The organism is Caballeronia sp. ATUFL_F1_KS4A (assembly GCF_023630905.1).
Taxonomy (GTDB): domain Bacteria; phylum Pseudomonadota; class Gammaproteobacteria; order Burkholderiales; family Burkholderiaceae; genus Caballeronia; species Caballeronia zhejiangensis.
Genome location: NZ_JALQEB010000041.1, coordinates 1 through 42,327, shown reverse-complemented (window position 1 = coordinate 42,327; position 42,327 = coordinate 1). Strand labels below are relative to the sequence as shown.

Genomic DNA, 42,327 nt, shown 5'->3' with positions numbered 1-42,327 from the left:
GACGTGAAGCAGGCTTTCGATACGCTCAAGCTCATCGAGCGCGAAGTCGAGAGCCACGACGGCAAATGGTATCTGATGCGCCTCTTGCCGTACCGCACGGCCGATGACCGCATCGACGGCGCGGTGCTCACGCTCATCGACGTCACGGCGCGGCATGTGGCCGAAGAGACGGCGCGCATCGGCGAGGAGCGTCTGCGGCTCGTCGCGCAATCGACCGCCGACTACGCGATCATCGTGCAGGATCCGAACGGCACGATCGTCACCTGGAACGCGGGCGCGGAGCGCATCTTCGGCTTCTCGGAGAAGGAAGTCGTCGGGAGGAACATCTCGCTCATCTACTCGCCCGAAGACCGCGCGGCGAACGTGCCGGCGAACGAGCGCGAACTCGCGGAACGCGACGGACGCGCCGACGACGAACGCTGGCACATCACGCGCGACGAACGCCGCGTGTATTGCAGCGGCGTGGTGACGCCGATCTCCGATCCGTCGTTCACGGGTTACGCGAAGATCGCGCGCGATCTGACCGAGCGCAAAATGCGCGAGGACGCCAACCGCGAAGCGCTCGCGCACGAGCACGCCGAGCGCGAGAAGGCGTCGCTGTCGAACCAGTTGAAGGACGACTTCATCGCGATGCTGTCGCACGAACTCAAGCATCCGCTGAATCTCATCGGCATGAAGGCGGAAATCCTGCCGCGCCTGCCGGAAACGCGCGGTATCGAAGTGGTGCAGGAAACCGCCGATTCGATCCGCCGCGCGGTGCGCGGGCAGGCGCAGATCATCGACGATCTGCTGGATCTTTCGCGCGTTCGCACCGGCAAGCTCGCGCTGAGCATTGCGCCGGTGGATGTCGCGGGCGTACTCGCGCGCATCGCGGATGTCGCCGAAACGGAAGCCGTGCAACGTGGAATCGCGCTGCTCGGGAGCAATCGCGCGGAGCCGATCTACGCATTCGCCGATTCTGTGCGTTGCGAGCAGATTCTCTGGAACCTCGTTTCCAATGCGCTGAAGTTCACGGATCGCGGCGGTTCCGTCGATCTGCGGATCGCGCGCGACGGCGGCATGGTGCGTATCGATGTCGTGGATACCGGGCAGGGCATCGAGGCGTCCGCGCTGCCGCATATCTTCGACATGTACCGGCAAGGCGGGCGCAATCCGACATCGTCCGGGCTCGGCATCGGCCTTGCACTCGCGAAGCAGCTCGTCGACATGCACGGCGGGCGCATCGAGGCGCGTTCCGATGGCCTCGGCCGCGGCACGACGGTCTCGGTCTGGCTGCCCGCCGCCGCGACGCAACAGGCCGTGCCGCCGCGCAGCGAGGACCGCGCGCGGCCCGTCAGCGGCGCGCGCCTTTTGCTCGTCGACAACGACGTCGAAGCGACCGCATCGTTCGCCGCGCTGCTCGAGCTCGAGCAGGCGTCGGTGCAGATCGCATCGAGCGCCGAGCAGGGTCTCGAACTGCTCGGCAAGGGTTCCGTGGATGCGGTGATATCGGATATCCAGTTGCCCGGCATCGACGGCTACACGTTCATCAGGCGCGTGCGCGCAGACACGACGCTCGCGGATGTGAAGGCGATCGCACTGACGGGGTTCGGCCGCGACGAGGATAAACGCGCGGCGCGTCAGGCGGGCTTCGACGCGCATCTGACCAAGCCGGTTGATTTTTCGGAGCTGCTTCATACACTCGATGTATTGCTCGAGCCGGGGCGCGAGAAGGAGCGCGGCGGCTGAAGCACCGGCGCCGGTCCGCCGATTGCTTCCCAGATCAGACAGGAGGCGCTATGGCTGAACGGGACATCGTGGTGATCGGTGCATCGAGAGGCGGTTTTCAGGGACTCAGGGCGCTCGTTAGCGCGCTTCCCGCCGATCTTCCGGCTGCGGTGTTCGTCGTGCTGCATATCGGCCGTCACGCCAGCATGCTGCCGGACCTGCTCACGAGTTGGGGACGGTTGATCGCGCGTTATGCAACGCATGGCGAAAAGGTCGAACATGGAACCATCCGCGTAGCGCCGCCGGACCGGCATCTCGTGTTGTCGAAAGGGCGCGTGTGGCTCAGCGAGGGTGCGAAGGAAAACTTCTCGCGGCCCGCCGCCGATCCGCTGTTTCGCAGTGCCGCGATGGAATACGGGGCGCGTGTCGTCGGCGTCGTGATGAGCGGCGATCTCGACGATGGCGCCGCCGGTCTCGCCAACATCCGCGCCCAACGCGGTTTCGCCATCGTGCAGAATCCGGACGATTGCGAAGCGCCGAGCATGCCGCGTGCCGCACTCGAATCGTGCGGCGCCGACATGCTGTGTGTCGAGCGCGAACTCTCGCGGTGCATTCAGGCGGCGGTGCACGGGATGTCGTCCGACGAAGCTTCCGAGGGAGCGCAGATGAACAAGAACGTGTTCGAGAAAGAGGCTCGCCTCGCAGCCAGCCGCCTGTCGGATATCGATTCGCTCGACGAAGTCGGCGAGCGGTCGGCGCTGACATGTCCCGATTGCGGCGGCGCGCTGTGGCGCATCAAGGACGATCATCCGATGCGCTATCGCTGCCATACCGGACATGCGTTCACCGGGCTGTCGCTGGAGGAGGGCATCGAAGCGCGTTCGGAGACGGCCATCTGGTCGGCCATGCGCGCGGTGCACGAGCGCGTCATCTTCGCGAAAGAGCGGCAGCGCTGGGCGGAGCGGTCGGGCAATGAAGATCAGATAAAAATCGAGCAGGCGCGCATCGACGAAGCGGAACGTCTCGTCGAATTGTTGCGCGAAGCGGTGCAGACAGCATCTTCATCCGCGAACTGACGAACTGACGGGAAACGGAGGATCGAATGGATCTCGAAGCGGAGAGCCTGGCGCTTGTCCAGGCTGATCGCGATATCAACGAAGGCAAGGAACGCATCGAGCGTCAGCGCAAGATCATCGAGCAACTGCGCTCCGGCGGACACGACACGACGGATGCGGTCAGGCTGCTCAGCACGCTCGAAGACACGCTGACGGCCATGATGCAGCATCGCTCGCTCATTGTGGCTCGCATCGCGCAGTGGAAGAGCGGGATCTTAACGTAGGACGTGCGCCGCGCGGGGTCTGTCGGCGGCGATGCAGCGTGCCGACGCCGCGAAACGCGCGTGCGGCGATGCACTCGCGCATACGCGCCATGACGAGCGAATTGAGGCTGGGCGAGCGTGCCGCGCGTGCCTTGCGTCGCGGCTCCCTGGATAGCGAAGCGTGCACGTCGTGAGCGAATTTTTGCAGCGCATCCGCCGATCCGCTGACGCTCATGTACGCCTGCTGTCCGATCCTGCCGTCGAGCAGAACGGTCATTCCGGATTCACGGGCCAGCTTCAACATGTCGGATTGCATGATTGTTCGGGCTCATCGCCCGCTCTTGTCGTTGGCTTCGCGCGGGTTTGCGCGAAGCCTTTCATGCTTTCAATGCAGCATTCGCTGTGCCCCGGCCGCGCTAAATAATCGGCTTGCCGCCCGTTACCGCGATGGTCGCGCCTGATATGTAGCTCGCCTCGTCCGATGCCAGCATCACATAAGGCGCCGCGAGTTCCGCAGGCTGTCCGGGGCGCTTCATCGGCACCTGCTTGCCGAAGTTCTCGACGCTCGAAGGCGGCATCGTCGATGGAATCAGCGGCGTCCAGATCGGCCCCGGCGCCACGCAGTTCGCGCGTATGCCGCGCTCGGCCAGCAGTTGCGCAAGCCCGCCCGTGAAGTTCTGGATCGCGCCCTTCGTGCTCGCATACGCGATCAGTCCGGGATTCGGCGCATCGGCATTGACGGACGTCGTGTTGACGATCGAACTGCCTTCTTTCATATGCGCGAGCGCGGCCTTCGTGATGCGGAACATCGCGCCGATATTCGTCGAATAGGTCTTGTCCCATTCGTCGTCGCTGATGTCTTCGAGCTTGTCGTAAGTCGCCTGATACGCCGCGTTGTTCACGAGCACGTCGATGCGCCCGAACGTTTCGGCCGTCTTCGCGACGATCTGCTTGCAATGCTCGCGATCCGTGATATCGCCGGGCAGAAGCAGCGCGCGGCGTCCGGCTTTCTCGACCCAGCGCTTCGTTTCCTCGGCGTCGTCATGCTCGTTGAGATAGGAGATGGCGACGTCCGCGCCTTCGCGCGCATAGGCGATCGCCACCGCGCGGCCGATGCCGCTGTCCGCGCCCGTGATGAGCGCGACTTTGCCGGCGAGCCGGTTGCTGCCCTTGTAGCTCGATTCGCCGTGATCGGGCGGCGGGTCCATCGGGCCGGTGAGTCCCGGGCGATTGTCCTGCTGTTGCGCCGGCATCGGCGGGCGTGGGTATCCGCTATCGGTGGTATTGCTCATGTCGTGCTCCTTACGCTGCCGCTTCAAGAACGACCGTGGCCCGGCTTTCCCTGAGGGCGCCTGTACGAGCGGCGCTGCGCGCTCTTTCATTGACGAGTGTTTTCATTCACGACTCCGGTGCTGGTTAGAAAGACGACCGCATGCGCGGTCATGCGGTCGTGTCAGCATCGAGCGTTCCAGGAATCGAAACAGGCGTGCGGAATCCGCGCCTTACGACGCGCGAAGAGCGGAAATGGCGATCAGTGGTCCGCTTCGTCGACTTCCTTGACCACGGTCTTGCGAAGCTGATCGAGCGCGCGCAGGCTGGTGATGAGATTGCGCAACAGGCTTTCCGAGTCGTCGGTGTTCCATCCGCACTGTCGGAGCGATTCGAGGCGTTCCGTCTGCTCGACGATGCGCCGCCCGCAATTCTCGATATGCAGGTCAAGACGCGCGAGTTCCTCTAAAGCTTTGGTGTTGGCCATGGCGGACGTTCGCGTAGTAGGAAATTTTGTCCAGTCAACCATGGTACAACGCGCCGCGAATCGCCGATGCGGCGCAGTGAATCGGTCACTTTCGCTCCGTCAATTCAAGGTTGCGCGCGCTTCGAGACCGCATCGCGCATGCTGCGCACGTCGCGCGTCGTGACAGGCGAAGCATCGTTGCCCCATGCCGAGCGAACGAAGGTCAGCACGCGGGCGATTTCCGTATCGGTGAGCTTGTCGGCGAACGCGGGCATCTTCTTCGGCTGCGGCCCATGTTCCGTGGATGGCGCGTTGCCGCCCTGCAGCACCATCCGCACGAGCGAATCGGGCTTCTCCGACAGCACGGCCGGATTGCCCGCAAGCCGCGGATACTTGAACGCTTCACCCGCGCCGTCGCTCTTGTGACAGCGCGCGCATGCGCTTTGATAGAGACCCGCACCGGGACGCTCGTCGTCGCCGGTGCGCAATGCGGCCACGCTCTGTTGCGCCGCGCGCGAGCGCGCATCGTACGTGCCGCCCTTTCCGTTCGCCGGCAGGCTCTTCAGATACGACGCGATCGCGAGCAGATCCTGATCGTCGAGATATTGCGTGCTGTCTTCGACCACCTGCACCATGCTGCCGAAGGTGGCGAGACCCGCGCCGTGCCCCGTCTTGAGAAACGCGGCGATGTCGTCGGGTGCAATGCGGCCCAGTCCCGCGCCCGATACGCCGGTCAGGTTCGGCGCGTACCAGTGATCGTTGGTGCCGCCCGTGAGATACGTCCGCGACGATTCGGTATAGCCGCGTTCGTTATAGGCAGGTCCGCGCGGCGTATGGCACGCGCCGCAGTGCCCGAGCGATTGCACGAGATAGGCGCCGCGATTCCATTGCGCTTCGCGCTTCGGATCGGGCGTGAACGGTTCCGTCGGCCTGAAGGCGAGATTCCAGAAGACGAGCGCCCAGCGCTGGCTGAACGGAAACGGCAGATGCGTTTCGGGCGCGGCTTGCGCGACGGGTTCCACGCCGTGCATGAAATAGGCATAGAGCGCGCGCATGTCGCCGTCGCTGATCTTCGAGAACGATGGATAAGGCATCGCCGGATAAAGATGCTTGCCGCCCGGCGCGACGCCTTCACGCAACGCGCGCGCGAAGTCCTCGTAGCTATAACGCCCGATGCCATGTTGCGGGTCCGGCGTGATGTTGCTCGACCAGATCGTGCCGAAGGGCGAGCCCATCGGCAGGCCGCCCGCGAACGGATGCGGCTGCGGTTTGCCGGGCGCGGGCGGCGCGGTATGACAGCCGGCGCAATCGGCGGCCTTCGCGAGATACGCGCCGCGCGTGACGAGATCGGGCGTCTGTCCGCGAGCGAGCGGCATCGATGCGATCAGCGTGAAAGCGCAGAAGAGCGCGCGGCGTCGGAACGTCGTCACGATCAGCGTCCTCCACATGGCGACACGAGCAGCCACGCGAGATCCGTCGCGATCAGCGCGAACACGAAGAGTGCGCTCGCGAGCGCCCCCGCCCGCGCGATGAACGCATCGCGGGCCGCATGTCTGTCGATCGTTCCATGCTCTTTCAGCGTCGATGCAAGCTCGCCCGTACGCCGCCAGTTGCGCCACGCGACGACGCCGCCCGCGACGCCCAGCAGCAACGCGACGAGCGCCAGCAGCACGATGCCGTGCTCGAGCCAAGGCATCGCGGGCGCGTTCACCGGACGCTCATGCGGGAAGCAGCCCCACGCGGCGATGGTCTGCGCGAGCGTCGTCTGCGTCATCCACGCGGCGGGTGCGAGCAGGAGACCGATCGCGAGCGCCATGCCGCCCGGACGCACGGGATGCCGCTTTTCGTCGATGGGCGATGCGTCGTTCATTTCATTTCGCCAGCACGTAGGGCGACAGATACAGCGTCGCGAAGATGAAGAGCCATACGACATCGACGAAATGCCAATACAAGCCGCCGATGGTCAGCGCCGCCGAACGCGCCCGGTCGAAGTAGACGAGCGCGGTCCATAGCAGCAGGAACGCGAGCACGACGAGGCCGACGAGCACATGCATCATGTGAAAGCCGGTGATCGTGAAGTAGAGCGAGCCGTAGAGATGCGTCGTCAGGCCGTAGGGATGATCGGCCCATTCCTTGAGTTGTATGCCGACGAAGATCGCCCCGAGCGCAAGCGCGATAGCGAGCATCAGCACGCCCATGCCGCGTTTTCCGCGCCGCACGAAGCGCTCGCTTGCCCATACGAACACGCTGCTCGACAACAGAATGCAGGTGTTCGCGATGCCGAGGCCGAGCTTCGGCATGCCTTCGGGCGGCCAGTGTTGTGTCGTCTGCGAAGCGAGATACAGATACGAGAAGATCAGATAGCCGAAGAGCGCCGCTTCGGTCGCGACGAGCGTGAGACATCCCCACCATCCGCCCGACCGTTCGCCCGGACTGCCGATGGGCAGACGCGCGCGTTCGGGCAACGCTTCCGCGAAATCGCTCATGGTGTCGCTCCGGTTTCGTGCGGCTCGGGCGTATCGTCGCGCTGGCCGAGTTCGCGGCGCGGCCACAACCATACGACGATGGCCGCGCCGCATCCGATCAACGCGAGCGCCGCGAGCCACCATGCGGTCAATGCGAGGCCCGAGAAGAACACCAGCGACGCGACGCCGAGCCAGAAAGGCGCATACGAGTCTTCCGGCATCTTGAGAATCACGTCGGGATCGCCGTCGAGCGCGGTGGTGCCGAGCGCCTCGCGTCCCTTGTCGAGGATGTAGCCTTCGTCGAGCCGCGAACGCATCTTGCCGGAAATGCGTTCCTCCCATAGCGGATGACGGCTCGCGATGCGCGGCGCGATCGCGAAGTTATACGGCGGCGGCGGCGATGAAGTCGCCCATTCGAGCGTGGGCGCATCCCAGGGGTTATCGCCCGCAACGGGACCGCGCCGCAGGCTGTACACGAAGTCCCACATGAAGATCAGCACGCCGAACGCGAACAGGAACGCGCCGATCGACGTAATCATGTTGACCGTGTTCCAGCCCATGTCGGGCGCGTAGGTATAGATGCGTCGCGGCATGCCGAGCAAGCCCGCGATATGCATCGGAAAGAACGCGATATTGAAGCCCGTGAACAGAATCCAGAAGCCGATGCGCCCGATCCTCTCGCTCATCATGCGCCCGGTGAATTTCGGGAACCAGAAGTAGATGCCGCCGATAACGGGAAACACGTTGATGCCGAGTAGCACGTAATGCAGATGCGCGACGACGAAATAGGTATCCGTGAGTTGCCAGTCGAAAGGCACCGCTGCGGTGAGCACGCCCGACAATCCGCCGATCACGAAGAGAAACACGAAGCCCGCGAAATACAGAAAAGGCACGCGAAACACGGGACGTCCCGTCCATATCGTCGCGATCCATGCGAACGTCGCGACCGCGCTCGGTATCGCGATCACCATGCTCGCCGCGCCGAAGAACGACAGCGCGAGCGCGGGAATGCCCGTCGCGAACATGTGATGGATCCATACGACGAAGCCTATGACCATCGTCGCGACGGTCGACAGCGCGACCGGCAGATAGCCGACCAGCGGCCTGCGGCAGAAGACCGGGAGCGCATCGGAGACGATGCCCATCGCGGGCAGCACCACGGCATACACCCACGGATGCGCGAAGATCCAGAAGAGATGCTGCCAGAGCAGCGCGCGGCCGCCGTTGACGACGTCGAAGAAATGCGTGCCGATGCGCCGGTCAAGCCACAACAGAAAGAACGCGAGACTCACCGATGGCACTGCAAGCAGGTTGCCGCCCGATGCGGTGAGCGTGCCCCACACGAGCACCGGCACGCGATCGAGCGACATGCCCGGCGCGCGCATGCGCAGGAACGTGACCACGAAGTTCATCGAGCCGACTGTCGTCGAGATGCCGAGCAGCACCATGCCGAGCGCATAGACATCGATGTTGGGACCGGTGTTGTAAGTGAGGCCGGCAAGCGGCGCATAGCTGAACCAGCCGGCGTTGGGCGCTTCGCCGAACGGAAAGCTCGCATACAGAAAGAGTCCGGCGAAAAGAAAGATCCAGTACGACAGCGCATTCAGGCGCGGAAACGCCATGTCGCGCGCGCCGAGTATCAGCGGCCACAGATAGTTGGAGAAGCCGGAGAGCACGGGCAACGCGTAAAGGAAGATCATCGTCACGCCGTGCATCGTGAAGAGCTGGTTGTATTGCTCGGGCGTGAGCAGCGTCGAGTCCGGGCGCGCAAGCTGCACGCGCATGATGAGCGCCTCGATGCCGCCCGCGATCAGAAACGCAAACGCGGTGAGGAGATAGCGCAAGCCGATGCTTTTATGATCGACGGTCGAAAGCCAGCCGCGCCATCCCGGTGGCGTTTCCCATGTCTCGCGCAGCTTGCGTTCTTCGGCGCTGCCGGGTTCGATGCGGCCGATCGCGAGCGTGCGTTGCAGCGGCGGCGGGGACGTGGCGTGTTCGGTCATTGCAGTGTCCGAAGATAAGCGGAGAGCGCGGCGGCTTCGGCCGCTGTGAGCGCGATCGATGGCATCAGCGAATCCGGTTTGATGCGCTGCGCATGGCGTATCCAGTCGAGTTGATTCGATTCGGTGTTCGGCAACGTGCCGGCGGCGATGAGCCTGCGCGAATTCAGATGCGTGAGATCGGGCGCTTGCGTGCCGTTCGCATCGCTGCCGCGCACGGCGTGACAGCCCGCGCAGCGATCGAGAAAGAGTCGCTGCCCGGCGCTCGCGGTGGCGTCGGCGGCATGCGGGCGCGCTTGCGCCGCGTACCACGCATCGAATTGGGCACGCGGTTCCGCGATCACTTCGAAGGCCATATGCGCGTGTTGCGCGCCGCAAAACTGCGAGCATTGCCCGCGATACACGCCCGCGCGATCCGCCTGAATCCATTGCTCGTTGACGACGCCCGGTATCGTCTGAGTCTTGCCCGCGAGACGCGGCACCCAGAACGCATGAATGACATCGGCGCTGCGCAATTCGATTTTCACAGGCTCGCCGACCGGTATGTGAATCTCGTTGGCCGTGGTCACGCCCGCATAGTCGATCTTCCACCACCAGTCATAGGCCGTGATCGCGATGGTCAGCGCGGGCTCCTTTCTCGGCGACGCGACCGATTCGAGCGTCACCAGCACATAGGCGAGCGCGACGAAAAGCGCGACCGACGAGATGCCCGTGCCGATCCAGACCCAGCGCATGCCGCCGCCTTCGCCCTGCACGTGCGATGCATCGCGCTTCGTGGGCGGCGGACGCTTGCGGATGATCGCGCCGACGAGCAATACGCTCACGATCAGCGCGACGGCGATGGCCAGTGCCGCGAGCGCCCAGCCGAGACGCATCGTCGGCGTGGCGGCGGGACCGTCGGCGTGGAGGAAGTAATTGAGCGGCGCGTCGGCGCGCGCGCTCGCGTGACAAACGAATGCGGCGAGAAAAGCGATCATGGCGCGGGTGCTCCGGCTGGCACAATGGATCGCTTTGTGCGTAGCAGGCATCCGCATGTATCTCCTTGAAAGATTGGCTCGCAGTGAGGTTCCGGCACGCCAGACGGGCGCGCGGGGCTTCGTTCCCCGAGCAATCCACGATCCCAACGATAGCCTTACGGCGCAACGCATGTAATGCGCTTTATTTCGCGAAGCGTTTTCATCAGTCCAATGGATCTTATCGATTCGATAAGTATTCTTCGCCGATTCACTCGCAATACTTGAATAAGCGCGCACCGACGTTATGATGTACTAACGTATTTGCGACATGCATGTCCATGCATGTTCGTGTCTTTCGATGGTTTCCGATTCTCCTTCGCGCGCTCGATTGAAACGCAGCGCGAAGGCCCTTTGTTGCGTCCGGCGATTGCCACGCTCGCGCCATCGCGTTTGCGCGCATCGGTCAGTGGGGCGTCGTCTTATCTCTCGTATCGAAGCGGGGCCGCGTTCGTCATTCGTCGAACGCGGCTGTGCCTGTTCGCGCTCGCATTTCGCCGCGCGACGCGGGCGTTTCAATTCCGGCAATGAACCGGCCGCTCGATATTCATTTTGAATATTCCGAACGCGCCATGAAAGCCATTACTTTCATTCGATCCGTTGCTCATATCTTCAAATCGCGGCGCATTATTTCAGCGGGGCGGCTTTCGATATGGCCGGGTTTCGCGATCGCGCTTCTGTTGGCCGCATGCGGCGGCGGTGGCGGCGGTGAAACTGGCGGCGCGAGCACGACCGGTGGCGCGCAATCGAGTCCTTCGGGTGCATCGAGTCCCATAGCGGCGTCGAGCCCTTCGGACGGCGGAGCGTCGGCGCCTGCGGTTGCATCGGCGCCAGCGGTTGCATCGGCGCCGTCGGCGGCGAGCAGCCCCGGCGGCACGAGCAGCACAGCAAAGCCTGTGATTGCGCCTGAGGGCAGCGTGTTTTATGGCATGAACGGTCATGCCAACTGGGTCGGTCCATATCAGACGTCGACGCCGGAGCAACAAGCCGCGCAACTGAGAGACCTCAACATGACGATGTATCGCAACGACATTTCCAACGTAGCCGGCGCGAAAAATCTCGCGAAGTTCGCGAAGATCATGGCGCAATCCGGCGTGATGGTTTATCCGGTGATCCTGCAAGACCTCAACTTCGCCGATGAGAATTCGGCTTATCAGGCGAGCTTCACGCTCGCTCAGCAAATCGTCAGCGTGCAGCAATATGCCTATTACGAAGTCACCAACGAACTTGCGCCGACATGTCTCGTCGGTGCGGTCGACGGCGTGAATCCGGCCGATTACCACAACGATTGTTATCGGATCGCGCGCGGCGTGATTCGCGGATTGATCGCGGGCATCAAGTCGGTGGATGCTGTCGGCAAGATCATCATCGGCGGCAATACGTGGATGCACCTCGGCCTCGATACGATGCTCGCCAACGGCACGCAACCCGACGGCACGAGCGGACATCCCATCGTGACGTGGGACATCACCGCGTGGCACTGGTACTCGGAGCAGGGCGATATCACGCACGCATGCGGAATCCGTTGCTACAACGTAGTCGGCACGCTGCTGTCGTTCGGCAAGCCGATCTGGATCAACGAAGTGGGCATGCGTCCGGACTTTCCCGGCACCGTCGATCAGGCGGCCACTTACATGGCCAACGACATGATGGGCAGGCTTCTCTCAATCGCGCCGCAATACAACATTCAGTCGATACAGGTCTACGAGCTCTACGACGATCCGCCCACCGGTCAGGGCCCTTACGGCATCATGCTCAACGACGGCGTGACGAAGAAACCCGTCTATACCGCGCTCAAGAATTTCATCGCGGCGAATCCGCGTTGAAGATCATCCGATGAAACCGGGAAGGCCGAGAGCCGCGTCGCTGCGGGCCAGACCGGCGGCGCGTTCGAGCAGCGCGTCGAATTGCGCATCGTCGCGCGGTCGCGGGAAGTGCGCGCGAAAGAAGTCCGCCCAGCGAAAATCGGCAAGCGGCACGTCGGTTTTTTCGTAGCCGCCCGCGCTGCGCACGAAGGCCGCAAGGCTGCGAAAATCGTCGTCGATGGCGTCCCGCATATGCACCGGCATGTCCTTGAAAGCGATGCGGCGGCCGTCCGCGTCGTAGGGATGCACCCACGCCTCGTTCTCCATCGTCAGCCAGAACGCCGCGCGCGATAACGACGACAAGTCCCGCACCAGCACGAACGGCACGTCCTGCACGCCGATGCGGGCCAGCGCGCAAGCCACATGATGATGGTCGATGACATACGGCTCGCCTCCCGGCCCGAGCACGACGGCAATCGGCTTCGCGGCTATCGACATTGCCAGTTCATGTGCGCCCAGCGCGCGATATTCCTCGGCTTTGCGGCGGACCTGCCGTTCTCCGTGCGTCGCCTGCGTCGGATGCAGATCGCCGATGCGCAGCGTATTCATGGCGCATTCCTCGATGTGTGTCGAACATGCGGGCAAGCGCCGTACCCCGTCTGGACCCGCTGTTGCTTCTCGCTGAAACGAAGTCCCTAATGCGGTGCGCGGGCGCATCCATTGCTGAAATCGCACACGGACCCGGCCATTCAAGGAGTGTGCAATGAAAGCGGTTGTGTTTCATGGAATAGGCGATATATCGCTCGATAACGTGCCCGACCCTTCGATTCGTCACGATCAGGACGCGATCGTGCGCCTGACCGCGAGCGCGATCTGCGGCACCGATCTGCACATGGTGCGCGGCACGCTGCCAGGGATGGTGCCGGGCACGATACTCGGCCACGAGGGCGTCGGCGTGATCGAGCAGGTCGGTCGCGGCGTGCGCAACCTGAAGCCGGGAGACCGCGTGCTGATTCCATCGACGATTTCGTGTGGCTGCTGTTCGTATTGCCGCACGGGCTACACGGCGCAGTGCGACTCGGCGAATCCCAATGGCGCGGCGGCAGGCACGGCGTTCTTTGGCGGACCGAAGTCGACGGGGCCGATCGACGGATTGCAGGCCGAATACGCGCGCACGCCGCTAGCCCATGCGAGCCTCATCAAATTGCCGGAGAATATCGACGACGAACGCGCGATCCTGCTGTCCGATATCTTTCCGACGGGCTTTTTCGGGGCGCAACTTGCCGAGGTGCGTGACGGCGATACCGTCGCGGTGTTCGGCGCGGGACCGGTCGGCCAGTTCGCCGTGGCGAGTGCGTTCATGCTCGGCGCGGGACGCGTGATCGTCGTGGATCGCCTGACGGATCGTCTCGCGATGGCGCGCGCGCAAGGTGCGGAAGCGGTGAACTTCGACGAGGAGGATCCCGTCGCAACGATTCTCGCGTTGACGGGCGGCATCGGCGTGGATCGTGTGATCGATGCCGTGGGCGTCGATGCAGTGCACGCGCAGGGCGGGCCGGCTGCATCGCAGGATGCCGTCAAGCAGGGCGAAGCGGAAAGCAGGACCGTGACGGCGCAGCGCAACGAACACGACGGCAACTGGATTCCCGGTGATGCGCCCACGCAGGCGCTCGACTGGGGCGTGGCTGCATTGGCGAAGGCGGGCACGCTTGGCGTGATCGGCGTGTATCCGCCGAACGACCGCTTCTTTCCGCTCGGCGTGGCGATGAACAAGAATCTCACCATCAAGATGGGCAACTGCAATCATCGCGCGGTGACGCCCGGACTCGTCGAGCGCGTGAGGAACGGATCGTTCGATCCGCTGCGCGTGCTGTCGACACGCGAGCCGATGATGAACGTCATCGACGCATACAAGGCATTCGATCAAAGGCAACCGGGATGGATCAAGGTCGCGCTCGATCCCGCCGCGTGACGGCCGCGCGGCCTTCATGGCGCATCGTCGCGGGCGTCGGCGCGTGCGCGTTCGTGGCCTGGGCGGCGATCGAATGGACGCGCCTCAAGCGCACGCCCGCACTTTCCGATGAAAGCGCCCGCAAGGGCATCACGGCGCGCTATACGCAGGCCGGACCGTATCGCATGTTCTCGCGTCACGCGGCATGCGAAGGTGGCCACGCGAAGCGCCTGCCCGTGGTGCTCGTGCATGGTCTCGTGATATCGAGCCGCTACATGGAGCCGCTCGCGCTCGCGTTGCGCAGCGACTTCGACGTGTACGCGCCCGATCTGCCCGGCTTCGGCGAAAGCAAACTGCGCGGCGGCGCGCTGTCGGTGCCCGAACTCGCCGATGCGTTGCGCCTCTGGCTCGGCGCGCGCGGCATCGAGCGGGCGATGTTCATCGGCAATTCCTTCGGCTGCCAGATTCTCGGGGATTTCGCCGCGCGCTATCCCGAGTCGGTCGACCGGCTCGTGCTGCAAGGACCGACCGTCGATCGCGATGCGCGCTCGCTCTTCACGCAAGTTTGTCGCGACTGGCGCAATGGACGGCTCGAACAGGCGAGATCGTCGGCGCCGATCGGGCGCATCGACTATGCGAAAGCGGGCGTGGTGCGCGCGCTCGCGACGATGCGCGAACTCATGCGCGATCGCATCGAGCGCAAGCTGTCGCGCATCGTTGCGCCGACGCTCGTCGTCGCCGGATCGCGCGATCCCGTCGCGCCGCTCGCGTGGGCGAGCGAAGTCGCGGCGCGCGTGCCGAACGGCGCGTTGCTGACGATAGACGACGGCACGCACACGCTCAACTATGTCTATCCGCATAGCTTCGCGCTCGCGATCCGCGCGTTTCTTCTCCAGGGCGGCGCATCGAGATGACGAAGCCACCGCGCGGCATTGCCCGCTTCGATTCGGCCGCGGGCATGGTGCAGGCGCTCGCCGCGTGTCTGCATGGCGAACGCTTCAGCAGCCCGAGCCAGTCGCCGCTGCTCGATAGCCTGATGCCGCCGATCAACCTGCTGCCGAAGCGCGCCCGCGAATGGGTGTACACCGTGGGCGGCATGTCGGAGGGCATCACGGCGCGGCAGGCGCGGCGTCTCGATGTGGAAGGCATCGGCGAATGGATCGCGGGGCTTTACCCGCAGCGCACCTACGATGCCGCGTTCATCGGTTCGTCGAATGGCGGGCTCATGCACGTTGCGGCGGCGCTCGGCGTGCCCTGGCTGCCGCAGACGTTTCTGTGCCCGGTGCGCGCGCCCTTCAGCGATCCCGACGATGCGCAAAGCGGCTTCGATGACGGCCTCGCCGCCGTCGATGCGTTGCTTCGCGCCGATCCGCGCATCGCAGTTCATCATATGCAGGATCCGAATCAGGACCGGCTGATGCTCTCCGCGATGAGCTACTTCCGGTTGAAGCTGCGCGCGCTGCCGCTGGCGTATCGCGAGTTTCTGCTGCGCAGTCTTGCGCCGGACGCGACGCTTCATATCGTCCGATGCACGCGCGACTGGCCCGTTACGCGCACCGGCGACCGATCGTTCTATCAGTTCGGCGCGCTGGGCGGCGCGACCGAGCGCGAGTACTTCGAAGGCGGGCCGCGTGTCGCGCGCTATCTCGCGCGTTATGGCGTGAAGCGCACGCGATGGGACGCGCCCGCGCCGACCCTGCGCGCGCCCGAAGCCGAATGGGGCTATGACGTGGCGCTCACCGAATTCATCGTCGCGCTGGCGAAGCAGAAGAACTGGCGCGTCGTCGAATGGCGCTTCGAAGAGCCGGAAGCGTTCAGCTTCGCGACGGCCGAGTTGTATCGCGCGTGGTATCGCGAGATGGGGATCGAGTCGAAGCGGCTCGTCGTCGATTCATTTCTTCTGATGGACCCGTACACGACGCTGCGATTGCGCGCGATCCCATTCTGGCTCGTCTTCTGCACCGACCCTTCGGCAGAGACGCTGCGCCGCTTTCTCGAACGCGAGTCCTTCGACGAGATCGACATGATGCTGTTCTCGCATGGCACTGAAGGCGTCGGCGTGACGAGCATCGACGAATGGCGCGCGTTGACCGCCAAGGCGAAACGCGAAGGGCGCTTTCTCGGTGTCGATGCACGGCGTTATCCGCGCGACTTCGCGACCTTCGTGCGCTTCGATCGTGCGCTTGCCGAACTGAAGCCGCAATACGGCTTGCCGGAGCCGATGCCGCCCGCGTTCTTCGAGGACGCGCTGCGCAAGCATGGCGCGCGTCATGGCATCACCGCGCACGATCACAACGCATGAAGCGAATGCCGGTCATCGTCATTACGCGCGCCGACGCATCAAGCGCGCGATGATGGCGCCCAGCCCGAGCCCCGCGCAAAGCAGCAGGCCGCGATGCGTGTCCATCCAAAACGACGCGCTCGCGCGCTTCGCCTCGTCCGTGAAGCGCCCATGCACCCGATGCAGTTCAGTGACCGGTTGCGAGAGATTGCCCGGACGTTCGCCGCTGGAGAGAGCGGGGTCCTGCTGCGCGCGAAAGCCCGTGCGTCCGAGATAGACATCGAGCAAACCGGGGATGATTGCATTCGCAACTATCGCCTTGACCGACGATATGCCGACCCACAGCTCGCGCCGCCGATGCGTGGCCGCCCACCATATCGCGCGCGCTGCGACTTCGGGTTCGTAGATCGGCGCGACGGGACGCGGCGCGTGCGGCATCGCGCTCCTGGCCCAGTCGAATTGCGGCGTGTTGAGCGCGGGCATCTGCACCATCGTCAGATGGATGCGGCTCTTGGCATGATGCAACTCGCAACGCAGCGAATCGGTGAACCCGCGTATCGCGTGCTTCGCGCCGCAATAGGCCGATTGCAGCGGAATCGATCGATACGCGAGCGCCGAACCGACCTGCACGATGACGCCGCGATTGCGCGGCGTCATGCGTTTCAACGCGGCCATCGTGCCCCACACGAAGCCGAGATACGTGACGTCCGTGATGCGCCTGAAATCGCGTTCGGGCATATCGGCGAAGCGCGCGAACGAGGTCAGCATCGCGTTGTTGACCCATACGTCGATGGGACCGAGCTCGGCTTCGACGCGCGCGGCGGCACTGTCGAGCGCGCCGCTTTCGCTCACGTCGAGCGCGATGCTCAGCGCACGCACGCCGAGCGCGCGCACGTCGGCGGCGGCGTCTTCGAGCGCTTGCGGATCGCGCGCGATCATCGCGACGTCCACGCCGCGTCGGGCGAATTCGAGCGCCGTCGCGCGGCCCACGCCCGCGCTCGCTCCGGTGATGACCACGACCCGAGGCTTTCTCATCGCGATAACTCCCCGCGTGCGGCAAGCGCTTCGATTTTGTCCGCCGTGCAACGCGCGATCGCCTGAATGGTGAGAGAAGGATTCACGCCGCCGACGGTCGGATATGCCGAGCCGTCGTGAATCCTCAGATGCATGGACGATCACTTGTCCTTGTGGCCCGGCAGCACTGCGCCCAGCACTTGCTTCGCCGTATCGACGATCACATGGCTCTGGTTCGGATCGCCCTTCATGAGCGTGGTCGCGAAAGCCTTCGCCTGCGCGATCGTGATGTGCGGCGGCAGCGGCGGCACGTTCGGATCGGCCTTCACTTCGATCACGACGGGACGGTCCGCCGCGAGCGCTTCGTCCCACACGGCGGCCATGCGCTCGGCATCGTCGACATAAAAGCCCTTCAGCCCGATCAATTCAGCGAACTTGTGATAAGGCACCGAAGGAATGTCCTGCGATGCCTCGAACTTCGGATCGCCTTCCATCACGCGCTGTTCCCACGTCACCTGATTCAAGTCTTCGTTGTTGAGCACCATGCAGATCCAGCGCGGATCTGACCATTGCTTCCAGTACTTCGCGACCGTGATGAGCTCGGCCATGTTGTTCATCTGCATCGCGCCATCGCCGACGAGCGCGATCACCGGACGCTCCGGATACGCGAATTTCGCCGCGATCGCGTAGGGCACGGCCGCGCCCATCGAGGCGAGGCCGCCCGAGAGCGAGCACTTCATGCCGCGCTTGACCTTGAGATCGCGCGCGTACCAGTTCGCGACCGAACCGGAATCGCTCGTGACGATGGCGTTCGCGGGCACGCGCGGCGACAGCTCCCAGATCGTGCGCTGCGGATTCACGCCGGCTTTCGCAGGCTCTATCGCGCGCTTTTCGAGTTTCTTCCACCAGTCGTCCATCCAGCCTTCGATGTCCTTGCGCCACGCGCCATCCGTCTTCTGTTCCAGAAGCGGCAGCAACGCGCGCAAGGTCTCGGCGCTGTCGCCGACGAGATTCACTTCCATCGGATAGCGGATCGAAAGCATGTCCGCCTTGAGGTCGATCTGCACGCCGCGCGCCTCGCCTTCCTTCGGCAGGAACTCGGCGTAGGGAAAGCCCGAGCCGATCATCAAGAGCGTGTCGCATTCGGTCATCAGCTTGTAGCTCGGCTCGGTGCCGAGCAGGCCGATCGATCCGGTGACGAAGGGCAGATCGTCCGGCAATGCGGCCTTGCCAAGCAGCGCCTTCGCGACGCCCGCGCCGAGTTTGTCCGCGACAGCGATGACTTCGTCCGTGGCTTCCAGCGCGCCCGCGCCGACGAGAATCGCGACCTTCTTGCCGGCGTTGAGCACATCGGCGGCGCGTTGCAGATCGTCGGCATAAGGCACCGTCTTCGGTGCGCGATAGCCCACGCCCGAATGCAGTGTGCCGTGCTTGCGGCCCGGCGGCTCGTATTCCAGATCCTGCAGATCGTTGGGCAGCACGAGCGCCGTCACCTTGCGCTCCGATAGCGCGATACGCACCGCGCGATCGACGAGATGACGAATCTGCGAGGGCACGCTCGCCTGTTGAACGAAGGCGCCGGCGACGTCCTTGAACATCGCGGGCAGATCGACTTCCTGCTGATAGTGTCCGCCCAATGCGGCGCGTGCCTGCTGGCCCGCAATGGCGAGAACGGGCATGTGATCGAGGCGCGCATCGTAGAGACCGGTGACGAGATGCGCCGCGCCCGGACCCGATGTCGCGATGCATACGCCCAACTCGCCGGTGAACTTCGCATGTGCCGATGCCATGAACGCAGCCATCTCTTCATGACGCGCCTGAATGAATTCGATCTTGCCCTTGGCGCGACTGAGCGCGCCGAATACGCCGTTGATGCCGTCGCCGGGATAACCGTAAATGCGGCGCACGCCCCATGCATGCAGGCGATCGACCAGAAAATCGCCGACGGTAATAGCCATGATTGAAGTCTCCGGAAAACACGATCGAAAGAATGCGCCGCATTGCATGCACGCCTTGTTTGGCTTGCGCGCAATGGCCATGCCGCTGTCTTTCAATCGCTGCAAGGTGCGATGAACCCATGCGGGCGTGATGATTGCTAGAGCGCTTTACGCGGACGATTGCTTCAGGACACATACGATGGCGCTCATGCCTCTCACCCTCGAATGGCCGGATGTCTGCATTCGAATATCGCTGGCTGTGCTTGCCGGCATTCTCATCGGATTGAATCGCGGCGAATCGGGCAAGGTCGCCGGATTGAGAACCACGCTGCTCGTATGCCTCGCGGCGTGTCTCGCGATGCTGCAAGTCAACGCATTGCTTGCTCAGACGGGCAAGACGCCCGGTTCGTTCGTGCAGATCGATCTGATGCGCCTGCCGCTCGGGATACTGTCGGGCGTGGGCTTCATCGGCGCGGGTGCCATTCTTCGCAAGGATGGCCTCGTCAAAGGCGTGACGACAGCGGCGACGTTATGGTTCGTGACCGTGGTCGGACTGTGCTTCGGCGGCGGTCAGCTCGGACTCGGCGCGGCGGGACTCGGGCTCGGGATCGTCGTGCTCTGGTTTCTGAAGGAGGTCGAAAGACGCATACCGCGCGAGAACCATGCGGAGCTCCGGATAACTTATGAAAGAGGCGTCTTTTCGCGGGACACGCTGGCTGAATCGATGCAGGCCGCGGGTTGCAGGCTCGCCTCGATTGCGGGCGCGGCGAAGGGACCGGAACGGATGGAAGAGCGCTTCGAAGTGCGCTGGCACGGCACGCCCGATGCGCAGCCGGTGCCGCCGTTCAGCGAGTGCGCGATGGCTGCGGGCGCGATCGAGTCCGAGTGGAGCATCATCCGCTGAACGGTGTACAGCGTATTAACGTGGTGGTTAAAGCGTGCTCGAGGCGACCCAAGAGGGGACCCAACACGCGACCCATAAGGCACCCATAAGGCACCCATAAAGAACAATTGGCTGTGCGTTCGTTTTGACATATAAATGAGAGACGATCTTCTTGGAACTTCGGGAGTACAGATGCTTATACGCTGTGCAGCATGCAACAAGCTCATATATTCAGACGATGCTCTCGAAGACGATACGTGCCCCGCATGCGGATCCACGAACACCGAGCACATCGCAATGGGCTTCGTTTTCGATCAGACGGTCGCTGTGCCGGACCCGCCGGCAAGGACCACGGAAAGCGCCGATTCGCCCGGCACGATTCGCAGGAAGCTGTAGTCGCACGAATCATTCGTAACGTACCGCGTTGGATGTGCGCTTCGACCCCCTCTCGTTTAAGCGCATCTTGCCCGCCTCGACAGGCGGGCTTTTCTTTATGCGCATTCAACGCAGATCAATGCGACAACACGACCTGCGCGATGACGCCCGACGCGACCGCAACCAGCAGATAGTCCGCACCGACGCCGACCCACTGATAACCGCGCGGCGGCTGACGCAGGCCTTGTCCGCGCCAGTCGTCGACGACGTACTGACGGCTTCGGTAATCGTTATCAAGACGCTCGCCCTTGCGCCAGTCGCGACGCGGCTCATCGTTGGCATGCTGCGGCGGGCGGGGCGCGTCGCGGCCATTCATCTCCGGACCATGACCCGGCGCGCCGGGACCGCCCTTGGCAGCCGGACCGCCCGGACCGCCCGGTGCGCGATGCGCGTCGTGATAGCCGTCCGGACCGCCGGGTGCGGGCTGTGCGAAAACGGCGCCCGTCGTCAGTCCGATGCTCGCGCAAACCAGTGCGGCGACGATTCGACTCTTCTTCATGTTCGTTCCTCTCGAAGTGGCAAAGGGATGTTCTGGATGCCCGGACTGTACGCAATGGGCAACGAAAATGACGTGAGCATGTGTAAGCAACGCTTACGTTCCATTACGCGCTCCATTACGCGCAAACGCGCGTCAGACGCCGAACGGAAAGGTTTCTGGCGTCTCGTGCGTGACTTGTGAAGGCTCGATCGCGCTGACCGCGCGCGTCGTATCGAACCACACGAACGCATCGAATTGCGCCGACAGCTCGGCTTGCGCGTAATGGCTGTATAACTCGGTATCGGGCCGATAGACCACGCCGATGAAGCGTTCGAGCCGCTCCTCGCCCAATGCGTCGCGCAGTGCATCGTTCACGCCCGCACGAAGATCGACGAGGCACGGACTCACGCCCGCAAGATGAAACTGATGCTCGTAACTATCGGCGCGCGATGGCCGAACCTGCATGATCTGCATCGGCTCCTCCCAGTCCGATGCCGCCGCGACCGTGCCCGCGTGCGTGCCGAAGCCGATGAGCGCGGCGTCGTCGCCGAAGCGCTCGCGGCATAGCTGACCGACGTTCAACTCGTCGCGCATGCGGCCCATCTCGGTCGCGGATGCATCACCGAGATGCGAGTTGTGCGCCCATACGACCGCGCGCGCGTCCGGTCCCCATGCATCGAGCAGGCTGTCGAGCGTGTCGAACATGTGCGTGTCGCGCAGATTCCAGCTTTCCGCCGATGCCCCGTACATCGCGCGATAGTACTGCTCCGCCGATGCGACGAGCCGCGCGTTATGCGTCGCGTCGAGCAGTCCGTGATCGCTCGCGGACGTGGCGAGCCGTCTGTCCAACAGATCGCGCAATTGCGCGACGACGGCTTCCTCGCATGTGCCGAAGCCCGCCTGCCACGCGGTGCGTCCATAGACAGCGGGGTTTTTCTGCCAGGGCGTGAGGCATCCATAGCGCACGCGGGCAATGCGCGCCGCGCCCGGGTCCTGTGCGTCGAGATACGCGAGCACGGCGGCGATGGATTCGGAAAGGCTATACAGGTCGAGTCCATAGAACGCGGCGCGGCGCTCGTCGGGCAACGCGGCGTTGTGCTGCCGCAGCCACGCGACGAACGCGGCGAACTCGGTATTGCGCCACATCCACGTAGGGAAACGCGTGAACGGTCGTGCTTCGGGTCGCGCGCGCGGACGGCCGCGAACGTGCTCGTCGATGATCGCGGCATCGGGCCAGTCCGCTTCCACCGCGACGAAACTGAAGCCGTGCCGTTCGATGAGACGCCGCGTGATGGCGGCGCGCGCTACATAGAACTCGGCGGTGCCGTGGCTCGCTTCGCCGAGCAACACGACGCGCTTGTCCGCGAAACGATCGAACGCATGTGCGAAGTCGGGCGCACCGAGCGCGGGCAGACGCACCGCCGATGCGCGGATCAGATCGGGCAACGTGCGCGCAACGGGCTCCTCGAGCGTGGGTTTGTCCGTGCGAATGTCGGGTTCGTCGCTCCAGCCTTGGGCGCCGATCAACGGCACGAACATCACGCCGCCGAGGTCTTCGTCGCGCCACACATCGTCGTCCGTGCGCGTGTATTTCATCAGACGCTGGGATTCGCGCGCGTCGCCGACGGGCATCACGAGCCGTCCGCCAATCTTGAGTTGCGCGCGCCATGCGTCGGGCACGGATGGACCGCCCGCCGCCGCGATGATCGCGTCGAAGGGCGCGTGCTGCGGCATGCCGAGCGTGCCGTCCGCATGATGCACGCTGACGTTCGTGAGCCCGAGCGCCTTGAGCAAGGCGGCGGCATCGTCGGCAAGTTCGCGATGCCGTTCGATGGTATCGACGCGCGCCGCGATACACGCCGCGATCGCCGCCGCATAACCCGAGCCGGTGCCGATGTCGAGGACATGATCGCCAGGTTGCAGGTCGGCGGCTTCGAGCATCAGCGCGACGATGTACGGTTGCGAGATCGTCTGACCCGCGGCGATCGGCAACGGGCTGTCCTCGTAGGCGAATTCGGCAAGGGCTGGGGGAACGAAGGCATCGCGGGCGATGGCGCTCATGCATTCGAGCACGCGCGCGTTCCTGATGCCGCGCCCCTTCAACTGACGTTCGACCATGCGTTCCCGCGCTTCTTCAAAGGTGTTCATGAACATTTCCCGAAAAAGGTCAGAACGTTGAAGAGGCAGCAAGCGACAGTCCCAGTTCGCCACTGCTCGCGAGCACGCGGAATGCGATTTGCTGTGCGTTCGGCACGGCATAAAGGAGACGCATACCTCGGATGACACTCACATCGAACGATGCACGCGAGCATCGCGCCTTGCGCCCCGCGCGCGATGACGGCAGCGATCGTCGATCGACGCCAGCGCCGAAGCAAGCGTTAACGGACCTCATGCTGCGCGCTAAGACCCATTCGGCATCGAGCGCGGAATACTACGGACTTCGAAGCGAAGGTGTCGTCGAACCTAGCGTGCAGATCGTGCTCTGAATCCAAAACATGCCAATACACAATGTGAAGCCAACCCGTCCGCTCATCGCCGTGAGCTTCTTCGCGGCGGACGTCCAGGCGGGCGTCGGCCCGTTTCTCGGTATCTATCTGCAAGCGCACGGCTGGACGCCGGACCGCATCGGCACGGTGCTGACCATCGGCGGCATCGTCGGCATGCTCGTGACGACGCCCGCCGGCGCGCTCGTCGATGCCACGCCGCACCGGCGCGCCATCGTCGCGGTCGCGCGCGCGCTGTCCATCGTCGCGGCGATCATCATCTGGATGTGGCAGGGCTTCTGGCCCGTCACGCTGTCGCAAGTGGCCACGGCGATCGCGGGCGCGACGATGGGCCCCGCGCTCGCGGGCCTCACGCTCGGCATCGTCGGACGGCAGAATTTCGATCGCCAGTTCGGACGCAATCAGGTGGCGAATCACGCGGGCAATATTGCGGCGGCGGCGCTTTCGGGCTGGCTCGGCGCGTGGCTCGGCATGCCGTACATCTTCGCGTTGAGCGCGGCGTTCGGTGCGGGCTGCATCTTCGCGGCGCTGTGGATTCCGCCGCGCTCGGTGCATCGGCATTTCGCGCGCGGCATTGCAAAGGACGACAACGACGATCCCTCCGACACGCGCGCCGATGCCATACAGGTTCTGCTGCGCAACCGCTCGCTGCTCGTGCTGGCGGCCGCGCTCGCGGCGTTCAACCTCGGCAATTCCGCGATGCTGCCGCTCTACAGTCTCGCGGTCGCGTCGGCGCATACTGCCGATCCCAGCCATGTGACGGCCGCCAATATCGTGATCTCGCAGATCGTGATGCTCGTCGCGGCGGCCTATGCGAGCCGCCTGATTCGCCGATGGGGCTTCTGGTGGATCATCCTCGTCACGCTCGCGACGCTGCCGCTGCGCGCGATGACGGCCGCGTGGATCGCGCCTTCATGGGGCATCGTGCCGGTGCAGGTGCTCGATGGCATCGGCGCGGGCTTGCAGACCGTCGCGGTGCCCGCGCTCGTCGTGCATCTGCTGCACGGAAGCGGACGAGTGAATCTGGGGCAGGGCGCGGTGCTTGGCGTCCAGGCGGCGGGCGCGTGCCTGAGCCCGATGCTCGGCGGCTGGATCGCGCATCACTATGGCTATCCGGCGGCGTTCATCACGCTTGGAAGTTTGTCTGTCGTCGCGTTCGCGATCTGGATCGGCTTTGGGCAGCGCGTGCGCGATGCATGCGATACGCGGCGCGAAGAACTCGGCAAGCTCGCCGATCTGGATTCATCGACGTTGTTGCCATGACAAGGGCCGCGGCATGGGGAATGCGGAAGTTCATCTGACCGACAAACCGGAGATGAGGATGAACTCACCGCGCTTTTCCGCAGACGCCGACCAACGCATGCAAATCCCGCCGCCCGACGTCGATCCCGATCCTTCCGTACCGGATGACGATCCCGTGCCGCCCGATGGCGCGCCGCATCCCATCGGCGATCCGCCGAATCAAAGACCGCCGGAGCGCTTAGGCCCCGGCCTCGTCGCCGGGGGGTAGTGCGTCGGCCTTGGCGTTCGCGTGCGTCGTGGCCGCTTCCCTCGCGGCGTCCGCGCTTTCCAACGGCCGATCGCGCATTTCGGTGAAGCCGTCCGCATCGATCGTGTAGGACCAGGTGCATTGACCCGTTGGATCGTGATCGATCGTGATCTCGACGCGATGTCCGTTGCGAACGTAAGTCTCGGTAGACATGATGTGATCCCTCGTTGAATGACCTGCGCGATGCATCGGCTACGTTGCGTTGGAATTGGGCGGAACGGGATTCTTTTCCTGCGTCGACGGCAATTCGTTTTCCGATGCGTCGTGCGTGCGCTTTTCGCGTTCGTCGAGTTGATGCTGCTTCGTGTCTTCGCCTACGGGTTCGTCCATATCGTCGGCGGTGGCATGCGGCACGGGCTTGTCTGGCGTCATGATGGGCCTCCCGGAATCGTGATGCGGCACGCGGCGCGCGCCTTCGTATCGGGCGCAGCAAGCAACGGACCCGTTCGCGTTGCAGACAGGAGCGCGGCTTGCTGGGCGATTATCGAACAGGCATTCGGGAGAGCGAGGAATGAAATACACCGATCAGGATCAGCGCGTGGAGGAATTGCAGGTGGCGTTGTCGCGTGCGTTCGATGCGCGGAAGACGCCGTTCGTAGGCGTGGTGGACGAAGGCGACGACATCGTCATCAACGTATCGTGGGCCATCGAGACGGGCCGCGACACGACGCTCGATGCGCGTTGCAGCGTCGTGTTGCGCATCGCGGCGCGTCAGTTCGAGCGATATGGCGCGATGGATACCGCGCAGCGCCTCATCGTGCAGGATCGCGTGATCGCGCACGTGCGGAGTGCGTTCGACCAGTCGCGCTCGGGTCAGGCGAACGCGAACGAATGCTCGTTCGAACTTCGCGCCGCCGACGACTGGTTCGACACACCCGACACGCCCTGACGCATTACCAGCCTTGCGCGCCGCCGCCGGTCGTCGACGGGCTCGTCTGGCCGTTCGTGCCGCCGCTGCCGTTCAGACGCGGCTGCATGCCGCCCGATCCTTGGCGTGTGCCCGCACCGGCGCCGCTCGTTCCATTCGATGAGCCGCCCACGCCGGACGGCCCCGTCGACGGCCCGCTGCTGTGGCCGGAGTTCGGCGTGATGCCTGCCGCATCCTGCGCGTTCTTCGCGCTCGACGGTCCGTGGCTTGCGCCCGGCTGCGTCTGATCGGCTGCGGCGAATGCGCCGCCCGAGAGCGCCATCAGTAAAGCCGAAATCGCGATGGTTCTGTTCGCTTGCATGACCTGCCTCCATCAGTCGATGTTGGTACGAAGCATGGCGCAAGGCGCGTTCCGGGCTTTGCGGCCAGCAACGCGTTTCCCTCATTCAAGCCCTTCGTGCTCGAACGCAAGTTTCACTGCGGGGCGCTCGCGCATGCGCTTGTAGAACGCCTGGAGCTCGGCGGGCATATCGACGCCCATTTTCTGCGCCCACGTCAGCATCGTGAAGAGATAGGCATCCGCGACGCTTACATCGTTGCCGAAGAGATAATCGCCGCGCATCGTCTTCGCGACATACGCAAAGCGCTGGCCGATTTTCTCGCGCGCCGCCGACGCTTCCGCATCGGATGTCGGCCGGAACACGCGTCCGAACTGCTTGTGGATCTCGGTCGAAATGAACGCAAGCATTTCCAGCAGACGCAGATGGCCGTCGTCGCCGGAAGGCGCGAGCGATGGCGCTTTTTGCGCGACCCACGAAAGAATCGCGACGTTTTCGGTGAGACGCTTGCCATCGTCGAACTCGACGACGGGCACATAACTCTTCGGGTTGATTTCGCCGAAGGGCGTGCCGTCTTCCGTCACCTTGGTCTTGAGATCGACCTTCACGCGGTCGAAGGTCAGGCCGGCTTCGTGCATCGCGATGTGATCGGCGAGACTGCATGCGCCGGGCGCGTAATAGAGCTTCATGATGCGCGTCTCCTTTGGACGAGGATATGTGTATTCGGCGAGCAAGGGCCATGCCGCAATGCCGCCATGCGGACGTCGCGCTATATCGTGCGAAGCTCGCGGGCCGCGACATGCTGACCGTATGAAGCGATTTACGCCGATGCACGCAGCGTATGCGCGGCCGCGACCATGTTGCGCAGCGCGGGAATCACTTCGCCCCATTGACGCGTCTTGAGTCCGCAGTCGGGATTCACCCACAGACGCTCGCGCGGAATCCGCTCCGCTGCCTTCGTCATCAACGCGACGATTTGCGCTTCGCTCGGGATATTCGGCGAGTGGATGTCGTACACGCCCGGCCCGATCTGATTCGGGTACTTGAAATGGTCGAAGGCTTCGAGCAGTTCCATGTCGGAGCGCGACGTTTCGATGGTGATGACATCGGCATCCATATCGGCGATCGATGCGATGATGTCGTTGAACTCCGAATAGCACATGTGCGTGTGTATCTGCGTTTCGTCGCGCACGCCGTTCGCGGCGATGCGAAACGCTTCCACCGCCCAGCGCAGATAGCCATCCCATTGCGCGCGGCGCAGCGGCAGGCCTTCGCGCAACGCGGCCTCATCGATCTGGATCACGCGAACGCCGGCCTCCTCCAGATCGAGCACTTCAGCGCGGATCGCGAGCGCGAGTTGCCGGCACGATTCGGAACGCGGTTGATCGTCGCGCACGAACGACCAGTTCAGGATCGTGACGGGACCGGTCAGCATGCCTTTCATCGGCTTCCGGGTTTGCGCTTGCGCATAGCGGGTCCATTCGACGGTCATCGGCTTCGGACGGCTGATATCGCCGAACAGAATCGGCGGCTTCACGCAGCGCGATCCATACGACTGCACCCAGCCGAACTCGCTGAACGCATAGCCGTCGAGCCGCTCGCCGAAGTACTCGACCATGTCGTTGCGCTCGGCTTCGCCGTGCACGAGCACGTCGAGCCCGAGCGCCTCCTGTTCCTTCACGGCGCGCGTGATTTCGCGTTCCATCGCGGCGCGATAGGTGGCTGTATCGAGCTGTCCGCTCCTGAACTGACGACGCGCATGACGGATTTCGTTCGTTTGCGGAAACGAGCCGATGGTCGTCGTCGGATAGGCGGGCAGCGCGAGCATCGCGGCCTGCTTCTGCGCGCGCGTTTCGTATGCGCTCGCGCGCTGGCCGAGCGTCGCGTCGATCTTTGTGAGCGCTTCTTTCACCGCCGAGTTATGCACGCGCGATGATGCGCGGCGGCTCGCGATCGCGGCCGCGTTGCACGCGAGCGCATCGGCGACGCTGGCGCGACCGTCGTTCAAGGCGCGTGCGAGCACATCGAGTTCATCGAGCTTTTGTAGCGCGAATGCGAGCCACGATCTGATTTCGGCATCGAGCTTCATTTCGCTCGCAAGATCGACGGGCGTATGCAACAGCGAGCACGATGGCGCGATCCACAGCCTGTCGCCGAGCGATGCATGCAGCGGTTCGAGCCAGTCGAGCGTGGCGTTCAGATCGGTTTTCCAGATGTTGCGGCCATTGATCGCGCCGACCGATAGCACCGACGAATCCGGCAACAGCTTTGCAGCGGCGCCGACGTCATCGCGCGCGTTGATCGCATCGATATGCAGGCCGTCGATCGGCAGCTTGCACGCGAGATCGAGATTCTCCTGCAACTGGCCGAAGTAGGTCGCAAGCAGAAGGCGCACGCGTCGTTGTGAGAGCGCATCGTAAGCGGTGACGAAAGCGTCGCGCCATTGCGTATCGAGTTCGGTGACGAGCGCGGGTTCATCGATCTGCACCCATTCGATACCGAGCGCCGCGAAGTGATCGAGCAGCGCTGCATAGACGGGCAGCAGGCGCGGGAGAAGCGCGAGCTTGTCGGAGTCGTCCTTCGCCTTGCCGAGCCAGAGATACGTCACCGGCCCGATGATGACGGGCTTCGCGTTCACGCCGAGCGCGCGCGCTTCGCCGAGCTGCTCGACGAGACGCGACGTATCGAGCGTGAACTGCGTCGCCGCATCGAACTCGGGGACGATGTAGTGATAGTTGGTGTCGAACCATTTCGTCATCTCACCCGAAGCCACGCCCTCGCAGCACGCTGCATGTTCCTCAGCGCTTTCGGAAGAGCGTCCGCGAGCGACGCGGAAGGCGTTGTCGAGCGCATCGCCGTGAAAGCCGCGCACGCGTTCGGGCAGATTGCCGAGCGTGAAGCTCATGTCGAGCACCTGATCGTAGAACGCGAAATCGCCGGCCGGCACGAGATCGAGACGCGACTGATGCTTCCAGTGGCGCTCGCGCAAGTGAGCGCCGACCGCCTTCAACTCGTCGCGCGATGACTCTTTTTTCCAGTACTTTTCGAGCGCGAACTTCAGCTCGCGGTTTGCGCCGATGCGCGGGAAACCGAGGTTGTGTGTCGTGGCCATCGTTGCGTGTTCTCGTCGGAAAGAGAGTGAATGGCGACGATGATAGAATTTCCGATGCATGAATAAAAATGGTTTAATTTCATGCATCGATTAAATTGGTTCATGGAGACGCCTATGCTCGAACGCGCGCATCTGATGGTCGTGCGAGAAGTCGAGCGCCAAGGCTCGCTGACCGCCGCCGCCGCCGTGCTCAACCTCACGCAATCCGCGCTGAGCCATACGGTGAAGAAGCTGGAGCAGCAGTTGGGCACGGCGGTGTGGACGCGCGAAGGGCGCAGCATGCGGCTCACGCAGGCGGGCCAGTATCTGCTTGGCCTCGCCAATCGCATGCTGCCGCAGTTCGAACTCGCCGAAGCGCGCATGAGGCAATATGCCGAAGGCGAGCGCGGCACCTTGCGCATCGGCATGGAGTGTCATCCGTGCTATCAGTGGCTGCTCAAGGTCGTGTCGCCGTATCTCGCGCGCTGGCCCGATGTCGATGTCGACGTGAAGCAGCGCTTTCAGTTCGGCGGCATCGGCGCGCTGTTCGGTTACGACATCGACGTGCTCGTGACACCCGATCCGCTGAAGAAACCGGGCTTGCGCTTCACGCCCGTCTTCGATTACGAGCAGGTGCTCGTCGTTCCCGAAGCGCACACGCTCGCCGATGCCGCTCATGTCACGCCGGAGCAGGTCGCGCAGGAAGTGCTGATCACGTATCCGGTCGAAACCGATCGCCTCGATATCTACACCCAGTTCCTCACGCCCGCGAATGTCGTGCCGAGAAGGCACAAGACGATCGAGACGACCGACATCATGATGCAGATGGTCGCGAGTGCGCGTGGCGTCGCGGCGCTGCCACGCTGGCTCGCGGAAGAATACGCGGACCGCATGCCGCTCGCCGTGCTCAAGCTAGGGAGGAAGGGCATTGCGAAGAAGATTTATCTCGGCACGCGCGAAGCCGATGTCAGCGTCGAATATCTCGCGGCGTTCATCGCGCTTGCGAAGAAGGCCGACTGGGCGAAGGCGCGCGTGTCGCGTTGACGTTCAGCGCCGCGCATCGAGCGCATGGCGGATCGTGCGTGCGAGGTCATCGAACGTGAAGGGCTTTTTCAGCAGCACGACGCCTTTGTCGAGCCGCCCTTCGTGAAAGATGATGTCGCGCGTATAGCCCGATGCGAACACCACGGTCGCGTTATACGGCGGCGCGCTCGCGATCTTCGCGAGCTCGTTCGCGCGCAGCGTGCCGGGCATCACGACATCGCTGAAAAGAAGATCGACGTGGCCATGCTTCTGCAGGACGGCAAGCGCCGATTCCGCGCTCGGCGCCGACAGCACCTTGTAGCCGAGCTGCGCAACCATGTCGATGGTCGCGAGGCGCACGTCGGCATCGTCCTCGACGACGAGCACCACTTCGCCGCCGCTCGATGCACGCGGGCGCGCGCCGTGCGCATTCGTCGATTCGACTTGCGTGCAGCGTGGGAAGTACAACGCGACGGATGTGCCTTCGCCCACCTGCGTTTCGACATCCACGCAGCCCGCGCTTTGCGACACGAAGCCGAACACCATGCTCAGGCCGAGGCCGGTGCCTTGGCCTTCGGCTTTCGTCGAATAGAAAGGCTCGAACATGCGTGCTTTTACGCTGTCGGGCATGCCATCGCCGTCGTCGGTAACAACGAGCTTCACGTAATCGCCCGCGGGCAACGCGAGACCGGTCGTCATCTGATCGCCGAGAGTCGCGTTCGAGACTTCGAGCTGAATGTTGCCGCCTTCATGAATCGCGTCCCGCGAATTGATGACGAGATTGAGCAGCGCGTTTTCCAGTTGATGGCGATCGACGAAGAGGTTCCAGGCATCGCACGATACCGTGGTCTTCAGCTTGATCGATTCGGGCAGCGCGCGTTGCAGGAACTCGCACATGTCCGCGACGAGCTTCGCCGGATCGACGACGGCGGGATTGAGCGGCTGACGTCGCGCGAAGGCGAGCATCTGCGAGGCGAGCTTGCCGCCGCGCGCGACGGCTTCGCTCATCACGCGCAGCCTGCGTGTGAGATCGGGTTTGTCGCGCGTCGCGAGTTCGATCAACTGCAGGTTCGCGGAGATGATCTGCAAGACGTTGTTGAAGTCGTGCGCGACGCCGCCCGTCAGATTGCCGATGGCTTCCAGCTTCTGCACCTGACGAAACCGCTCCTCGGCCTCGACGCGCGCCGTGACCGCTTCCGCGACGCGTTCTTCCAGCGTCTGCATGAGCTTGAGCAGCTTGTCTTCGGCAAGCACCTTGCGAGTCGTTTCGACGACGACGGCAATCACGCCTGCCGGATGACCGTCGTCTTCTGCGACAGGACTGTAGTGCAGATCCATCCACACGTCTTCGGGCCGGCCATTGCGATGCAGCGTGAGACGCTTGTCGGCGTAGGACAGCGTTGCGCCGGACAAACAGGTGTCCACGACATTGCGATTGAACGCGGCGATCTCGGGCCAGCCGTCTTCGACAGGCTTGCCGAGCAGAAACGGATGACGTCCACCGGCGAAGCCCGCATAGGCGTCGTTGTAGATCATCGTGCCGCGCCGGCCCCAGAGCATGACGAGCGGCACAGGCGAAGCAAGCAGAAGTTGCACGGCTGCCCGCAGACTCTTCGACCATCGACCGATCGGGCCCATGGCCGTGTCCGACCAGTCGAAACTGGCGATGCGCGAAGCCATCTCGCCGCGCCAGCCTTCACAGTCGAAGGATTGCTCGGGCCAAACCGTTTCGGCGTTCATAGAGTTGAAGCGAAAGTTGATGTGCCGCCGTCTTCGTAAAAAGCGGCAGGAGCTTGGTTTGGATCAAAGGCTACATCTTAGTCCACGCATTGGCCTGCACTCCATACTGGACGCTGCTTTGCGAGGAGTGGGCGACCTGAAGGCTCGCATATCGAACACGAAAGGCCACCGTTTCGGACAGGTGAAGCACATGTTTCAAGGTAAAGTCATCGCCGTCGACATGATCGGGAGGCGCGCATGAACGGCAAGCGCATCGTCGCGGCGTTGCTCGTGTTGCTCTTTTGGACGGCTCGTGTGTACGCGCAAGAGCCTTCGCTTACGGATGAACAGATGCTCGGCGTCGTCTTCGTCGCCAATCAGGCCGAGATCGCGGCGGCCAATCTCGCGTTGCGCAAGACGCGCTCCAACAGCCTGCAGGTCTACGCGAAACGGATCGTGTCGGAACACGCGCAGGTCAATCAGGAGATCATGACGCTGACGCAGCGCTTCGGCACGGAGCCGCAACGCAGCGCGACGAGCGACGCATTGACGAAGCAAAGCAACAGCGAGATCGCCGAGCTCGATGAAACCAGCACCTACGATTTCGACGAAGCGTATCTCGAACACGAGGTCGTCTCGTTGCAGAAGCTGGTGCGTACCGTCGAAGGCTATATCCGCACGGCGCGCAGCGCGGACGCGCGAACCTTGCTGATCCGCTCGCGTCCTTCATTCATCTTTCATCTCGATCAGGCGCAAAGGCTGCAAATCACCATAGGCAGTCCGGGCCTCGTCCGCTGATGTCGCTCACGAGCAAAAACAGGAGAAATGCATGAATGCATCGGAATGTATCGACGAACTGATCGCGGGCATCGCGGATTGGCGCGGCGAGACCTTCGCCAATGTGCGCAAGATCATCCTCGCGGCGGACGAAGGGATCGTCGAGGAGTGGAAGTACATGGGCAGCCCGGTCTGGTATCGCGACGGCATGATCGCGGTGGGCAACGCGCACAAGGACAAAGTGAAGCTCACCTTCGCGCACGGGGCGAGCCTGCCGGACCCCGACAAGCTCTTCAACGCGAGCCTCGAAGGCAATGCGCGGCGTGCCATCGATTTTTTCGAAGGCGACAAGATCGATGCACACGCGCTTAAGAATCTCGTGCGCGCGGCGATCTCGTTGAATCAGACGAAAGCGAAGAAGAAAGCGGCTGGTTAAGCTGCGCGCGTCCATGCGCCGATGAAGGCGGCGATGTCGACCGCATCCGCATTAACGAATCCAGTCCAGGCCATGCGTGCCTGGCGCGGCTCGGGCAGATCGAGAGTGTCGTTTTTGGACTAAAGATTTCCAATCGATTCTTTACAAAGACAAAACATCTTGTCACAATGCGGACGCAAATAATAACGATTCGCATTCACACGCAATGGACCTCCAAAAGAAATGAGCATGAAGACAGGAACGACGAGCCCGGTCGCGATGCGGCCTTTGAAACTGGCCGCCTTGCTGCTGTTCGCGGCAGCGCCGCTCGCCCACGCACAGTCCGCGGATGCGCCGTCGGGTGCATCGGCGGCTGCGGCGTCGAACGCGCCGGCCGAAAGCACGCTGCCCGCGGTGAAGGTCACGGCGCAGAACGTCGATGAACCGTATGGTCCGACGAAAGGCTACGTCGCGAAAGAATCGACGGCGCTCAAGACGGGCACGTCGCTCCTCGAGACGCCGCAGTCCGTCTCGGTCGTCACGCGCGAGCAGATGGATCAGCAGAACGCGCAGACGCTCAATGCGGCCGTGCGCTATGTGTCGGGTGTGACGCCCGAAACGCGCGGCGGCATCGCGACGCGTTACGACATGCTCAAAGTGCGCGGCTTCGACGCCGACAAGTACTGGAACGGTCTCAAGCTGCTCGACAACGGCTGGTACGCGGTGCCGCAGATCGATCCGTATTTGATGGAGCGCGTCGAAGTGCTGAAGGGCCCGGTCTCGGTGCTGTACGGTCAGGCGGCGGCGGGCGGCCTGCTGGATCAGGAAAGCAAGATGCCGACGGTCGTGCCGCTGCATGAAGTGGGCATCGAGTTCGGCAACTACGCGCACAAGTCGGCCAAGTTCGATTTCTCCGGGCCGATCGCGGGCGACGATCGCTATCTGTACCGCATCACCGGCATCGCGCGTTCGGAAGACGGGCAAGTGCAATCGACGTACAACAAGCGCATCGCGATCGCGCCGTCGTTCACGTGGCGTCCGGACAACAAGACTTCGCTCACGCTGTACGGCCTCTATCAGCACGATCCGGACAGCACGTCCTACGGCAGCGTGCCGCCGCAAGGCACGGTGCTCTACAACCCGAACGGCAAGCTGCCGAGCGACTTCTACGACGGCGATCACAACTTCGAGAGCTTCAATCGCGTGCAGGAAGCGATCGGCTACAAGTTCGACCGCAAGCTCAACAACGCGTGGTCGTTCCGCTCGAACGGACGTCTGCTGCATCTCGCGCAGGACTACAAGAGCGTCTATGCGAGCGCGCTCGAAGACGACTTGCGCACGCTCGATCGCGGCACGGCTGCATCGAAGGACAACCTGAACACGATTCAGCTCGACAATCAGCTCGAAGGCAATGTCTCGACCGGTCCGATCGACCATACGCTGCTGTTCGGCTTCGATTACCAGCACTATGCGAGCAACTTCGATGCGGGCTTCGGCACCGCGCCGTCGCTCGACATGTTCGCGCCGAACTACAACCAGGCGATCACGCCGCCGGACCGCTATCACCAGATCCTGAGCGGCACGCAATACGGCGTGTATGCGCAGGATCAGGCGCGCTGGGGCAACGTGATTCTCACGCTCGGCGGACGCGAGGACTGGGCGAGCAGCGATTCGAACAACACGACGTACGGCGTCGTGTCGCATCAGTTCGATCGCGCGTTCACGGGGCGCGCGGGCCTCACGTATGTGTTCGATAACGGCATCGCGCCGTATGTCAGCTACACCGAATCGTTCACGCCGCAAGCGGGCACGGACATCAACGGTCAGCAGTTCTCGCCGGAGAAGGGACGTCAGTATGAAGTCGGCGTGAAGTTCCAGCCGAAGGGCTACAACGCGTTCTTCTCGGCCGCGCTGTTCGACCTGACGCGCAAGAATCTGCTGACGGTCAATGCGGACAACCCGAACTTCCAGTCGGCGGTCGGCGAAGCGCGCTCGCTCGGCGTCGAACTCGAAGCGAAGGCGAGCCTCACGGATTCGTTGAACGTCACGGCGAGCTACACGTATCTCAGCACGAAGTACACGAAGGACAACAGCGGTCTCGAAGGCAAGTTCCTGCCCGCGATTCCGCAGAATCAGGCTTCGTTGTGGGCGTATTACACGGTCAATCGCGGACCGCTCGCCGGTCTCTCGATGGGCGCGGGCGGACGCTACACCGGCACGACGTATAGCAGCGACAACAGCTTCAAGGTGTCGAGCTTCTTCCTCGTCGATGCCACGCTGAACTACGATCTCGGCCGCGCCATGCCGCAGTTCAAGGGCGTCGAGCTGTATGTGAACGCGCAGAACCTGTTCAACAAGGAATACGTCGCGTCGTGCTACTACGGCAGCTGGTGTGCGTTCGGTTACGGACGTCAGGTGTTCGCCGGCATGAACTATCACTGGTAAGCATGTTGCACCGCACTGCGTCTTTCGAACGGCGCAGTGCATCGAATCGTCGTGAGCGCCGCCCTGGCGCTTATCGCGAACGAAGCTATCCGTATCGGGATTTCTTCGTTCGCGTGTGAGGAAGCGGCTAGTACATTGATCGCTCGCCGCTCATCCACGATATCCCCGCATGATCCCGACGACTTCATTGCATCGCCTCTTCGCCATGCTCGCGTTGATGGCGGCATGTGCTTTACCGATGCATCGCGCGCACGCCGAAGGCAAGGTGAAGATCGTCGATCAATATGGCATCGGCTCGTTGCTGCTCAAGGTCGCGAAGGACCAGAAGCTCATCGAGAAGGCCGGCGCGCGCGCGGGCCTCGATATCGACGTGCAGTGGAACACGCTTTCCGGCGGCGCGGCCGTGAACGAAGCGCTGCTCTCGGGCGCGGCGGATATCGCGACTATCGGCATCGGGCCGTTGATGACGATCTGGGATCGCACGCGCGGGCATCAGGATTTTCGGGCCATTGCGGCGCAAAGCGCGGTGCCGGTGTATCTCGTGACGAACGATCCGCGCATTCGCAGCATCAGGGATATCGGCGAGAAGGATCGCATCGCGGTAGTGTCCGTCGCAGTGTCGCAGCAGGGACGTCTGCTGCAAATGGCGTCGGCCAGGGCGTTCGGCGATGCCGAGTATGCGCGGCTCGACCGTTTCGAAGTCAACATGCCGCACGCCGATGCGACGACCGCGATGTTATCGGGCAACTCGGTCGTCAATCTGCATTTCTCCAACGCGCCCTATCAGTATCAGGAACTCGAAGATCCGAAGATCCACAAGGTCACGAGTTCCACCGAAATCCTCGGCGGACCGTCGACGGGCAGTGTTGTCGTGACTTCCGACAAATGGCGCAAGGACAATCCGAAGACCTACGCCGCCGTGCGCGCGGCGCTCGACGATGCGGCGAAGCTCGTCGAGAAGGACAAGGCTCAAGCGGCGGCCATCTATATTCGTCAGGACGGGTCGAAGCTCTCGCCTGCGTTCGTCGAGCGCATTCTCAGCGACAAGGAAGCGAGTTTCGCGACGACGCCGCAAAACACGCTGCAACTGGGCACATTCCTGCATAAGGTCGGCATGATTCGTCACGAGCCGAAATCATGGCGCGACTATTTCTTCGCTGACGATTCGAGCGCGCAAGGCAGTTGACACGTCTTTCATTTATCCATCATCCAAAGGAATCCGAAATGAATGCAGTGGCCATCGGGAATGAAACGGAAGTGACTGTCAGCCCGCTGTCGGCGCATATCGGCGCGGAGATCGGCGGCGTCGACCTCACGCGTCCCTTGTCTTCCGCACAGGTCGAAGCAATTCGCGCCGCGTTGCTCAAATGGCGCGTGGTCTTCTTCCGCGAGCAGTTCCTGAGCCACGAACAACACATCGCGTTCTCGGCGCACTTCGGCAAGCTCACGGTGGGGCATCCGGTGTTCGGCCACGTCGACGGGCATCCGGAGATTTACTCGATTTCGAAGTTTCGCAAGGCCACGCGCTTCGAAGGGCAATCGGTGCTGCGTCCGTGGACGGGCTGGCATACGGATGTGACTGCCGCGGTGAATCCGCCGTTCGCATCGATCCTGCGCGGCGTCACGATTCCGCCCTATGGCGGCGATACGCAATGGACCAATCTCGTGATCGCATACGAGAAGCTGTCGGCGCCGCTGCGCGCGTTCGTCGATGGTCTGCGCGGCGTGCATCGTTTCGCGCCGCCGCAAGGCGCAAGCGGCACCGATGCGTTCACGAAGGCCGTGACGGATCACACGCTCGTCGCCGAGCATCCATTGGTGCGCGTGCATCCCGAGACCGGCGAACGCGCGCTGTATGTCAGTCCGGGTTTTCTCAAGCACATCGCGGGGCTCGCGCCGCGCGAAAGTCAGGTGTTGCTCGAACTGCTATGGGAGCATGTGACGCGGCCGGAATTCACGGTGAGATTCAAGTGGGAGCCGGGCAGCATCGCGTTCTGGGACAACCGCACGACCGCGCATCTCGCGCCGACGGATATCTTCGATCTCGACTTCGATCGCCAGTTGTATCGCACGACGCTCGTCGGCGATGTGCCCGTGGGGCCGGACGGGCAGAAGTCGGTGGCGATCGAAGGCACGCCCGTTGGCGCGGCGGCTGCGGTCGCGTTGAACTGATCGGCGTTCAACCTGATTCGCTACGCGTCACGAAGATCAATATCAGAAGAAACGTGATGAAGAAGCGAAACGCGCTTTCGGTGCCGTTCCATTGCTGCGATTGCCACATGCCGAACCATTCGCCGCCGATCGACATGAAGCAGACTTGCCAGGTGAGATAGCCGAGCGTGAGGCCCGCGATCGCCCAGCGTTTGGCTCGCGCGAAGGCCGCGCTCTCCTGGCGCAGTGCGCGGGCCATCGCGATGACGCCTGTCCAGCAAAGAAGCGCGGTGAGCGTTTCGAGAAAAATGATCGCGTCATAGCCGAGATGCTGAAGCACCGGCGACGTGATCGCGCGATACATGTTCGCGTTGCCGGGAAACGTCGTGTCCATTCGCATGACGTGCTCGACGAACTGCAGGTTGCTGCCGTAGTCCGTCAGATTGCCAAAGCTGACGAGCGACGCGAGCAGGGCCATCGAAGCCACGACGAGAAGTTTCGCGAGGCGTTCGGCAATCTTCATCTTCATTCTCCAGCAGCGTTGGGAACGTGATTGTGCAAGAGAAGAATGAGATGAGCTTGATTTCTCGCTGCAACTAACTGTCTCGTTGCGCCAGCGCCTTTCTGCACGAAACGATCGTCGGATGAATGTACGACGCCGACCCGTATAATCGCGGCCTCGCACACGTTTGCGCGTCCATTGCGGCACGCGCGACGACTCGTTTATCAACATCCCGAACCCCTGTCTCAGACAGGCCGAAGCAAGAAAGGAACGCCCAAGCGTGGAAAGTCTCTTCCAATCCGTGAATGCATTGTTTGCCTGCATTGCGCCCGTCTCGGATTTCTTGTGGGATTTCCCCACGAATTTCAAGGCTTATTCACAAATCCCCGTGCTCGGGCAGTTTTCGTTCGCGATCCTTTTGCTTGTCGGCGTGGGCATTCACTTCACGATCCGCACGCGCTTCATCCAGACGATGAACGTCGGCAAGATCGTTCGCATGATGCTGCGCAGGCAGTCGTCGAAAACCGGCGTCAGCGCGCTTGCGTCGTTCATGCTCGGGCTCGCGATGCGTGCCGGGCCCGGCAATATCGTCGGCATTACGGGCGCGATTTCCGTCGGCGGACCGGGCGCGTTGTTCTGGATGTGGGTGGCCGCGTTCTTCGGCATGGCGACCGCGTTCATGGAATCGACGCTCGCGCAGCTCTTCAAGGAGAAAAAGCACGACGAGTTCGTCGGCGGCTTGCCGTTCTATGGGCGGCGCATTCTCGGCGACAAGCGCTTCGTCGGCACGTTGCTGTCGCTCGTATTCATCGTCTATGCGCTTTTCAATGTGCCGCCGCAAACGTTCAACGTGTTCACCGCGATCGGCACCATCGCCGATACGGTGACCGGCACGCATCTCGGGCGTCAGTCGACGGTGTATTACGTCATCGCGGCGGTGCTCATCGCAGCGTGCTCGTTCATCATCATGGGCGGCATTCGCCGCGTGACCGCTTATACCGATGTGCTCGTGCCGATCAAGGCGACGCTCTTCTGTCTGATGTCGCTCGTCATCATCGTCATCAATCTGCCGCTGATTCCCTACTTCTTTCATGAGGTGATCGTCGGTGCATTCGCGCCGCATGCGCTCTTCGGCGGCGCGATCGGCACGGCACTCGCTCAAGGCGTCAAGCGCGGGCTGATGTCGAACGAAGCGGGGCAGGGCACCATCACGATGGCCGCGGCGATCGCCGACAACGATCACCCTTGCGAACAGGGCTTCGTGCAGAGCCTCGGCGTGTTCTTCGACACGATGGTCATCTGCACGATGACCGGCTTCATCGTCGTGATGGCGCACGTATGGACCGGCACGGTGGACGGTCAGGCGTGGGAGTCGGTCAGGGCATCGAAGATCACGGTCTATCTCGCATCGGTCGAAACGCTCGTGCCGGTTTCGGTCGCGCATGTCGTCAAGATCGTGATGTGCGTGTGCTACGGCCTCTTTGCGTTCACGACGTTGCTCGGCATGATTTCGTTCGCCGAAATCTCGGCCAACTTCATTTCACGAAGCAGAGGTTTCATCATCGGCATTCGCGTCGTCGGCTCGCTCGTGTTCGTGCCGTTCGGCGCGCTCACCGTGCTTGCGGGACTCGAATTGCCTAACCTGTGGGCGCTTTCCGATCTGATGAACATCGTGATGGTGCTGCTCAACGTGCCGATTCTGCTGATCGGGCAACGTCTCGTGTACAAGGCGCTCGCGCACTACCGCTCGACGCGCGGCGGACCGTTCGTGTCGGAGGACATCGGCGTGCGAACCGAGTATTGGTCCGCGAAGCGCGGTGTCGTCAGGCAAACGGAAGAACTTCGCGAGCGCGTCGACAGTTAAGAGCCGAAGAAGTCCACCGCGCCGGTGCCGAGGTTGTACATCGCGCCGGCTATCTTGATGGCGTGCTGATTCTCCATGTCGCTCAGCACGGCGCTTTCCTGGCGAATCTGCGCGATGGTCGACTCGACGTTCTTGCGCGCCACCATGTCGACGAACGTGTAATTGGTCGCCGTGCGCTCGCCGTCGTACTTCGTGGCTTCCACGGCGGGTTTGATGCGCGCGAGCAACGCCGTGAGATGACCTAGTTCGGCATTGGCGATCGCGCCTTTGATCGCGCCGCAAGACGTATGTCCCATCACCAGCACGACTTTCGCGCCCATCAGCTTGCACGCGAATTCCATGCTGCCGAGAATGTCGTCGTTTTCGATGTTCCCCGCGACGCGGCAGTTGAAGATATCGCCGATGCCCAGATCCATGATTACCTCGGCGGGCGCTCGCGAATCGATGCAACTGAGCAGCACGGCCGCGGGATATTGTCCCTTTGCGCTCGTCTTTTGTTCGGCAAGGTAGTTGCGCGCCTTGCGTTCGCCTCTGCGGAAACGCTCGTTGCCGCGCTTCATCGCATCGAGAATCTGCTCGGGCGACATCGCGTCGCGCTGCGCGTGCGTCAACGCGTCGGCGTGAGCGGATGTCATGAGGAGCGGCGGAACCGCGAGCCCGGCGATAGTTGCAGACGCAACTGATTTGAGAAAGCTCCGGCGGCACGCGGGCGTGCATTGCAGCGGATGCTTCAGATCTTCGCGCATGACCTTGCTCCTCGACCTGACGGGAATCGGCCTTCTTCAACGCTCTTCTTGCGACATGAAGTGTTGGACGAAAAATCGTCGAATGCAATGCGCGCTTGTTCTGATGACAATGTCAGGTCGATGACGTAACGATCTGCCGCGCGATATCGAGAAAGTTGGCGGTCTTGGCGGCTGTCGCATCGATGCGCGATGCAAGCGCCAGACGAATCGTGATCGCGCTGCCGAGCGCATCGGTGTAGGCGACGCCATCGACCTGAATCTGGCACACCGACGCCGGCACCAGCGACACGCCGAATTCCGCCGCGACCAGATTGACGACCGATGATAGCTGCGGCGCCTGCTGGCCGGCGACCGGCTCGAATCCCGCTTCACGGCACGCACCGATGATGACGTCGTGCAATGTCGGACTTGCCTCGCGCGGAAGCATCACGAAAGGATCCTCCGCCAGCGTCGCCAACGGCACCTTGCGCTTTTTCGCGAGCTTGTGCGTGGCGGGCAGCACGATTTTCATCGGCTCGATCGCGATGTGATTGATCTGCACGCCCGCGGGCGACTGGCTGCCGAGACGGACGAACGCGACATCGACGCGGCCGGCGTCGAGATGCGCGAGCAGTTGCGCGGTATTGCCTTCGGTCAGCGTCAGCATGACGTTCGGATAAGCCTGCCGATACGACCGTATGAGCTTCGACACGACCGGATTGAACGCCGCCGATCCCGTGAAGCCGATATTGAGCTGCCCGATCTCGCCGCGCCCCGCGCTCTGCGCTTTCTCGACGGCGAGACGCGCGTCGTCGACGAGACGCTTCGCGTCGGCGGCGAACGCCTCGCCGGCTTCCGTCAGCACGACGCCGTGCCCCGTGCGGCGAAAGAGCCGCACGCCGAGTTCGTCTTCGAGCGCGTGAATCTGCCGACTGAGCGGCGGCTGTCCGATGCCGAGCCGCTCGGCAGCGCGCGTCACATTGCGTTCCTCGGCGACGGCCAGAAAGTAGCGGAGATGTCGCAATTCCATGCGATATATGAAAAAGCTATTTCAGAAAGACGAGATAGATATTGGACAGTATATCAATCGCGCGACAAAATACCGCTATCGCGCAGTGCGCGGGCTAGAACTATCCCCGAATACGTTGCCGGTTGCTCGTCAAAGCGAATCGGCAGGGCGGGTCGCGCCCGTGTCGATCGTCGACGGCGCGCGAATCGTCAATCAGTTTGGGAAGGGGTCTAATGTGGCTGAAGCATTAAAAAAACCAAGGCCGGAATACCGGAACATCGGGATCGGTCAGATCGCGAAGTATCGCTTGCCGCTGGCGGGCAAG

The 42,327-nt window shown here is 63.1% G+C and carries 40 protein-coding genes and 2 pseudogenes; 19 read left to right on the top strand and 23 right to left on the bottom strand.

The features are described 5' to 3' along the window. From NCS03_RS28250 to NCS03_RS28240, 3 genes are all read left to right on the top strand, one after another. A partial coding sequence (locus tag NCS03_RS28250) for an ATP-binding protein (protein WP_250530276.1) occupies nt 1-1,728 on the top strand: 1,728 nt, incomplete at its 5' end. A 50-nt stretch (nt 1,729-1,778) separates the two neighbouring features. Then, nucleotides 1,779-2,783 carry a chemotaxis protein CheB gene (locus NCS03_RS28245; protein WP_175981941.1) on the top strand — a complete coding sequence of 335 codons (1,005 nt, stop codon included), beginning with the start codon at nt 1,779-1,781 and terminating at the stop codon, nt 2,781-2,783. A gap of 26 nt (nt 2,784-2,809) precedes the next feature. Then, nucleotides 2,810-3,046 carry a hypothetical protein gene (locus tag NCS03_RS28240; RefSeq protein ID WP_008345957.1) on the top strand — a complete coding sequence of 79 codons (237 nt, stop codon included), beginning with the start codon at nt 2,810-2,812 and terminating at the stop codon, nt 3,044-3,046. Here NCS03_RS28240 and NCS03_RS28235 read toward each other — a convergent pair. From NCS03_RS28235 to coxB, 8 genes are all read right to left on the bottom strand, one after another. Continuing rightward, nucleotides 3,000-3,341 (bottom strand): hypothetical protein, encoded by a 342-nt coding sequence (locus NCS03_RS28235; RefSeq protein ID WP_250459970.1) that lies wholly within the window; start codon nt 3,339-3,341, stop codon nt 3,000-3,002. The two genes, NCS03_RS28240 and NCS03_RS28235, sit on opposite strands and share 47 nt — an antisense overlap. 100 nt (nt 3,342-3,441) lie before the next feature. Beyond that, nucleotides 3,442-4,317, bottom strand: a complete 876-nt coding sequence (locus tag NCS03_RS28230; protein WP_175981939.1) for a glucose 1-dehydrogenase — start codon at nt 4,315-4,317, stop codon at nt 3,442-3,444. 239 nt (nt 4,318-4,556) lie between these two features. Beyond that, nucleotides 4,557-4,781, bottom strand: a complete 225-nt coding sequence (locus NCS03_RS28225; protein WP_008345955.1) for a hypothetical protein — start codon at nt 4,779-4,781, stop codon at nt 4,557-4,559. 104 nt (nt 4,782-4,885) lie between these two features. Beyond that, complete coding sequence (locus NCS03_RS28220; RefSeq protein ID WP_502801551.1) at nt 4,886-6,208, bottom strand: c-type cytochrome; 1,323 nt, start codon at nt 6,206-6,208, stop codon at nt 4,886-4,888. After that, nucleotides 6,193-6,630 carry a hypothetical protein gene (locus NCS03_RS28215; RefSeq protein ID WP_008345953.1) on the bottom strand — a complete coding sequence of 146 codons (438 nt, stop codon included), beginning with the start codon at nt 6,628-6,630 and terminating at the stop codon, nt 6,193-6,195. The genes NCS03_RS28220 and NCS03_RS28215 overlap by 16 nt, the downstream gene beginning before the upstream one ends. Nucleotide 6,631: 1 nt before the next feature. Further along, nucleotides 6,632-7,246: a cytochrome c oxidase subunit 3 gene (locus NCS03_RS28210; RefSeq protein WP_250530275.1), complete on the bottom strand. Its 615-nt coding sequence runs from the start codon at nt 7,244-7,246 to the stop codon at nt 6,632-6,634. Further along, nucleotides 7,243-9,228 (bottom strand): cytochrome c oxidase subunit I, encoded by a 1,986-nt coding sequence (gene ctaD, locus NCS03_RS28205; protein ID WP_250530274.1) that lies wholly within the window; start codon nt 9,226-9,228, stop codon nt 7,243-7,245. Before ctaD ends, NCS03_RS28210 begins: the two co-directional genes overlap by 4 nt. Further along, a complete protein-coding gene (gene coxB / locus NCS03_RS28200; protein WP_250530273.1) occupies nt 9,225-10,202 on the bottom strand; it encodes a cytochrome c oxidase subunit II in 978 nt (325 codons plus the stop codon). Before coxB ends, ctaD begins: the two co-directional genes overlap by 4 nt. A gap of 932 nt (nt 10,203-11,134) precedes the next feature. Between coxB and NCS03_RS28195 the strand changes: the two genes are divergently transcribed. Beyond that, nucleotides 11,135-12,064 carry a hypothetical protein gene (locus tag NCS03_RS28195; protein ID WP_250530272.1) on the top strand — a complete coding sequence of 310 codons (930 nt, stop codon included), beginning with the start codon at nt 11,135-11,137 and terminating at the stop codon, nt 12,062-12,064. Nucleotides 12,065-12,067: 3 nt separating this feature from the next. Here the strand turns inward: NCS03_RS28195 and NCS03_RS28190 are convergent, their stop codons facing one another. Then, entirely contained in the window at nt 12,068-12,652 is a 585-nt protein-coding gene (locus NCS03_RS28190; RefSeq protein WP_250530271.1) for a ParB-like protein, read from the bottom strand. A gap of 154 nt (nt 12,653-12,806) precedes the next feature. Here NCS03_RS28190 and NCS03_RS28185 point away from each other — a divergent pair, with 154 nt between their 5' ends. Genes NCS03_RS28185 through NCS03_RS28175 form a run of 3 tightly spaced genes read left to right on the top strand, consistent with a single transcriptional unit; the run spans nt 12,807 to nt 16,296 of the window. Then, on the top strand, nt 12,807-14,015 hold the full coding sequence (locus tag NCS03_RS28185; protein WP_034470047.1) for a zinc-dependent alcohol dehydrogenase: 1,209 nt from the start codon (nt 12,807-12,809) through the stop codon (nt 14,013-14,015). Further along, nucleotides 13,982-14,908, top strand: a complete 927-nt coding sequence (locus tag NCS03_RS28180; RefSeq protein ID WP_250530270.1) for an alpha/beta fold hydrolase — start codon at nt 13,982-13,984, stop codon at nt 14,906-14,908. Before NCS03_RS28185 ends, NCS03_RS28180 begins: the two co-directional genes overlap by 34 nt. Further along, entirely contained in the window at nt 14,905-16,296 is a 1,392-nt protein-coding gene (locus NCS03_RS28175) for a hypothetical protein (RefSeq protein ID WP_250530269.1), read from the top strand. The genes NCS03_RS28180 and NCS03_RS28175 overlap by 4 nt, the downstream gene beginning before the upstream one ends. Nucleotides 16,297-16,317: 21 nt before the next feature. Here NCS03_RS28175 and NCS03_RS28170 read toward each other — a convergent pair whose 3' ends face one another. From NCS03_RS28170 to NCS03_RS28160, 3 genes and pseudogenes are all read right to left on the bottom strand, one after another. After that, on the bottom strand, nt 16,318-17,310 hold the full coding sequence (locus NCS03_RS28170) for an SDR family oxidoreductase (protein ID WP_250530268.1): 993 nt from the start codon (nt 17,308-17,310) through the stop codon (nt 16,318-16,320). Further along, nucleotides 17,307-17,441 (bottom strand): annotated as a pseudogene (locus NCS03_RS28165) (GMC oxidoreductase); the annotation flags it as partial. The pseudogene NCS03_RS28165 and the gene NCS03_RS28170, both read right to left, overlap by 4 nt. A 9-nt stretch (nt 17,442-17,450) precedes the next feature. Next, nucleotides 17,451-19,247 carry a thiamine pyrophosphate-requiring protein gene (locus NCS03_RS28160; protein ID WP_250441572.1) on the bottom strand — a complete coding sequence of 599 codons (1,797 nt, stop codon included), beginning with the start codon at nt 19,245-19,247 and terminating at the stop codon, nt 17,451-17,453. Between the two features lie 178 nt (nt 19,248-19,425). On the opposite strand from NCS03_RS28160, the gene NCS03_RS28155 reads away from it, so the two are divergent. Then, the gene (locus NCS03_RS28155) at nt 19,426-20,130 is read left to right on the top strand and encodes an MgtC/SapB family protein (protein WP_250530267.1); all 705 of its coding nucleotides are present in this window, start codon (nt 19,426-19,428) and stop codon (nt 20,128-20,130) included. A 490-nt stretch (nt 20,131-20,620) separates the two neighbouring features. On the opposite strand, the gene NCS03_RS28150 is transcribed toward NCS03_RS28155, so the two are convergent. Further along, on the bottom strand, nt 20,621-21,043 hold the full coding sequence (locus tag NCS03_RS28150) for an RcnB family protein (RefSeq protein ID WP_239295448.1): 423 nt from the start codon (nt 21,041-21,043) through the stop codon (nt 20,621-20,623). A gap of 132 nt (nt 21,044-21,175) precedes the next feature. Beyond that, nucleotides 21,176-23,170: a protein-L-isoaspartate(D-aspartate) O-methyltransferase gene (locus tag NCS03_RS28145; RefSeq protein WP_250530266.1), complete on the bottom strand. Its 1,995-nt coding sequence runs from the start codon at nt 23,168-23,170 to the stop codon at nt 21,176-21,178. A 347-nt stretch (nt 23,171-23,517) separates the two neighbouring features. Here NCS03_RS28145 and NCS03_RS28140 point away from each other — a divergent pair, with 347 nt between their 5' ends. Beyond that, a complete protein-coding gene (locus tag NCS03_RS28140; protein ID WP_250530265.1) occupies nt 23,518-24,789 on the top strand; it encodes an MFS transporter in 1,272 nt (423 codons plus the stop codon). 217 nt (nt 24,790-25,006) lie between these two features. On the opposite strand, the gene NCS03_RS28135 is transcribed toward NCS03_RS28140, so the two are convergent. Both NCS03_RS28135 and NCS03_RS28130 read right to left on the bottom strand, forming a co-directional pair. Beyond that, nucleotides 25,007-25,228 (bottom strand): hypothetical protein, encoded by a 222-nt coding sequence (locus NCS03_RS28135; RefSeq protein WP_008345935.1) that lies wholly within the window; start codon nt 25,226-25,228, stop codon nt 25,007-25,009. A gap of 39 nt (nt 25,229-25,267) precedes the next feature. Beyond that, entirely contained in the window at nt 25,268-25,447 is a 180-nt protein-coding gene (locus tag NCS03_RS28130; RefSeq protein ID WP_175981923.1) for a hypothetical protein, read from the bottom strand. A gap of 139 nt (nt 25,448-25,586) precedes the next feature. Between NCS03_RS28130 and NCS03_RS28125 the strand changes: the two genes are divergently transcribed. Continuing rightward, nucleotides 25,587-25,964: a DUF3022 domain-containing protein gene (locus tag NCS03_RS28125; RefSeq protein ID WP_250522366.1), complete on the top strand. Its 378-nt coding sequence runs from the start codon at nt 25,587-25,589 to the stop codon at nt 25,962-25,964. 4 nt (nt 25,965-25,968) lie between these two features. Here NCS03_RS28125 and NCS03_RS28120 read toward each other — a convergent pair whose 3' ends face one another. From NCS03_RS28120 to metE, 3 genes are all read right to left on the bottom strand, one after another. Then, nucleotides 25,969-26,304, bottom strand: a complete 336-nt coding sequence (locus NCS03_RS28120; protein WP_051078958.1) for a hypothetical protein — start codon at nt 26,302-26,304, stop codon at nt 25,969-25,971. Between the two features lie 81 nt (nt 26,305-26,385). Then, complete coding sequence (locus NCS03_RS28115; protein ID WP_008345933.1) at nt 26,386-26,970, bottom strand: glutathione binding-like protein; 585 nt, start codon at nt 26,968-26,970, stop codon at nt 26,386-26,388. A 131-nt stretch (nt 26,971-27,101) separates the two neighbouring features. Further along, nucleotides 27,102-29,393 carry a 5-methyltetrahydropteroyltriglutamate--homocysteine S-methyltransferase gene (gene metE, locus NCS03_RS28110; protein ID WP_250530264.1) on the bottom strand — a complete coding sequence of 764 codons (2,292 nt, stop codon included), beginning with the start codon at nt 29,391-29,393 and terminating at the stop codon, nt 27,102-27,104. Nucleotides 29,394-29,507: 114 nt separating this feature from the next. Between metE and NCS03_RS28105 the strand changes: the two genes are divergently transcribed. Beyond that, the gene (locus NCS03_RS28105; protein WP_250441566.1) at nt 29,508-30,416 is read left to right on the top strand and encodes a LysR family transcriptional regulator; all 909 of its coding nucleotides are present in this window, start codon (nt 29,508-29,510) and stop codon (nt 30,414-30,416) included. 3 nt (nt 30,417-30,419) lie between these two features. Here the strand turns inward: NCS03_RS28105 and NCS03_RS28100 are convergent, their stop codons facing one another. After that, nucleotides 30,420-32,075, bottom strand: coding sequence for an ATP-binding protein (locus tag NCS03_RS28100; RefSeq protein ID WP_250441565.1), 1,656 nt, complete (start codon nt 32,073-32,075; stop codon nt 30,420-30,422). On the opposite strand from NCS03_RS28100, the gene NCS03_RS28095 reads away from it, so the two are divergent. The 6 genes from NCS03_RS28095 (at nt 32,032) to NCS03_RS28070 (ending at nt 37,923) form a co-directional block, all read left to right on the top strand. Beyond that, nucleotides 32,032-32,376, top strand: coding sequence for a hypothetical protein (locus NCS03_RS28095; protein ID WP_250507828.1), 345 nt, complete (start codon nt 32,032-32,034; stop codon nt 32,374-32,376). The genes NCS03_RS28100 and NCS03_RS28095 overlap by 44 nt on opposite strands. Beyond that, nucleotides 32,373-32,912 carry a DUF4142 domain-containing protein gene (locus tag NCS03_RS28090; protein WP_175981911.1) on the top strand — a complete coding sequence of 180 codons (540 nt, stop codon included), beginning with the start codon at nt 32,373-32,375 and terminating at the stop codon, nt 32,910-32,912. Before NCS03_RS28095 ends, NCS03_RS28090 begins: the two co-directional genes overlap by 4 nt. 31 nt (nt 32,913-32,943) lie before the next feature. Then, a complete protein-coding gene (locus tag NCS03_RS28085) occupies nt 32,944-33,327 on the top strand; it encodes a DUF1801 domain-containing protein (protein WP_250530263.1) in 384 nt (127 codons plus the stop codon). Between the two features lie 228 nt (nt 33,328-33,555). Beyond that, nucleotides 33,556-35,751, top strand: a complete 2,196-nt coding sequence (locus tag NCS03_RS28080) for a TonB-dependent siderophore receptor (RefSeq protein ID WP_250479296.1) — start codon at nt 33,556-33,558, stop codon at nt 35,749-35,751. A gap of 169 nt (nt 35,752-35,920) precedes the next feature. Next, complete coding sequence (locus tag NCS03_RS28075) at nt 35,921-36,937, top strand: ABC transporter substrate-binding protein (RefSeq protein ID WP_250530262.1); 1,017 nt, start codon at nt 35,921-35,923, stop codon at nt 36,935-36,937. A 38-nt stretch (nt 36,938-36,975) separates the two neighbouring features. Then, complete coding sequence (locus NCS03_RS28070; RefSeq protein ID WP_250530261.1) at nt 36,976-37,923, top strand: TauD/TfdA dioxygenase family protein; 948 nt, start codon at nt 36,976-36,978, stop codon at nt 37,921-37,923. A 7-nt stretch (nt 37,924-37,930) separates the two neighbouring features. Here the strand turns inward: NCS03_RS28070 and NCS03_RS28065 are convergent, their stop codons facing one another. Then, nucleotides 37,931-38,419 (bottom strand): DUF2165 family protein, encoded by a 489-nt coding sequence (locus NCS03_RS28065; RefSeq protein ID WP_250503763.1) that lies wholly within the window; start codon nt 38,417-38,419, stop codon nt 37,931-37,933. Between the two features lie 265 nt (nt 38,420-38,684). Between NCS03_RS28065 and NCS03_RS28060 the strand changes: the two genes are divergently transcribed. After that, entirely contained in the window at nt 38,685-40,268 is a 1,584-nt protein-coding gene (locus tag NCS03_RS28060) for an alanine/glycine:cation symporter family protein (RefSeq protein WP_008345922.1), read from the top strand. On the opposite strand, the gene NCS03_RS28055 is transcribed toward NCS03_RS28060, so the two are convergent. Beyond that, complete coding sequence (locus NCS03_RS28055) at nt 40,265-41,014, bottom strand: carbonic anhydrase family protein (protein ID WP_034470037.1); 750 nt, start codon at nt 41,012-41,014, stop codon at nt 40,265-40,267. The genes NCS03_RS28060 and NCS03_RS28055 overlap by 4 nt on opposite strands. Before the next feature lie 112 nt (nt 41,015-41,126). Beyond that, complete coding sequence (locus NCS03_RS28050; RefSeq protein ID WP_250530260.1) at nt 41,127-42,023, bottom strand: LysR family transcriptional regulator; 897 nt, start codon at nt 42,021-42,023, stop codon at nt 41,127-41,129. A 7-nt stretch (nt 42,024-42,030) separates the two neighbouring features. On the opposite strand from NCS03_RS28050, the pseudogene NCS03_RS28045 reads away from it, so the two are divergent. Then, nucleotides 42,031-42,327 (top strand): annotated as a pseudogene (locus NCS03_RS28045) (hypothetical protein); the annotation flags it as partial.

Coding starts and splice junctions, on each gene's coding strand:
- NCS03_RS28145 (WP_250530266.1), bottom strand. CDS start 23,170: ATGAACACCTTTGAAGAAGCGCGGGAACGCATGGTCGAACGTCAGTTG.
- NCS03_RS28220 (WP_502801551.1), bottom strand. CDS start 6,208: ATGTGGAGGACGCTGATCGTGACGACGTTCCGACGCCGCGCGCTCTTC.
- NCS03_RS28050 (WP_250530260.1), bottom strand. CDS start 42,023: ATGGAATTGCGACATCTCCGCTACTTTCTGGCCGTCGCCGAGGAACGC.
- NCS03_RS28185 (WP_034470047.1), top strand. CDS start 12,807: ATGAAAGCGGTTGTGTTTCATGGAATAGGCGATATATCGCTCGATAAC.
- ctaD (WP_250530274.1), bottom strand. CDS start 9,228: ATGACCGAACACGCCACGTCCCCGCCGCCGCTGCAACGCACGCTCGCG.
- NCS03_RS28095 (WP_250507828.1), top strand. CDS start 32,032: ATGGCCGTGTCCGACCAGTCGAAACTGGCGATGCGCGAAGCCATCTCG.
- NCS03_RS28215 (WP_008345953.1), bottom strand. CDS start 6,630: ATGAACGACGCATCGCCCATCGACGAAAAGCGGCATCCCGTGCGTCCG.
- NCS03_RS28075 (WP_250530262.1), top strand. CDS start 35,921: ATGATCCCGACGACTTCATTGCATCGCCTCTTCGCCATGCTCGCGTTG.
- metE (WP_250530264.1), bottom strand. CDS start 29,393: ATGGCCACGACACACAACCTCGGTTTCCCGCGCATCGGCGCAAACCGC.
- NCS03_RS28105 (WP_250441566.1), top strand. CDS start 29,508: ATGCTCGAACGCGCGCATCTGATGGTCGTGCGAGAAGTCGAGCGCCAA.
- NCS03_RS28160 (WP_250441572.1), bottom strand. CDS start 19,247: ATGGCTATTACCGTCGGCGATTTTCTGGTCGATCGCCTGCATGCATGG.
- NCS03_RS28120 (WP_051078958.1), bottom strand. CDS start 26,304: ATGCAAGCGAACAGAACCATCGCGATTTCGGCTTTACTGATGGCGCTC.
- NCS03_RS28055 (WP_034470037.1), bottom strand. CDS start 41,014: ATGCGCGAAGATCTGAAGCATCCGCTGCAATGCACGCCCGCGTGCCGC.
- NCS03_RS28155 (WP_250530267.1), top strand. CDS start 19,426: ATGGCGCTCATGCCTCTCACCCTCGAATGGCCGGATGTCTGCATTCGA.
- NCS03_RS28170 (WP_250530268.1), bottom strand. CDS start 17,310: ATGAGAAAGCCTCGGGTCGTGGTCATCACCGGAGCGAGCGCGGGCGTG.
- NCS03_RS28175 (WP_250530269.1), top strand. CDS start 14,905: ATGACGAAGCCACCGCGCGGCATTGCCCGCTTCGATTCGGCCGCGGGC.
- NCS03_RS28070 (WP_250530261.1), top strand. CDS start 36,976: ATGAATGCAGTGGCCATCGGGAATGAAACGGAAGTGACTGTCAGCCCG.
- NCS03_RS28180 (WP_250530270.1), top strand. CDS start 13,982: ATGGATCAAGGTCGCGCTCGATCCCGCCGCGTGACGGCCGCGCGGCCT.
- NCS03_RS28225 (WP_008345955.1), bottom strand. CDS start 4,781: ATGGCCAACACCAAAGCTTTAGAGGAACTCGCGCGTCTTGACCTGCAT.
- NCS03_RS28150 (WP_239295448.1), bottom strand. CDS start 21,043: ATGAAGAAGAGTCGAATCGTCGCCGCACTGGTTTGCGCGAGCATCGGA.
- NCS03_RS28135 (WP_008345935.1), bottom strand. CDS start 25,228: ATGTCTACCGAGACTTACGTTCGCAACGGACATCGCGTCGAGATCACG.
- NCS03_RS28235 (WP_250459970.1), bottom strand. CDS start 3,341: ATGCAATCCGACATGTTGAAGCTGGCCCGTGAATCCGGAATGACCGTT.
- NCS03_RS28115 (WP_008345933.1), bottom strand. CDS start 26,970: ATGAAGCTCTATTACGCGCCCGGCGCATGCAGTCTCGCCGATCACATC.
- NCS03_RS28240 (WP_008345957.1), top strand. CDS start 2,810: ATGGATCTCGAAGCGGAGAGCCTGGCGCTTGTCCAGGCTGATCGCGAT.
- NCS03_RS28210 (WP_250530275.1), bottom strand. CDS start 7,246: ATGAGCGATTTCGCGGAAGCGTTGCCCGAACGCGCGCGTCTGCCCATC.
- NCS03_RS28190 (WP_250530271.1), bottom strand. CDS start 12,652: ATGAATACGCTGCGCATCGGCGATCTGCATCCGACGCAGGCGACGCAC.
- NCS03_RS28080 (WP_250479296.1), top strand. CDS start 33,556: ATGAAGACAGGAACGACGAGCCCGGTCGCGATGCGGCCTTTGAAACTG.
- coxB (WP_250530273.1), bottom strand. CDS start 10,202: ATGATCGCTTTTCTCGCCGCATTCGTTTGTCACGCGAGCGCGCGCGCC.
- NCS03_RS28085 (WP_250530263.1), top strand. CDS start 32,944: ATGAATGCATCGGAATGTATCGACGAACTGATCGCGGGCATCGCGGAT.
- NCS03_RS28245 (WP_175981941.1), top strand. CDS start 1,779: ATGGCTGAACGGGACATCGTGGTGATCGGTGCATCGAGAGGCGGTTTT.
- NCS03_RS28090 (WP_175981911.1), top strand. CDS start 32,373: ATGAACGGCAAGCGCATCGTCGCGGCGTTGCTCGTGTTGCTCTTTTGG.
- NCS03_RS28140 (WP_250530265.1), top strand. CDS start 23,518: ATGCCAATACACAATGTGAAGCCAACCCGTCCGCTCATCGCCGTGAGC.
- NCS03_RS28130 (WP_175981923.1), bottom strand. CDS start 25,447: ATGACGCCAGACAAGCCCGTGCCGCATGCCACCGCCGACGATATGGAC.
- NCS03_RS28100 (WP_250441565.1), bottom strand. CDS start 32,075: ATGGCTTCGCGCATCGCCAGTTTCGACTGGTCGGACACGGCCATGGGC.
- NCS03_RS28125 (WP_250522366.1), top strand. CDS start 25,587: ATGAAATACACCGATCAGGATCAGCGCGTGGAGGAATTGCAGGTGGCG.
- NCS03_RS28230 (WP_175981939.1), bottom strand. CDS start 4,317: ATGAGCAATACCACCGATAGCGGATACCCACGCCCGCCGATGCCGGCG.